Origin of the sequence: Tsuneonella dongtanensis, assembly GCF_001698205.1 — a bacterium.
Classification (GTDB): domain Bacteria; phylum Pseudomonadota; class Alphaproteobacteria; order Sphingomonadales; family Sphingomonadaceae; genus Tsuneonella; species Tsuneonella dongtanensis.
Genome location: NZ_CP016591.1, coordinates 1,513,463 through 1,568,444, shown reverse-complemented (window position 1 = coordinate 1,568,444; position 54,982 = coordinate 1,513,463). Strand labels below are relative to the sequence as shown.

General features: G+C 67.9%; 59 protein-coding genes and 2 tRNA genes (2 of these 61 cut by a window edge). 20 read left to right on the top strand and 41 right to left on the bottom strand.

Annotation, left to right across the window (positions count from 1 at the left end):
• Positions 1-254, top strand: the 3' end of a protein-coding gene (locus A6F68_RS07585) for a glycosyltransferase family 4 protein (protein ID WP_067678116.1). The gene continues 907 nt to the left of window position 1, outside the view; only the last 254 of its 1,161 coding nucleotides appear in the window; the start codon falls outside the window, past its left edge; it ends in the stop codon at positions 252-254.
• Between the two features lies 1 nt (position 255).
• Here the strand turns inward: A6F68_RS07585 and A6F68_RS07580 are convergent, their stop codons facing one another.
• On the bottom strand, positions 256-729 hold the full coding sequence (locus tag A6F68_RS07580) for a hypothetical protein (RefSeq protein ID WP_232308094.1): 474 nt from the start codon (positions 727-729) through the stop codon (positions 256-258).
• 76 nt (positions 730-805) lie between these two features.
• The gene (locus tag A6F68_RS07575; protein WP_232308093.1) at positions 806-1,456 is read right to left on the bottom strand and encodes a PadR family transcriptional regulator; all 651 of its coding nucleotides are present in this window, start codon (positions 1,454-1,456) and stop codon (positions 806-808) included.
• A 122-nt stretch (positions 1,457-1,578) separates the two neighbouring features.
• Between A6F68_RS07575 and A6F68_RS07570 the strand changes: the two genes are divergently transcribed.
• From A6F68_RS07570 to A6F68_RS07560, 3 genes are all read left to right on the top strand, one after another.
• The gene (locus A6F68_RS07570) at positions 1,579-2,904 is read left to right on the top strand and encodes a replication-associated recombination protein A (protein WP_067678113.1); all 1,326 of its coding nucleotides are present in this window, start codon (positions 1,579-1,581) and stop codon (positions 2,902-2,904) included.
• Positions 2,901-3,788: a hypothetical protein gene (locus A6F68_RS07565; protein ID WP_067678110.1), complete on the top strand. Its 888-nt coding sequence runs from the start codon at positions 2,901-2,903 to the stop codon at positions 3,786-3,788. Before A6F68_RS07570 ends, A6F68_RS07565 begins: the two co-directional genes overlap by 4 nt.
• Positions 3,789-3,809: 21 nt before the next feature.
• Positions 3,810-3,884, top strand: a tRNA-Thr gene (locus tag A6F68_RS07560).
• Positions 3,885-3,955: 71 nt separating this feature from the next.
• Here A6F68_RS07560 and fumC read toward each other — a convergent pair.
• Positions 3,956-5,341, bottom strand: coding sequence for a class II fumarate hydratase (gene fumC, locus A6F68_RS07555; protein WP_067678105.1), 1,386 nt, complete (start codon positions 5,339-5,341; stop codon positions 3,956-3,958).
• Positions 5,342-6,019: 678 nt separating this feature from the next.
• On the opposite strand from fumC, the gene A6F68_RS15010 reads away from it, so the two are divergent.
• Complete coding sequence (locus A6F68_RS15010) at positions 6,020-6,475, top strand: hypothetical protein (protein ID WP_157096685.1); 456 nt, start codon at positions 6,020-6,022, stop codon at positions 6,473-6,475.
• Between the two features lie 239 nt (positions 6,476-6,714).
• On the top strand, positions 6,715-7,119 hold the full coding sequence (locus tag A6F68_RS07545) for a barstar family protein (protein WP_067678099.1): 405 nt from the start codon (positions 6,715-6,717) through the stop codon (positions 7,117-7,119).
• Between the two features lie 79 nt (positions 7,120-7,198).
• Here the strand turns inward: A6F68_RS07545 and queF are convergent, their stop codons facing one another.
• Positions 7,199-7,657, bottom strand: coding sequence for a preQ(1) synthase (gene queF / locus A6F68_RS07540; RefSeq protein WP_067682276.1), 459 nt, complete (start codon positions 7,655-7,657; stop codon positions 7,199-7,201).
• A 106-nt stretch (positions 7,658-7,763) separates the two neighbouring features.
• Between queF and A6F68_RS07535 the strand changes: the two genes are divergently transcribed.
• The 9 genes from A6F68_RS07535 (at position 7,764) to A6F68_RS07495 (ending at position 16,095) form a co-directional block, all read left to right on the top strand.
• Positions 7,764-8,900: a hypothetical protein gene (locus A6F68_RS07535; RefSeq protein WP_067678096.1), complete on the top strand. Its 1,137-nt coding sequence runs from the start codon at positions 7,764-7,766 to the stop codon at positions 8,898-8,900.
• Positions 8,901-8,950: 50 nt separating this feature from the next.
• Positions 8,951-9,799 carry a 3-mercaptopyruvate sulfurtransferase gene (gene sseA, locus A6F68_RS07530; protein WP_067678093.1) on the top strand — a complete coding sequence of 283 codons (849 nt, stop codon included), beginning with the start codon at positions 8,951-8,953 and terminating at the stop codon, positions 9,797-9,799.
• A gap of 2 nt (positions 9,800-9,801) precedes the next feature.
• Entirely contained in the window at positions 9,802-10,998 is a 1,197-nt protein-coding gene (gene metC / locus A6F68_RS07525; RefSeq protein WP_067678090.1) for a cystathionine beta-lyase, read from the top strand.
• The gene (locus A6F68_RS07520; protein ID WP_067678082.1) at positions 10,998-12,095 is read left to right on the top strand and encodes a mechanosensitive ion channel family protein; all 1,098 of its coding nucleotides are present in this window, start codon (positions 10,998-11,000) and stop codon (positions 12,093-12,095) included. The genes metC and A6F68_RS07520 overlap by 1 nt, the downstream gene beginning before the upstream one ends.
• A 97-nt stretch (positions 12,096-12,192) precedes the next feature.
• Complete coding sequence (gene cobA, locus A6F68_RS07515; protein ID WP_067678079.1) at positions 12,193-12,948, top strand: uroporphyrinogen-III C-methyltransferase; 756 nt, start codon at positions 12,193-12,195, stop codon at positions 12,946-12,948.
• On the top strand, positions 12,945-13,241 hold the full coding sequence (locus tag A6F68_RS07510; protein ID WP_067678076.1) for a DUF2849 domain-containing protein: 297 nt from the start codon (positions 12,945-12,947) through the stop codon (positions 13,239-13,241). Before cobA ends, A6F68_RS07510 begins: the two co-directional genes overlap by 4 nt.
• A gap of 2 nt (positions 13,242-13,243) precedes the next feature.
• Positions 13,244-14,872: a nitrite/sulfite reductase gene (locus A6F68_RS07505; protein WP_067678073.1), complete on the top strand. Its 1,629-nt coding sequence runs from the start codon at positions 13,244-13,246 to the stop codon at positions 14,870-14,872.
• A complete protein-coding gene (locus A6F68_RS07500) occupies positions 14,865-15,302 on the top strand; it encodes a DUF934 domain-containing protein (RefSeq protein WP_067678070.1) in 438 nt (145 codons plus the stop codon). Before A6F68_RS07505 ends, A6F68_RS07500 begins: the two co-directional genes overlap by 8 nt.
• Positions 15,295-16,095, top strand: a complete 801-nt coding sequence (locus A6F68_RS07495; protein ID WP_067678067.1) for a phosphoadenylyl-sulfate reductase — start codon at positions 15,295-15,297, stop codon at positions 16,093-16,095. The genes A6F68_RS07500 and A6F68_RS07495 overlap by 8 nt, the downstream gene beginning before the upstream one ends.
• A gap of 55 nt (positions 16,096-16,150) precedes the next feature.
• Here A6F68_RS07495 and A6F68_RS07490 read toward each other — a convergent pair whose 3' ends face one another.
• The 31 genes from A6F68_RS07490 to A6F68_RS07340 all read right to left on the bottom strand — a co-directional run bounded on the left by A6F68_RS07490 (position 16,151) and on the right by A6F68_RS07340 (position 47,564).
• Positions 16,151-16,561: a hypothetical protein gene (locus A6F68_RS07490; protein WP_067678064.1), complete on the bottom strand. Its 411-nt coding sequence runs from the start codon at positions 16,559-16,561 to the stop codon at positions 16,151-16,153.
• Positions 16,562-16,578: 17 nt separating this feature from the next.
• Positions 16,579-16,995, bottom strand: coding sequence for a hypothetical protein (locus A6F68_RS07485; protein ID WP_157096684.1), 417 nt, complete (start codon positions 16,993-16,995; stop codon positions 16,579-16,581).
• A 105-nt stretch (positions 16,996-17,100) separates the two neighbouring features.
• Entirely contained in the window at positions 17,101-18,018 is a 918-nt protein-coding gene (locus A6F68_RS07480; RefSeq protein ID WP_067678058.1) for an NAD-dependent epimerase/dehydratase family protein, read from the bottom strand.
• Positions 18,015-19,148 carry a glutamate 5-kinase gene (gene proB, locus A6F68_RS07475; RefSeq protein ID WP_067678055.1) on the bottom strand — a complete coding sequence of 378 codons (1,134 nt, stop codon included), beginning with the start codon at positions 19,146-19,148 and terminating at the stop codon, positions 18,015-18,017. Before proB ends, A6F68_RS07480 begins: the two co-directional genes overlap by 4 nt.
• A 37-nt stretch (positions 19,149-19,185) precedes the next feature.
• On the bottom strand, positions 19,186-20,244 hold the full coding sequence (obgE, locus tag A6F68_RS07470) for a GTPase ObgE (protein ID WP_067678052.1): 1,059 nt from the start codon (positions 20,242-20,244) through the stop codon (positions 19,186-19,188).
• Between the two features lie 313 nt (positions 20,245-20,557).
• Positions 20,558-20,633: transfer RNA gene (locus A6F68_RS07465), tRNA-Ala, on the bottom strand.
• A 95-nt stretch (positions 20,634-20,728) separates the two neighbouring features.
• On the bottom strand, positions 20,729-21,583 hold the full coding sequence (locus A6F68_RS07460; protein ID WP_157096683.1) for a hypothetical protein: 855 nt from the start codon (positions 21,581-21,583) through the stop codon (positions 20,729-20,731).
• A gap of 151 nt (positions 21,584-21,734) precedes the next feature.
• Entirely contained in the window at positions 21,735-22,466 is a 732-nt protein-coding gene (locus A6F68_RS07455) for a Bax inhibitor-1/YccA family protein (protein WP_067682273.1), read from the bottom strand.
• Between the two features lie 95 nt (positions 22,467-22,561).
• A complete protein-coding gene (locus A6F68_RS07450) occupies positions 22,562-23,365 on the bottom strand; it encodes a pyrroline-5-carboxylate reductase family protein (RefSeq protein ID WP_067678046.1) in 804 nt (267 codons plus the stop codon).
• Between the two features lie 46 nt (positions 23,366-23,411).
• Positions 23,412-23,921 (bottom strand): type III secretion system chaperone family protein, encoded by a 510-nt coding sequence (locus tag A6F68_RS07445; protein ID WP_067678043.1) that lies wholly within the window; start codon positions 23,919-23,921, stop codon positions 23,412-23,414.
• A 142-nt stretch (positions 23,922-24,063) separates the two neighbouring features.
• Positions 24,064-25,800, bottom strand: coding sequence for a tetratricopeptide repeat protein (locus A6F68_RS07440; RefSeq protein ID WP_067678040.1), 1,737 nt, complete (start codon positions 25,798-25,800; stop codon positions 24,064-24,066).
• 57 nt (positions 25,801-25,857) lie between these two features.
• Entirely contained in the window at positions 25,858-27,552 is a 1,695-nt protein-coding gene (gene ftsZ, locus A6F68_RS07435) for a cell division protein FtsZ (protein ID WP_067678037.1), read from the bottom strand.
• Between the two features lie 101 nt (positions 27,553-27,653).
• Entirely contained in the window at positions 27,654-28,934 is a 1,281-nt protein-coding gene (gene ftsA / locus A6F68_RS07430) for a cell division protein FtsA (protein ID WP_067678034.1), read from the bottom strand.
• Entirely contained in the window at positions 28,934-29,857 is a 924-nt protein-coding gene (locus A6F68_RS07425; RefSeq protein WP_067678032.1) for a cell division protein FtsQ/DivIB, read from the bottom strand. The genes ftsA and A6F68_RS07425 overlap by 1 nt, the downstream gene beginning before the upstream one ends.
• Positions 29,850-30,830 carry a D-alanine--D-alanine ligase gene (locus tag A6F68_RS07420; RefSeq protein ID WP_067678028.1) on the bottom strand — a complete coding sequence of 327 codons (981 nt, stop codon included), beginning with the start codon at positions 30,828-30,830 and terminating at the stop codon, positions 29,850-29,852. Before A6F68_RS07420 ends, A6F68_RS07425 begins: the two co-directional genes overlap by 8 nt.
• Entirely contained in the window at positions 30,800-31,696 is an 897-nt protein-coding gene (murB, locus tag A6F68_RS07415) for a UDP-N-acetylmuramate dehydrogenase (protein WP_067682267.1), read from the bottom strand. Before murB ends, A6F68_RS07420 begins: the two co-directional genes overlap by 31 nt.
• A 68-nt stretch (positions 31,697-31,764) precedes the next feature.
• A complete protein-coding gene (gene murC, locus A6F68_RS07410; protein WP_067678025.1) occupies positions 31,765-33,180 on the bottom strand; it encodes a UDP-N-acetylmuramate--L-alanine ligase in 1,416 nt (471 codons plus the stop codon).
• Complete coding sequence (murG, locus tag A6F68_RS07405; protein ID WP_067678022.1) at positions 33,177-34,445, bottom strand: undecaprenyldiphospho-muramoylpentapeptide beta-N-acetylglucosaminyltransferase; 1,269 nt, start codon at positions 34,443-34,445, stop codon at positions 33,177-33,179. The genes murC and murG overlap by 4 nt, the downstream gene beginning before the upstream one ends.
• Positions 34,442-35,665 carry an FtsW/RodA/SpoVE family cell cycle protein gene (locus tag A6F68_RS07400; RefSeq protein ID WP_067682270.1) on the bottom strand — a complete coding sequence of 408 codons (1,224 nt, stop codon included), beginning with the start codon at positions 35,663-35,665 and terminating at the stop codon, positions 34,442-34,444. The genes murG and A6F68_RS07400 overlap by 4 nt, the downstream gene beginning before the upstream one ends.
• The gene (gene murD, locus A6F68_RS07395) at positions 35,662-37,077 is read right to left on the bottom strand and encodes a UDP-N-acetylmuramoyl-L-alanine--D-glutamate ligase (protein WP_067678019.1); all 1,416 of its coding nucleotides are present in this window, start codon (positions 37,075-37,077) and stop codon (positions 35,662-35,664) included. The genes A6F68_RS07400 and murD overlap by 4 nt, the downstream gene beginning before the upstream one ends.
• On the bottom strand, positions 37,074-38,144 hold the full coding sequence (gene mraY, locus A6F68_RS07390; protein WP_067678017.1) for a phospho-N-acetylmuramoyl-pentapeptide-transferase: 1,071 nt from the start codon (positions 38,142-38,144) through the stop codon (positions 37,074-37,076). Before mraY ends, murD begins: the two co-directional genes overlap by 4 nt.
• A 12-nt stretch (positions 38,145-38,156) precedes the next feature.
• Entirely contained in the window at positions 38,157-39,614 is a 1,458-nt protein-coding gene (locus A6F68_RS07385) for a UDP-N-acetylmuramoyl-tripeptide--D-alanyl-D-alanine ligase (protein WP_067678014.1), read from the bottom strand.
• The gene (locus A6F68_RS07380) at positions 39,611-41,089 is read right to left on the bottom strand and encodes a UDP-N-acetylmuramoyl-L-alanyl-D-glutamate--2,6-diaminopimelate ligase (protein WP_067678011.1); all 1,479 of its coding nucleotides are present in this window, start codon (positions 41,087-41,089) and stop codon (positions 39,611-39,613) included. Before A6F68_RS07380 ends, A6F68_RS07385 begins: the two co-directional genes overlap by 4 nt.
• Positions 41,086-42,807, bottom strand: coding sequence for a peptidoglycan D,D-transpeptidase FtsI family protein (locus A6F68_RS07375; RefSeq protein ID WP_067678008.1), 1,722 nt, complete (start codon positions 42,805-42,807; stop codon positions 41,086-41,088). Before A6F68_RS07375 ends, A6F68_RS07380 begins: the two co-directional genes overlap by 4 nt.
• Complete coding sequence (locus A6F68_RS07370; protein ID WP_067678005.1) at positions 42,804-43,280, bottom strand: hypothetical protein; 477 nt, start codon at positions 43,278-43,280, stop codon at positions 42,804-42,806. The genes A6F68_RS07375 and A6F68_RS07370 overlap by 4 nt, the downstream gene beginning before the upstream one ends.
• The gene (rsmH, locus tag A6F68_RS07365; RefSeq protein ID WP_067678002.1) at positions 43,280-44,236 is read right to left on the bottom strand and encodes a 16S rRNA (cytosine(1402)-N(4))-methyltransferase RsmH; all 957 of its coding nucleotides are present in this window, start codon (positions 44,234-44,236) and stop codon (positions 43,280-43,282) included. Before rsmH ends, A6F68_RS07370 begins: the two co-directional genes overlap by 1 nt.
• Complete coding sequence (locus A6F68_RS07360) at positions 44,233-44,715, bottom strand: division/cell wall cluster transcriptional repressor MraZ (RefSeq protein WP_232308092.1); 483 nt, start codon at positions 44,713-44,715, stop codon at positions 44,233-44,235. Before A6F68_RS07360 ends, rsmH begins: the two co-directional genes overlap by 4 nt.
• 321 nt (positions 44,716-45,036) lie before the next feature.
• Positions 45,037-45,780: a motility-associated ABC transporter substrate-binding family protein gene (locus tag A6F68_RS07355; RefSeq protein WP_067677999.1), complete on the bottom strand. Its 744-nt coding sequence runs from the start codon at positions 45,778-45,780 to the stop codon at positions 45,037-45,039.
• Positions 45,770-46,096, bottom strand: a complete 327-nt coding sequence (locus A6F68_RS07350) for a hypothetical protein (protein ID WP_198152571.1) — start codon at positions 46,094-46,096, stop codon at positions 45,770-45,772. Before A6F68_RS07350 ends, A6F68_RS07355 begins: the two co-directional genes overlap by 11 nt.
• Before the next feature lie 59 nt (positions 46,097-46,155).
• Positions 46,156-47,154, bottom strand: a complete 999-nt coding sequence (locus A6F68_RS07345) for a cysteine synthase A (protein ID WP_067677992.1) — start codon at positions 47,152-47,154, stop codon at positions 46,156-46,158.
• A gap of 92 nt (positions 47,155-47,246) precedes the next feature.
• Positions 47,247-47,564, bottom strand: a complete 318-nt coding sequence (locus A6F68_RS07340; protein ID WP_067677989.1) for a 2Fe-2S iron-sulfur cluster-binding protein — start codon at positions 47,562-47,564, stop codon at positions 47,247-47,249.
• Positions 47,565-47,658: 94 nt separating this feature from the next.
• On the opposite strand from A6F68_RS07340, the gene A6F68_RS07335 reads away from it, so the two are divergent.
• Positions 47,659-48,276, top strand: coding sequence for a DNA-3-methyladenine glycosylase family protein (locus tag A6F68_RS07335; RefSeq protein WP_067677986.1), 618 nt, complete (start codon positions 47,659-47,661; stop codon positions 48,274-48,276).
• 18 nt (positions 48,277-48,294) lie between these two features.
• Here the strand turns inward: A6F68_RS07335 and A6F68_RS07330 are convergent, their stop codons facing one another.
• The gene (locus A6F68_RS07330) at positions 48,295-48,675 is read right to left on the bottom strand and encodes a hypothetical protein (RefSeq protein WP_067677984.1); all 381 of its coding nucleotides are present in this window, start codon (positions 48,673-48,675) and stop codon (positions 48,295-48,297) included.
• A 134-nt stretch (positions 48,676-48,809) separates the two neighbouring features.
• On the opposite strand from A6F68_RS07330, the gene A6F68_RS07325 reads away from it, so the two are divergent.
• Positions 48,810-49,628, top strand: a complete 819-nt coding sequence (locus A6F68_RS07325) for an SDR family oxidoreductase (RefSeq protein ID WP_067677981.1) — start codon at positions 48,810-48,812, stop codon at positions 49,626-49,628.
• On the opposite strand, the gene A6F68_RS07320 is transcribed toward A6F68_RS07325, so the two are convergent.
• Complete coding sequence (locus A6F68_RS07320; RefSeq protein ID WP_067677978.1) at positions 49,617-49,910, bottom strand: 4a-hydroxytetrahydrobiopterin dehydratase; 294 nt, start codon at positions 49,908-49,910, stop codon at positions 49,617-49,619. The genes A6F68_RS07325 and A6F68_RS07320 overlap by 12 nt on opposite strands.
• 53 nt (positions 49,911-49,963) lie before the next feature.
• Between A6F68_RS07320 and ccmA the strand changes: the two genes are divergently transcribed.
• Both ccmA and A6F68_RS07310 read left to right on the top strand, forming a co-directional pair.
• On the top strand, positions 49,964-50,527 hold the full coding sequence (gene ccmA / locus A6F68_RS07315; RefSeq protein WP_067677973.1) for a heme ABC exporter ATP-binding protein CcmA: 564 nt from the start codon (positions 49,964-49,966) through the stop codon (positions 50,525-50,527).
• Positions 50,524-51,174: a heme exporter protein CcmB gene (locus A6F68_RS07310; RefSeq protein ID WP_067677969.1), complete on the top strand. Its 651-nt coding sequence runs from the start codon at positions 50,524-50,526 to the stop codon at positions 51,172-51,174. Before ccmA ends, A6F68_RS07310 begins: the two co-directional genes overlap by 4 nt.
• 246 nt (positions 51,175-51,420) lie before the next feature.
• Here A6F68_RS07310 and map read toward each other — a convergent pair whose 3' ends face one another.
• Both map and A6F68_RS07300 read right to left on the bottom strand, forming a co-directional pair.
• Entirely contained in the window at positions 51,421-52,248 is an 828-nt protein-coding gene (gene map, locus A6F68_RS07305) for a type I methionyl aminopeptidase (protein WP_067677966.1), read from the bottom strand.
• Positions 52,249-52,279: 31 nt separating this feature from the next.
• The gene (locus tag A6F68_RS07300) at positions 52,280-53,101 is read right to left on the bottom strand and encodes a PdaC/SigV domain-containing protein (RefSeq protein ID WP_084001751.1); all 822 of its coding nucleotides are present in this window, start codon (positions 53,099-53,101) and stop codon (positions 52,280-52,282) included.
• Positions 53,102-53,136: 35 nt separating this feature from the next.
• Here A6F68_RS07300 and A6F68_RS07295 point away from each other — a divergent pair, with 35 nt between their 5' ends.
• Positions 53,137-54,519 (top strand): leucyl aminopeptidase family protein, encoded by a 1,383-nt coding sequence (locus A6F68_RS07295; protein WP_067677963.1) that lies wholly within the window; start codon positions 53,137-53,139, stop codon positions 54,517-54,519.
• Here A6F68_RS07295 and A6F68_RS07290 read toward each other — a convergent pair.
• Together A6F68_RS07290 and A6F68_RS07285 are read right to left on the bottom strand one after the other, a co-directional pair.
• The gene (locus A6F68_RS07290; protein WP_067677960.1) at positions 54,505-54,858 is read right to left on the bottom strand and encodes a diacylglycerol kinase; all 354 of its coding nucleotides are present in this window, start codon (positions 54,856-54,858) and stop codon (positions 54,505-54,507) included. The genes A6F68_RS07295 and A6F68_RS07290 overlap by 15 nt on opposite strands.
• Positions 54,858-54,982 carry the 3' end of a fatty acid desaturase gene (locus A6F68_RS07285; RefSeq protein ID WP_067682258.1) on the bottom strand. 817 nt of this gene lie beyond the right edge of the window, so only the last 125 of its 942 coding nucleotides appear in the window; the start codon falls outside the window, past its right edge; its stop codon occupies positions 54,858-54,860. Before A6F68_RS07285 ends, A6F68_RS07290 begins: the two co-directional genes overlap by 1 nt.

Here is a 54,982-nt window from a genome sequence, read left to right as displayed (position 1 = left end):
TGGTGGCAGCCGACGCGACGGGCGCTGCCAGTCTGGTCGAGGATGGGATCAACGGCTACCTCGTCCCTCCGCGCGACGCCGGGGCCTATGCCGACAGGATAGCCGGATACGTGGCCGACCCGGCACTACGTATCGCCCACGGGCAAGCGGGCGCGGACCGCGCGAAGGCGTTCGAATGGGACGCGATAAACAAGGCGGTCGCCGACACCTATCTGAGGGTGCTGGCGGTGCGAAACGATCTGAAGAGGCGCTAGGTCAGCGCAGCACCCCGTTCGCGCTCTGCCGCCGCGTGTACCAGATCAGCAGCAACGTGATCACGAAGATCACTGCCGTGAAGATCATCGGCGTGGTGGTGTCGGTCATTCCCGGCATCGGGCTCGACAGCTGGTGGAACGTGCCGAGCACGAGGCCGATAAGCGACACGACAAACGCGTGGAATGCGAAGCGGCTGCGCAGCAGGACAAGCAGCGATCCCGCCACCGCGCCCCACACGCCCAGGCCCCAGCCGATGTTCGCCCAGAGCGGCATGGCGTTCATGTATGCGATCGCATCGTCTACCGTGACGCCGACGGGCTCCATCATCGAGGCGAGATAGTCGCGGTTGCCGGTCTTCGACATGATGTAGTCGTAAGCGCCGAAAGTGTTCCACAGCAGCGCCAGCACGCCGACTACCCAGACATGCCATGGCGTTCCCGCCCGCATTGGCCCGGTTTCGATCGTTTCGTCCATAACTGCCCCTCCACAGTTCAGCGACCCGCTGCGGCGTTTCTATCACGCCGCAGCGGGTCCGCCAATCGCGTGCAGGTCAGAGCCGCTCGATGCGCTTGGCCATCTCGTCGATCATGTCGACGATCTCGTTTATCGCGTCCTCGTCGAGACCGCCGCCGCGCGCCTTGTGCTTGAGGACCTGCGCAAGATTGCCCATCGCGCGAAACAGGTGCGGGCTGCGGGTACGCTGCTGGTGTTCGCCGTGCTCGGACAGGCGCTCGAACAGCGCGGAAACCTCGTCCGCCTTGTCGACCAGTTCCTGCTCGCCGGCTGGAGTGATCGCGAACGGTTTCCGCGCGCTGGCGTCGTCGGCCTTCTCCTCGATCACGCCTTCGTCGGCGAGGAGTTGGAGGGTCGGGTAGACAGCACCGGGGCTCGGGGCATAGCCGCCGCCGGTCATCTCCTCGATCGCCTTGATCAGTTCATAGCCGTGACGCGGCTGGTCGGCGATCAGCTTGAGCAGCGCAAGACGCAGCTCGCCCTGCCCGAACATCCGCCGGCGTCGAGCGCGAGGCCCACCGCCGTCACCGCCCCAAGGGCCGTTGGGACCAAATGGCCCGCCGGGCCCCCACGGCCCATTGGCGCCGAACGGGCCGTGCGGCCCGAACGGACCCTCATCGCCCCATCCACGTCCCGCGCTGCGCGCCGCCATCTTGGCGGCGATCGCTGCCTTCATCGCGCGCTTCATGTCGCGTTGAAATCCATGTCGCATCTTAGATCCTTCCTTACGATGCTTCACGATATATCTTAGATGCATCGAAGTTCAACCCCCCTCGCGGTCCGCCGCTTCGTTTCCTACATACGATCGCGATGGCCGACCTATTTCCAGACACCGTTGCGACGACCGCGCCCGGCCTCGACCAGCCCCGCGAGGATGCGCCTCTTGCAGACCGGTTGCGCCCGCGTGCGCTGGACGAGGTCGTGGGACAGGAGCACCTCACCGGCGCCGAGGGCGCCATCGGGCGCATGGTCGCGGCCGGCAGGCTGTCGAGCATGATCCTGTGGGGCCCGCCCGGTACCGGGAAAACGAGCATCGCCCGCCTGCTGGCTGATGCGGTGGGAATGCGCTTTGCCTCGATCAGCGCGGTCTTCAGCGGAGTTGCCGACCTCAAGAAGGCGTTCGCCGAAGCCGACAAGGCCGCGCAGGCGGGCCAACGGACGCTGCTGTTCGTGGACGAGATCCACCGCTTCAATCGCGCGCAGCAGGACGGCTTCCTGCCCTTCGTCGAACGCGGCACCGTCACGCTCGTCGGCGCGACGACCGAGAACCCGAGCTTCGAGCTCAACGCCGCGCTGCTCAGCCGCGCACAGGTGCTCATCCTCCGCCGGCTCGACGCGGCGGCACTGGGCAGCCTGCTCGACAAGGCCGAAGCGCTCGAGGGCCTCCTGCCCCTTACGCCAGATGCGCGCGAGGCGCTGGTCGCGAGCGCGGACGGCGACGGTCGCTTCCTGCTCAACCAGGCCGAAACGCTCTATGCAGCGCAAATCCCGGCTCCGCTCGACCCGGGCGAGCTCGGCAAGTTCCTGCAGCGCCGCGTCGCAGTCTACGACAAGGACCGGGAGGGGCACTACAACCTCATTTCCGCGTGGCACAAAGCGCTGCGCGGGTCCGATCCCGACGCGGCGCTATATTACATGGCGCGGATGCTGGTGGCGGGCGAGGAGCCGCTGTTCGTGCTGCGGCGCCTGGTCCGCGCGGCGAGCGAGGACATCGGCCTCGCCGATCCGCAGGCGCTGGTCCAGTGCCTCGCCGCGAAAGACGCCTACGAGTTTCTCGGCAGCCCCGAGGGCGAACTGGCGATCGTTCAGGCCTGCCTCTATTGCGCCACCGCGCCCAAATCGAACGCGGCCTACATGGCCTTCAAGTCCTCGTGGCGCAGCGCGAAGGAAACCGGCAGCCTGATGCCGCCAGCGCACATCCTCAACGCGCCGACCAAGCTGATGAAGGATGTCGGCTACGGCAAGGGATATGCCTACGACCACGATGCGGACGAAGGATTCTCCGGCGCGGACTATTGGCCAGAGGAGATCCGGCGGCAGCAGTTCTACACCCCGGTCGAGCGCGGCTTCGAGCGCGAAGTGAGGAAGCGCCTCGAATATTGGGCCAGGCTGCGCGCCGAGCGCGAGCAGGAATGAGGCCGGGGCGCTTCAGGCACTTCCTGGCGATCGACTGGTCGGGCGCGGCCGGCGAGCGCCAGAAGGGCATCGCACTCGCACTGGCGCACCTCGATGGCGGTCCGCCGGTCCTGGTCAATCCGGGTCGAGGCTGGTCGCGAACCGACGTGCTTGCCATCCTGACCGAAGACCTTCCCCCCGACACGCTCGTCGGGATGGACCTCGGGATCGCGCTGCCTTTCGCCGATGCGGGCGGGTACTTTCCGGGATGGGCCGCAAGTCCACCCGACGCGCGGAGCCTGTGGCGGCTGATCGACGAGACCTGCGCCGCCGACGACCATCTCGCCGCGTCCGGCTTCGTGCGCCATCCAGAGGCTTCGCGCTTCTTCCGGCATTCCGCCGAGCACGTCGGCGACCGGTTCCATCTCGCCGACGCGCCCACTCGCGAGGGCCGCTTCCGGCGGAGCGAGCACGCCCAGCGCGCGCAGGGCGTTCGCCCGGTGAGCAATTTCAACCTCATTGGCGCCGCGCAGGTCGGCAAGTCGAGCCTGACCGGCATGCGCATGCTGCACCGGCTTCGGGGACGGGTGCCGGTCTGGCCGGTCGACCCGCTGCCGGAGAGCGGGTCGGTGATCGTGGAGATGTACACCTCGATCGCCGCGCGCGGTGCAGGCGTGCGCAAGGGCGCTAGCAAGATCCGCACGTTCGAGGACCTCGGCGAAAGGCTCGCCGAACTTGGCTCTCCTCCCGTTGCAGGGACCGGCCCGATCGACGACCACTCGTCCGACGCGTTGGTTACCGCGGCCTGGCTGCGTTCGGTTGCCCATCGCCCTGAGTACTGGAGCCCGGCGGGCCTCACTCCCGACATCGCCCGCACCGAGGGCTGGACATTCGGCGCGCTCTGATCGAAAGGCGCGTTTCCGGGAGCCGGCTTAGCACAGTGGTAGTGCAGCGGTTTTGTAAACCGAAGGTCGGGGGTTCAAATCCCTCAGCCGGCACCAGTTTCGACTGCACAAAACCATCCGGGGGATGGTTTTGGGTCGAAACTCCCGAGCGACAGCGAAGGGCGAGGTCAAGTGCGCCCCACCATGTCCTCAGGCCGGACCAGCCGGTCGAAGTCTTCCGCGCTTACGCCCGCTTCCAACGCCGCTTCGCGCAGGGTGCTGCCCGACTTGTGCGCAGCCTTGGCGATGGCCGCCGCGCGGTCGTAGCCGATCTCGGGCGCGAGCGCGGTGACCAGCATCAGGCTGTTTTCCACCCCGCGCGCGATGCTCTCGCGCCTCGGCTCGAGACCCTTCAGCAGGTTCTCGGTGAAGCTCGCCGCCGCGTCGCCGAGCAGGCGCACCGAGCGCAGGAAGTTCCACGCCATGACCGGGCGATAGACGTTGAGTTCGAACTGCCCCTGCGACCCGGCGAAGGTCAGCGCGGCGTGGTTGCCGAAGACCTCGACGCAGACCTGGGTCAGCGCCTCGACCTGCGTCGGGTTGACCTTGCCCGGCATGATCGAACTGCCCGGCTCGTTCTCGGGCAGCGCCAGCTCCCCTAGCCCCGCCCTCGGCCCCGAACCGAGCAGGCGGATGTCGCTGGCGATCTTGTAGAGGCTCGCCGCGAGCGCGTTCAGCGCGCCGTGCGCGAACACCAGCGCGTCCTGCGCGGCGAGCGCGGCGAATTTGTTGGGCGCGGTGACGAACGGCAGCCCGGTGATCGCGGCGATCTTCGCGGCGACAGTTTCCGCGAAGCCATCGGGCGCATTGAGCCCGGTGCCCACGGCGGTGCCGCCCTGCGCCAGCTCGTAGAGGCCCGGCAGCGCCAGCTCGATCCGCGCGATCGCCGCCTCGACCTGCGCCGCATAGCCCGAGAATTCCTGTCCCAGCGTCAGCGGGGTCGCATCCTGAGTATGCGTGCGCCCGATCTTGACGATGTCGTCCCACCCGGCCGCCTTGGCCGCCAGCTCGGCGTGCATCGCCTTCAATGCTGGGAGCAGGTGCCGCACCACCTCCCCCGCCGCCGCGACGGTGATCGCGCTCGGGAACGTGTCGTTCGAGCTCTGCGACATGTTGACGTGGTCGTTGGGATGGACCGGCGCCTTCGAACCCAGTTCGCCGCCGAGCATCTGGATCGCCCGGTTGGCGATCACCTCGTTGGCGTTCATGTTCGACTGGGTGCCCGATCCGGTCTGCCAGACGACCAGCGGGAATTCGCCGTCGAGCTTGCCGTCGATGACTTCCTGCGCCGCCGCGACGATCGCTTCGGCCAGCCTGCCGTCGAGCACCCCGAGCTCGCGATTGGCCTCCGCCGCGGCGCGCTTGATCACCCCCAGCGCGCGGATCAGCGGCAGAGGCATGGTCTCGCCGCCGATGCGGAAGTTCTGCAGGCTACGCTGCGTCTGCGCGCCCCAGAGGTGGTCGGCGGGCACCTCGATGGGGCCAAAGGTGTCGGTTTCGGTGCGGGTGGTCATGGGCCGGTTCTGGGCCCGAGAAAGCCGGGGCGCAAGGCGGCGAAAGGCGACACGAAGTACACACCTAAATCGCACCGGCGCTGCCGTGCGCGGCGTCAAGGTCGGCGTGAAACTGGCGGCCGCGATCATGATCCGCTGCTCCGTTCGAAAAAAAGCGAAGCAAGACCTGTATGCACTATCAGGAGCGTAGGAAAATGGTTTCGGCAGGGCACAAGCGGTGCTCACCGGCACATCTCGAACTGCCGCCAAAACATGCTCGGGCTGAGCGGCGGTGGTGCAGAGTCGGTAACGGCAGCGGGGGTCTGGTCAAACCCTTGGTGATGAGTGCGGAGAATGAACGGAAAGCAGCCAGACCGCTAACGACCCCATTGCGGACGTTCGAAACTGATCGAGCGCCCGCCACGTGAGATCAAGCTGCCGGCTCGTCCATTCTATTGCATGGTTTGGAGCCTCGTTGGACTCCGAACGCTGGACCGACCAAGGTTAGGCTCGCCGTAATAGCGGGGAAGGGGAAAACGGTTAGACATTGTCCGACAGAGCCGTACACTTTGTTCGGGCCGCGAATCGACGGTTGGGCCGTCGTCGTGGATGCAACGCCTTGCGGTCGCAAGATGTATCGCAGAGATCTTTGAGCTTGTTTTCGGACGATTGGTCGGACTCATTGAAGGGGTTTTCGACATGCGTTCAATTTTCGTCACCTGCCTCGCAGCGGCATCTGCAATCGCAATGCCCGCCCAAGCGCAAACATTCACCTTCGATGCTGTAGCGAAAACTCCGACGACGGTTGGCACGACCGGTCCGGACGGGGTACCTGTTGCCGGTTCATATTGGACAGGATCAACTAATACAGTTTGGGCAGACGGCAAAAAGACTGCTGAGACCTACACCTGCATCAGCACAACTCAGCCGCCAAATGACGCCATCTTTCATATGCACGCGATTTGCGACGCGACCAGTCCCGCAGGCGCATATACCTCGGTCTGGGGGTGCAATTTTCAGGATAAAGAACGCACCATGATGGGCTGCGTTGGCGGGCTCTACGGCAAGACCGGTATGTACGCTGGCAAGGGGGGCGGAATTACATATGCGGGCAAAGTCGCAGGGGGAAGCGGCACGGGACAATGGCGCAAGTAAGGGCTAGCTGCACGTTCTTGGGGGGCGCCCTGGCTTGGGCGCCCTCTAATTACTTGGCTCAGCTTTAAGCCGCCGCCGCGATCGGAATCTGTCCGCTTTCCACCCCATGGCAGACGTTCGATCTCATCCGAGCCGCGTCTGAAAGCCGACTGGCAGCTTCTGCCCTTGATCCGAGAAAAACGGTCGGACAGCAAACGACCCCATTGCGGACGTTGGTCCACCCGCACTACGCGTAGGTAATGACGAAGGAATATGTTCTCGACGGTGCCAAGATTACTTCGCTTGAAACCTTTTACGACCAAGTCAGCAGCGTGCTCATTCCCGATGCGGATTGGGGGCGCAACCTCGACGCATTCAACGACATACTGCGCGGGGGCTTTGGCACTCCGGCAGATGGTTTCGTTCTTCGATGGACCCATTCTGCCGCGTCGCGTGCCAACCTTGGCTATCCTGAAACTGCGAGACAACTCGAGAAACGGCTGAGGCGCTGTCATCCCGCTTACCGAGATACCGTGAAAGCGGACCTGAGACGCGCGCAGCAGGGCGTGGGAGCTACTGTCTTCGACTGGCTTGTAGAGATCATCCGTGTCCATGGCGGTGACGGCGAAGAAGCAAAAGACGGCGTCCATCTTCTGCTAGAGTGACGTCCGTTTTCCACCCCAAAAGTAGACGTCCCGACCACCCGCGTTATCACCCGATAACAGCCGTAGGCCTGACCGCCCCTCACCCCCGCCCGCGATACCCCTGCACGCCCTGTTCGGGCACCCATAGCCCCTCGGGCGGCGTGCCGGTTTGCCAGAAAACGTCGATTGGGATGCCGCCGCGCGGGTACCAGTAGCCGCCGATGCGCAGCCAGCGGGGCTTCATCTCCTCGGCGAGGCGCTGGCCGATGCCGACGGTGACGTCCTCGTGGAAACCGCAGTGGTTGCGGAAGGAGCCGAGAAACAGCTTGAGGCTCTTCGATTCGACGATGGTCTCGCCCGGCGCGTAGTCGATCACCAGGTGCGCGAAGTCGGGCTGGCCGGTGACCGGGCACAGCGAGGTGAACTCGGGCGCGGCGAAACGGACGAGGTAGAGCATGCCCGCGCGCGGGTTGGGCACGTAGTCGAGCACCGCCTCTTGCGGAGAAGCAGGCAGCGCGCTCGTCTGGCCGAGGTGCATGGTTGCAGGTGTGTCGCTCATGCCGCGCATCTGACGGGAATCGCGCTTCATCGCAAGGCGGCGGTGGACTCGGGCAATTCAGTGCCTATTCAGCGCTTCCCACGCTTTGGACGCGGCACCGGGAGCCATGAGACACTTCGGACCAGTCAGCCTGTTCGCGCTTGCCGTCGGCATTCTTGCCGCGCCCGGCCTTGCGCAGGACGCGGCTCCGACGCCGACCCCGGCGCCGGGCGGTTTTCGCCTGCCGACCAACCCGACGCCCACGCCCACCGACATCCAGGGCCCGGTCGATCCCGACGCACCGATCCTGACGCGCCCTCGCACGCCGACGCCTACCCCGACGCCGCGCGCCACCGCCGCACCGGCTCCGACCCCCGCGCCGGCCGCGACGCCGACCCAGCGCGCGATCCTGCCGCCGCGCAGCAGCACGCTGCCCCCGCGATTCACGCCTCCTGCCGCCGCCGATTCGCCTGCCGCGGAGGCCATTGCCGATAGCCCGGCACCGTTTCCCTCGGCGGCGCCCGGAGCCGAGCCGAGCGTGCTCCCGCCGGTGTCCCCGGGCGCCGAGAGCGCCGCGAGCCCTGCGGCAAGCGACGCTCCGGTCGATGAGGGAACCCCCGGCTGGCTCTTTGCGCTGGTCGGCTTGCTGGCCCTTGCGGTGCTCGGCGCGGGCGCTTTCTTCCTGCGCCGGCGCTCCGGAGTCAGCAGCAGCGTCGCGGTGCCGGTTATCGAGAAGCCGCGAATTTCGGGCGGCCAGGGCGCATCGCCGCCCGCTCCGGCAATTGGCGGGCCACCGCTGATAATCGAGGCGAAGGTGCGCCAGCTTGCCCGCAGCGTGATGTTCGCGACGCTCACCTACGATGTGCGCGTGACCAACCGGGGCGCGCATCCGCTCGAGAACGTGAGCTTCGGCGGCGACTTCGTCACCGCGCACGCCCGCGTCCCGGCCGACCAGCAGCTGGCCGACCCTTCGGTGGCGCTCACCCCGGTCCAGTCCCTGACGAAGCTCGACCCGGGCGAAAGCGCGTCGTTCTCCGGCGAGTTCCGCCTGCCGGTGAGCGAGATACGGCCGATCCCGCACGGCACGGCGGTGGTCTACGTTCCGCTGCTCAGGGTGCGCGCGGAAGCCGACGGGATGGAACCGATCGCGCGCACCTTCATCGTCGGCCTCAAGTCGCCCGGGGCCAGCCAGCGCCTGCAGCCCTTCCGGCTCGACGAGATGCCCCAGACCTATCACGCGGTCGGCCAGAAGGCGCTCGACTAGGCGCGAATAGCCGCTGGCTAAGCCGCGGCGCGGCGGCTAGCCTGCGCGCCATGGACAGCCTTGTTACGACCGAATGGCTGGCGCGCGAGCTGGATGGCGGCACCATCGTCGTGCTCGACGCCTCGGCCCACGCCACCCAGCCCGATCGCGATGCCCGCGCAGAGTTTCTCGCCGGGCACATTCCCGGCGCGCGCTTCCTCGACCTTGGGACGTTCAAGGACGCCGGATCGAGCGTGCCAAACGCCCTCCCCACGCACGAGCAGGTCGCGGCCCGCCTCGCCTCGCTCGGAGTGTCACCGGACAGCCGGGTGGTCCTGTACGACGACAGCGCGGTGAAGACCTCCGCGCGCGCGTGGTTCATCCTGCACATGAACGGCGTGGCCGATGTGGCCATCCTTGACGGCGGGCTGGCAAAGTGGAAGGCGGAAGGTCGGCCGCTCGAAGCCGGGGAGACCGTATGCGACGGCTGCACGCCCGGGCCGATCGCCGGCGACTGGAGCCGGGTCCGCTCGAAGGACCAGGTCCTCGCGAATATCGATACCCGCGCCGAGCAGGTGATCGACGCCCGCGATGCGGGCCGCTTCACCGGCGAAACGGTCGATGCCGTCCACGGGCTTCCGGGCGGACACATTCCCGGCGCGTGCAACCTGTTCTTCCGCGATCTCTACAATGCCGACGGCACGTTCCGCTCCGAAGACGAACTGCGCGCGCTGTTCGAGCGCGCGGGCGTCGATCTCGACCGTCCGATCGTCACTTCCTGCGGCAGCGGGGTGACCGCCTCGGTGCTGCTCTTCGCGCTGCACCGGCTGGGCGTCGAAGACGCCGCGCTCTACGACGGCAGCTGGAGCGAATGGGGCGCCGATCCCTCCACCCCCAAGGAGACGGGGGCCGCCGCCTGACCATGGCCAAAGGGGGCAAGGACCGCGCGGCCGGGACGCGGCTCGTCACCGGTGGACGGCGCAGCGAATGGACGGGAGCCGCGGTGAATCCGCCGGTCTGGCGTACAAGCACCCATCTTTACGAAAGCAGCGCCGACCTCGCCGCGGGACGGCCGAATGCGGACGGCCACTTTTATTACGGTCGTCGCGGCACTCCGACCCAGTGGGCGCTCGCCGATGCGCTGACCGAGCTGGAGCCGGGGGCCGAGGGCACCGTGCTTTACCCGAGCGGGGTGGCGGCGATCGCGGGCGCGCTGCTCACCGTGCTCAAGCCAGGCGACGTCCTGCTCGTCACCGACAACGCCTACGAGCCGACGCGCAATCTAGCGAACGGCTTCCTCAAGCGCTTCGGCATCGAGACGCGGTTCTTCGATCCGCTGGACCTCGACGCGTACGCCGCGCTCTTCTGCGAACGTACTTCGGCGGTCATGCTCGAGAGCCCCGGCAGCCTGACGATGGAAGTCTCCGACGTCCCCGCCCTCGCCCGCATCGCACGCGAGCGGGGCGCGGCCAGCGTGATCGACAACACCTGGGCGAGCGCACTGGGATTCCCGGCGCTGGCGCACGGCTGCGACATTTCCGTGATGAGCCTGACCAAGCACGTCGGCGGCCATTCGGACCTGATGATGGGCTCGGCGAGCGCGGGAGCGGAATGGCACGCCCGCCTGCGGCTCTGCGCCCAGCAGCTCGGCAACGTCGTCTCGCCGGACGATGCATCGCTCGCCTTGCGGGGCCTGAGGACGATGGGGGTGCGGCTGGCGCACTCGACGGCCGCTGCACTCAAGATCGCGACCTGGCTGGAAGCGCGAGCGGAAGTCGCCCGTGTCCTGTGTCCGATGCTGCCCGGCGCGCCGGGTCACGACCTGTGGGCGCGCGATTTCACCGGCGGGTGCGGCCTGTTCAGCGTGGTCCTCGCCAAAGGAGGCATCGAGGCCCGCGCGCGCTTCGTCGACGCGCTCGAGCTGTTCGGGATCGGCTATAGCTGGGGCGGCTACGAAAGCCTCGTGGTCCCGTTCGAGGCGAAGAGGACCATCACCCGCGTCCCGGACGCCGATTTGGCAAGCGGGGACGGCGCCGCTATCAGGTTCTCGGTGGGCCTAGAGGACCCGGACGATCTCATCGCGGACCTCGAACAGGCCTTCGCCGCGATGGAGAATTGATGACCGCTACCCCGCTGCCGACCGAGACCGCAACCGACACTCCGGCCGACGCCGCAACGGGAGCAATCGACGCGGTGGCCACCGCCGCTGCACCCGCGCCTTCGCCCTCGCCGTCTCCGGAGCCCGCGGTCAAGGCAGCCGAGGGCATCAAGGAAGTCGTCGCCGAGAAAGGCGGCACCGCGGCCGGCGTGGTCGAAACGCTCGACGAGATCGCCATCGACCTCGGCTCGTTCCACGTCTCGCTGTGGGACGCGATCGTGTTCCTGTCGGTCCTTGTCGGCATCTACCTCGTCGCGTTTTTCCTCAGCCGCTTCGCGCGGCGGCTGCTGCGCCGGCTGACCCGGTTCGACGAGACCCAGCGCCTGCTGGCAGAGAAGCTCATCACCATCGCCGTCTGGGCGATCGCCATCCTGCTGGGCATCGACATCCTCGGGATCGACCTCACCGCGCTCGCGGTTTTCTCGGGCGCCTTCGGCCTCGCCATCGGCTTCGGGCTGCAAAAGACCTTCGGCAACCTGATCGCAGGGATAATCCTGCTGATGGACCGGTCGATCAAGCCCGGCGACGTCATCGCGATCGCCGACCAGGCGGGCAACTCGACCTTCGGACAGATCCGCAAGATCGGCATCCGCGCCGTCTCGCTCACCACGCGCGACCAGAAGGAATACCTGATCCCGAACGAGAACCTGATGGTCAATCAGGTCGAGAACTGGTCCTATTCCAGCCGCAACGTCAGGGTACAGGTGCCCGTCGGAGTATCGTATAACTGCGACCTCGAAGTTGCCGAGAAGCTGATGCTCGAGGCGGCACGGGGAGCGACCCGCGTCCTGACGAGCCCGCCGCCGACCGTATGGCTCGATGCGTACGGGGACAGCTCGGTCAACTTCATCATCCACTGCTGGATCAACGATCCCGAGGAGGGCGTCGGCAACGTGAAGTCCGACGTGCTCAAGCGATTGTGGAAGCTGTTTGCCGACAACGACGTCGAGATTCCCTTCCCCCAGCGCGACATCAACCTGCGCGATAACGCGCAATTCCAGCAACTCGTCGCGGCGATATCGCAGCGGCTGGAGAAACCCGACCCGCGGGAAGACTAGCTTCGCGGGCGGCAAACGCAGATTTCAAAATCGCGCCTTCCCCGTTTGACAGGCAATCTGACTGGCGGTCGCCAGGCCGCAGGCGCATTTCGCGCCCATGGTACGAACTGGAACCGTCTATCTCGTGGGCGCGGGGCCGGGTGATCCCGACCTGCTGACCCTCCGCGCCGCGCGGCTGATCGAATCCGCCGGCCTCATCATTCACGACGGGCTCGTCGACCGCGCGATCCTGGCGATGGCGGGGCCCGATGCCGAACTCGTCTCGGTCGCCAAGAGCCGTGCGCGGCACACCTTGCCGCAGGACGCGATCAACGCCCTGCTCGTGCGCGAGGCGCTGGCGGGCCGCGACGTCGTGCGCCTCAAGGGCGGCGACCCGCTCGTCTTCGGACGCGGCGGCGAGGAAGCCGAAGCGTGCCAAGCGGCGGGTGTGCCGGTCGAGATCGTGCCGGGGATCAGCGCTGCCAACGGTGCTGCCGCCGCCGCGCAGATCGCGCTGACGCACCGCGACGCTTCGAGCGTGGTCAGCTTCGTCGCGGGGCAATGCAAGGGCCTCTCCGAACAGGACTGGGCCGGTCTCGCCGGCAAGGGGCGCACGCTCGTGATCTACATGGGTGTGAAGACCGCCCCGCAAATCGCTGAAAAGCTTATGGCGGATGGCCTTTCGCCCGAGATGCCGCTGGCGGTGATCGAAAATGCCAGCCGCCCGAACATGCGCGTCCTGCGCGGGCCGCTCGCCGCGCTGCCCGACCTCGTCGTGGCCGAGCGCGTCAAGAGTCCTGCGCTGATCGTGATCGGAGAGGTTACCGCGCGCGAGGATATCGCGCTCGCCGCGCTGGTGGAGGCGCACGCATGAAGATCCTGACCGGAAACGACCTCAAGAGCGGCGCGGTCACCTGGTGGACCGGGTACGACTGGTCGCTCCATGTCGAGGACGCGGTGGATGCCGGGCCCGAGGCCGAGGCCATCGCCGCGCGCGAGGAAGCAGCGCGCCGGGTCAACGCGCCTTACGTGATCGAGGGCACGCGCGACGAAAATGGCGTGCGCCCGGCGCACATCAAGGATCGCATCCGCGCGCTCGGCCCGACCGTTCGCCCCGACCTGACCCTCAAGCCCGCCGACCCGAAGGCCGGCAACTGGGTGATCTGACGATGTACAAGTACGACCAATGGGACCAGCAGATGGTCGACACCCGCGTCGCGGAATTCCGCGACCAGGTCTCGCGCCGCCTCGCCGGCAAGATCACCGAGGACCAGTTCAAGCCGCTGCGGCTGCAGAACGGCCTCTATCTGCAGCTTCATGCCTACATGCTGCGGGTCGCCATTCCCTATGGCACCCTCGATAGCCGCCAGATGCGCGCGCTCGCCGATATCGCCGAGCGGTACGATCGCGGCTACGGCCACTTCACCACCCGGCAGAACATCCAGTACAACTGGATCAAGCTGGAAGAGACGCCCGACCTGCTCGCCGATCTGGCGGCGGTCGAGATGCATGCGATCCAGACAAGCGGCAACTGCATCCGCAACATCAGTTCGGATCATTTTGCGGGCGCCGCGGCGGACGAGGTCGTCGATCCAAGGCCTTACGCGGAACTGCTCAGACAGTGGTCGAGCTTCCACCCGGAGTTCATCACGCTTCCGCGCAAGTTCAAGATCGCGGTCATCGCGTCGAAAACCGACCGCGCCGCGATGAAGCTGCACGACATCGGCATCCGGATCGTGAAGAACGATGCGGGCGAGATCGGCGCCGAATTCTGGGTCGGCGGCGGCATGGGACGCACCCCCATGATCGCGCCCTGCATCAACCCGTTCGTGCCGATCGAGCACCTGGTGACTTATTCCGAGGCCTGCCTGCGCGTCTACAATCGCCACGGGCGGCGCGACAACAAGTACAAGGCGCGGATCAAGATCCTCGTCCACGAGCTGGGTGCCGACGAATATCGCCGCCAGGTCGAGGAGGAGTTCGCGCATCTCCTGACACAGGGCATCGAGCCGCCGCTCGCCGAGCTCGAGCGGATCGAGGCGTACTTCGCCGATCCCGCCTTCGACGCCAATGCACCCGACGCGCTCGACCGCTCGGATCCGGACTTCGCGCTGTGGGTCGATACCAACACAGTGGTCCACAAGGCACCGGGATACGTCGCGGCGGTCATCAGCCTCAAGCCGGTCGGCGGCAATCCCGGGGATGCGACGGCAGACCAAATGCGGCTGATGGCGGACCTTGCGCAGCAGTACTCGTTCGACGAGCTGCGAGTGACCCACACGCAGAACATCGTCCTGCCGCACGTGCGCAAGGCCGATCTCCACGCACTGTGGACCGCGCTCGACGAAGCAGGCCTCGGCACCGCGAACCTCGACATGGCGGGCGACATCATCGCCTGCCCCGGCCTCGACTATTGCAGCCTCGCCAACGCCCGCTCGATCCCGGTCGCGCAGAAGCTCAGCGAGCGGCTCGCACCGCAGTCGGCGGAACTGGGCGAGCTCAAGATCAAGATCTCGGGCTGCATCAACGCCTGCGGCCACCACCACGCGGGCCACATCGGCATCCTCGGCGTCGACCGGAAGGGGGTGGAGAACTACCAGCTCCTGTTCGGCGGCAGCGAGGCCGACGACACTTCGCTCGCCAAGATCGTCGGGCCAGGGTTCGACGAGGCGGGCATCGTCGACGCGGTCGAGACCGCGACCGGCGTGTACCTCGCCCGGCGCACTGAGGGCGAACGCTTCCTCGACACCTATCGCCGCATCGGCATCGAGCCGTTCAAGGAGGCGCTCTATGGCTGATTTCAAGGCCCATCCGCTGCGCCTGCGCGACGACGAGCCGGTCGATCACCCGGCGGTCACCGTCGATTCCTACCTCGACCAGACCAATGCCGCCGCCGTGCGGATCGAGCCGGGCGACGACGCACGTGCGTTGATCCCGCACCTTGCATCGCTGCGGCTGATCGAGGTGAACTTCCCCGCATTCACCGACGGCCGCGGCTATTCCGCCGCGCGCATCCTGCGCGAGGCAGGATACGAGGGTGAGCTGCGCGCCGTGGGCGACGTTCTCGTCGACCAGCTCGCCGCGATGCGCCGCTGCGGGTTCGACGCCTTCGAACCCGACAAGCCGCTGGACCCCGCCGACGCGGAGGCGGCGCTTTCTCGTTGGGACAACGTCTACCAGGCCGCCGCCGACGGCCGCACGCCGATCTGGGCGCTGCGGCATGGCTGATCTCGGGGTGCCTCGGATCGTCGACCGGATCGACAGCGCCCCACGCTTCACGACGGATGACGCCGAGCGCCTCAATTCGGAATTCGCGGGTGCCGATACGGCCGAGTTGTTGAAGGCTGTCCTCGCGCAAAGGGTGGCCGGACGCGTCGCGCTCGTCTCAAGCTTCGGCGCCGAGAGCGCGGTCCTGCTCCATCTCGCCGCGCAGGTCGCGCCCGATACGCCGGTGCTGTTCCTCGACACCGGCAAGCACTTCCCGGAAACGCTCGCCTACCGCGACGATCTCGTTGCCCGGCTCGGCCTGACCAACCTCGTCGTCCTGGCGCCGGATGAGGCCGAATTGCGCGCGCGCGACGAAAGCGGGCTGCGCTGGTCGTACGATCCCGACGGCTGCTGCGAACTGCGCAAGGTCCGCCCGCTTGCCGCTGCCCTTGCGCGGTTCGATGCCTCGCTCACAGGCCGCAAGGCGTTCCAGTCGAGCACCCGCGCGAACCTGCCGCGGTTCGAGATCGATCTGTCGGACACCGCTGGACGGCTCAAGATCAACCCGCTGATCGACTGGCAGGCCGCCGACATCGCTGCCTATATCGCAGCCCACGATCTGCCGGCGCATCCGCTCGTTGCCGCAGGCTTCCCGTCGATCGGCTGCTCGCCCTGCACCAGCAAGGTCGCGCCCGGCGAAGACCCGCGCGCGGGGCGCTGGAAAGGCTGGGACAAGACCGAATGCGGCATCCACACGCCCGTCCAGCGCGGGCCCGATGGCGAGCTGCCGCCCGGGTACGAGCCCTTCCTCTAGGCAGGAAAAGGGCCCCGGAAGCGCACTTCCGGAGCCCTGTTCGATCGGTCGCGGATCAGGCCTCGACGCGCTCGACAGTCGCGGTCTTGCCCTCGGAATTGGTCGAAAACCACTTGCCGTCGGCATCGATGCCTTCGGTGTTGCACTTCTCGACCTCGCCCTCGCCGTCCTTGGTCGTGCAATACTCGGTCGGCGATTTCTGGACCCACTTGCCCGTCTCAACCACCTTGCCGTCGGCGTCAGTCTGTACGTAGGTTCCGTCGGCCTTCACCTCTTCCATGAACGTCATGCCGTCGGAAGTTGTGATCTTGTACATGCCCGGCGTCGCCTTGCCGTCGGCGGCGAGCGGTGCGGCCGCGGCGACCGGCGCTTCGGCAGTCGCCTCGGCTTCGGGCGCAGGTGCCGTTTCAGACTGCGAACAGCCCGCGAGTGTCGCCAAGGCGGCGACCATGATCAGTCTTTTCATTGCATACCCCCTGGAGTTCAGCCTTCGATCCGGACGACCGTGGCGGTCTCGCCGGTTTCAGGATTGAGCGAGGTGTAGACCCCATTCTCGAACTTCTCGGTATAGCAGACCTCGTTCGAGCCTTCCTTGTCCGAGGTTTCGCAATACTGCTCGGGCGACTTCTGCACCCACTTGCCGCTATCGATGGCGGCGCCGTCCGCGCCGGTGACCTTGTAGGTGCCATCGGGCATCACATCCACAGTGTGCTTTGTCCCGTCGGCCATAGTGACTTCGTACTTGCCGGTGGACGGCTTCCCGTCGGCGGCCATGGTGGTGGTCTCGGCCGGAGCGGCGGCTTCGGCTGCCGCTGCATCGGCCTCGGCATCGGCTTCCGGTGCCGGCTGCGAACAGGCGGCGAGCGCGGCCACTGCGGCCATCGCGATCAGTCTTTTCATGGCTTACCCCTTTACGTGACGCAGGTAGGTGGTCGTTGCCACCGGTGCGACTCGCGATCCCAAGGCGGGACTATGCACGCTCTCGCGCGCGAGTCGAATCCGCGGCTAGAGCCAGCCCTTCTCGCGGTACCACCGCGCCGTCGCACGCAGGCCTTCGCGCGTCGGAATGCGCGGTTTCCAGAGGGTTGGGGGCACGTGGAATTCCGGGCGTGCGACCCAGTCGGGATGGGTCATGTAGCCGACCCGGTCCTTCGTCAGCCGCGCGCGTGACCGGCGGACCAGCCGGTCGGCGCGCGAGGCATGTTCGAGCAGCGGCCGCGACAGGTGCACGACCCAAGGCCTCCGCCCGACCGCCCAGCCGATGATCCGTGCCAGTTCACGGTGGGTCCACCCTCCCGCGTGGCCGTCGTCGGGCTCGAACACCGCGTGGGTCACGTCCTCGCCGCCCGGCAGCAGGGTGACGAGCAGTTCGGCGAGGTCCTGCACGTGGATCAGCGAGCTGCGCCCCGGCGGCGGCACGGGTACGATCCCCTTTTTCGCCAGCTTGAATATCTCGAGGTAGTCGCGGTCCCACGGGCCGTATACGCCGGGCGGACGCACGACTGTCCAGTCCAGCCCGCTCGATGCCACCAGCCGCTCCGCACGCTCCTTGGAAGCGCCATAGGCCGACAGCGAGGGTTCGCGCGCGGCAAGCGACGACACGCAGACGAAGCGGCGCACACCGGCGTCCGCTGCCGCCTTCAGGACGTTGAGCGTGCCGGCCACGTTGGCGGCCTCGAACGCGGCGGCGTCTGGCGCGGTCGTCAGGCCGGCAACGTGGATCACGGCCTCGGCCCCCTCCACCAGCCTTGCAAGGGCCGCGGTATCGGACAGGTCGCCCTGCATCCATTCAGCGCCGGCGCGATCGGCCGGCACCGTACGCGCCAACGCCCGCACCTGCATTCCCGAGCGCGCCAGAGCGGCCAGCGTGGCCTTGCCGACGAACCCCGTGGCGCCGGTCAGCGCGACGAGCGCCCCGGTCACAGCAGAACCATGTGGTCGCGGTGCACGACAGCGGCGCGCGGCGCGTAGCCGAGAAGCGCGGCCTGCTCGCCCGCCTTGCGTCCGGCGATCGCGCGGCATTCGGCCGCGGTGTATTCGACGAGACCCTGCGCCAGCCGGTCGCCCTTGGCCGAGTGGATCGTGACGAGGTCGCCGCGCGCGAACTCGCCATCCACCCCGACGACACCCGCGGCCAGCAGGCTCGATCCCGAACCGAGCGCATCGGCGCAGCCAGCGTCGACCGTCAGCACCCCGGCAGGCGCGATGCGACCACCGAGCCAGACCTTGCGTCCGCCGTCGCGGCGCTGGGGCAGGAACACCGTGCCGCTGTCCGCGTCGATCGCGGTCGCGAGCGGACGTTCGCGGGTGCCGTTGACGATCGCGAGCGCGATGCCCGCACGTCCGGCGATTTCGGCGGCCTCGAGCTTAGACACCATCCCGCCCGAGCCCATGCCGGAGCCGGACCCCCCGGTCGCCATCGCGCGCACCGCCTCGTCGATGCCCTGCACTTCGCGCACCAGCTCTGCAGCGGGGTCCTTGGGGTCCCGGTCGAACAGGCCGTCGACGTCGCTGAGCAGGACGACGGCATCGCCCCCCGCGGCCTGCGCCACGCGCGCGGCCAAGCGGTCGTTATCGCCGAAACGGATCTCGGCCGTGGCCACGCTGTCGTTCTCGTTGATGACCGGTACGGCGCCCTGGTCGAGCAGCCGCGCAATCGTCGACGACGCATTGAGGTATCGCCGGCGGTCCTCGAGATCGTCGAGCGTGAGGAGCAGCTGCGCTGCTACCAGCCCCCGGGCTTCCAGCAGCTCCGCCCAGGCCCCCGCCAGGGCGATCTGGCCGACGGCCGCGGCCGCCTGCGCGTCGGCAAGGTTGGCCCGGCCGCCTCCGGCAAGCCCCAGCCGGGCCGCGCCGAGAGCAATCGCGCCCGAGCTTACGACCACGACCTGCTGCCCCCGCGCGCGCGCTTCTGCAATCTCACCGACGAGCGCTTCGAGCCATGCCCGCCGCATGCTGCCACCGCGTTCGACGAGCAGCGCGGAACCGACCTTGAGGACAAGGCGCGGACAGGCCGCTGGGTCGACGAGCTGGGAGAGCGCGGAAACGGTCATGCGCGCGCCGCTTAGCGAAGCCGCGCGATTACGTCACCTAGATCGGCGACCATTCTCCGCCGTCCTCGGCGACGTCCTCGACCTCCGAGCCCTTGGTCTCGGTTGCCGTGCGATCGGGAAGATAGGACAGCGCCGCATCCAGCAGCGCCTCGATCCCCTCGCCGGTCGCGCCGGATATCGGGAAGACCGCGTCGGCGCCCGCCGCGCGCAATTCCTTCGCGAACCCTTCGACAAGTTCGGCATCGGCGAGATCGACCTTGTTGAGCGCGATCAGGCGTGGCTTCTCGTCCAGCCCTTCCCCGTAGGCGGAGAGCTCGTCCTCGACGATCCGCAGGGCCTCGGCGGGATCGACCCCGGAAATGTCGATCAGGTGGATCAGCACCCGGCAGCGCTCGATATGCCCCAGGAAGCGATCGCCGATTCCCGCGCCTTCGGCGGCTCCCTCGATCAGCCCGGGGATGTCGGCGAGCACGAATTCGCGCCCCCGATGGCGAACGACGCCCAACTTGGGAACGAGCGTGGTGAAGGCATAGGCGCCGACTTTCGCCTGCGCGTTCGAGACCTGGTTGATGAAGGTGCTCTTGCCCGCGTTCGGCAGCCCGACGAGGCCCACGTCGGCGAGCAACTTCAGCCGCAGCCAGACCCACATTTCCTGCGAAGCGATGCCCGGCTGGTGCTGGCGCGGAGCGCGGTTCGTGCTGGTCTTGTAGCTGGCGTTGCCGCGACCGCCCATGCCGCCTTCGAGCAAAGTCACGCGCTGGCCGACCTCGGTGAAGTCGGCGAGCACCTCTTCCTTGTCCTCGGACAGGATCTGCGTGCCGACCGGAACCTCGATCACGAGATCGGGCGCGCTGGCGCCCGTGCGGTCCTTGCCCATCCCGTGCCCGCCACGCGCGGCCTTGAAATGCTGGGTATAGCGGAAGTCGATGAGGGTATTGAGGCCCTGCACCGCCTCGAACACCACGTCCCCGCCCTTGCCGCCGTTGCCGCCGTCGGGTCCGCCGTACTCGATGTACTTCTCGCGGCGGAACGACACGGCCCCGGGACCGCCCGCGCCGGACTTGATGTAGATCTTGGCCTGGTCGAGAAAGTGCATTTTTGTTTCGCCTCAAGCGCCGGCGGCCGCCTCCGCGGCCTTGGCTATCCTTCGCGGCTGGTCCTCGCCCGGACGAGCCCGGGCTCGGGCCGCTTTGGGCGCGCATTCGCGCTTGCGGTCCGCTGGTCGCGGACCGTTACACCGAGCAACAATCACGTCGCAAGAGCACGAACTTGCGACCAGCAAGTTCGAAAGGTCGAACGACCGCCCGCAGGCGCCCCGAAGCGAAGCTGAGGGAGTTGCGCCGAGGACGCACCCGCGGAGGCGGGTGCGGAAACAGGAAACAACCAGTATCTGATCCATGATCAGAAACTGGTGGAGCCGAGGGGGATCGAACCCCTGACCTCGTCATTGCGAACGACGCGCTCTCCCAGCTGAGCTACGGCCCCGTTCCAGTTCCTCCGCCGAGGCCCGTGCCGCGGCGAGCGCGCCCCTTAGGCGAAGCGGGGGCGGCTTGCCAAGAGCAAAAACCGCCCCTTGCCCATCACGTTTGCGGGGTGCCGGTCGGCGATGCCGAAGAGGTGGCAGGGCCCGGCGTCAGGACGATGACCGGCTGGCCCGCGGGAGCGCTCGATGGCGGAAGTGCCGGCATCGATCCGACTGTCGTCGAACCGGGCGGCACGTTGACCGCCGGATCGAGCGGATTGACGTAGCCTGCCGCGGTGGTGGTCACCACGGTCGGATTGTATTCGGAATCCCACCGTGCGACGTCGATGCGATACTGCTCGTAGGCCCGGAAGAAGTTCTCGAACACGCCCTCGATCCGCGGCAGGCTGCGGGCCGAGAATGCATCCAGATCGCCCGCGGCAACCGCCGGCAGCTCCAGCGCAACGGCAAGCGATGCATCGCAGAACGGTTTGCGGGCCGGCGGCAGGGCGAAATAGTTGTAGACCTGCGTCATGTAGCCATCGAGCACGTCGCGGAAGCCCGCGCCGTACTTCTGGCGAAACTCGCTCTCGAGCGTGCGGTTAGCGGAAGAAAGCCCGCGCGCATGGGTCTTGAGCATGCCCTTGTATCCCTGAAGGATCGGGTCGTACTCGAGCTCGAGGCAATTGAGCGCCGCGACGTTGAGCGCGGACCGCAAGTTCCAGGTCTTCTGCGCAGGCGTCAGCTGGTAGTTCACCGTCTGGCGCGTGCCGTCGATCGCAATCACCGGAATCGTCATGCCGGCGACCGCGCCCATGGGCGGCACGGGCCGCGGCGGAATAACCTTCACCGGGGGCGGTGGCGGAGGGGGCGGCGGGGGCGGCGGTGGCGGCGGCGTTGCGCAGGCAGCCAGCGCGGCGAGGCCCGCCGCGACGATCGTCAGTCGGATTGGAGACTTGGAATTCTGGTACATGCGGCGCGGCCCTCCTCTGCCCGCATAGGATGATCGCAGGTCGCGCCTTTCGCGCGCCTGAAGGAATCCTGCCTATCGGGTCCGCCGGGCAAAGAAAATGCCCGGGGAACGCAGAGTCCCCCGGGCACGATGAAACGAGTCCTGCGTGCGACTATTCGCGGTTGCCCATGAAGCTCAGCAGGAACTGGAACATGTTGATGAAGTCGAGGTACAGCGACAGCGCGCCGAGGATGATCGCCTTGCCGGCGAACTCGGTCCCGCGGAGCACTGCGTACTCGTTCTTCAGGCGCTGCGTGTCGTAGGCGGTAAGGCCCGCGAAGATCAGCACGCCGATGAAGCTGATCGCGTACATCAGCGCCGGGCTCTTCAGGAAGATGTTCGCGATTGAGGCGACGATCAGGCCGACGACGCCCATGATCAGGAAGCTGCCCCAGCCGCTCAGGCTCTTCTGCGTGGTGTAGCCATAAAGGCTCAGCCCCGCGAACGCCGCAGCCGTCGCGAAGAACGTCACTGCGATCGACCCCCCGGTGAAGACCAGGAAGATTGTCGACATCGAAAGGCCCATCAGCGTTGCGAAGCCCCAGAACATCATCTGAAGGGTCGCCTTGCTGAAGCGGTTGGCACCGAAGCTCATCGCCATCACGATCGCCAGCGGCGACAGCGCGACGAGCCACATCAGCGGTCCGCGCGCGAAATTGACCGCGAGGCCGGAATTGTACGTCAGCAACGCGACGATGCCGGTCAGCAGCACGCCGCTGGTCATATAGTTGTAGATCGCGAGCATGTGCTTGCGCAGACCCGCGTCGAACACGACCTGCCCACCGGCGCGCGGCACCGAGCCGAAGCTGGTGGTCGTCGTGCGGGGATCGTTGAATTCAGCCATTCCAATCTCCATTCCGGCGCCGAGCGACGACAAGCCGGTCCCGGCAATATCGGTGGTTAGCGCCGCAGATTCAAGGAAAACCGGACATGCTCGGGTTAACCATCGCCGCGTGCGGCTGCGGCCATTTCACGGCCTCGATCGCGCGCCGCGCGCAAGGTTTCGCACACCAGCCGGGTAAGGGCCTCACCCTCGTCCAGCACGTCGAGCCCCTTCTGGGTCATGCCGCCCGGGCTCGCGACCTTGCGCGCGAGTTCACCCGGCGACAACGGCGAGGCGGCGGCGAGCGCACCGGCACCCTCGACCATCGCCACGGCCAGCCGCTGCGCCTGCGCCGCATCGAGGCCAAGGCGAGTCGCGCCTGCGGCCAGCGCATCGATGAAGCGATAGACGAAACCCGGACCCGATCCGGCCAGCGCCATCACGAGATCGGCGAGGTTCTCGTCCGCCAGCCACTCGGCGCTTCCGAGGCGAGCGGCGAGGTCGGTCACCTTGTCCCTGGCCACGGGATCGATCGGGCCCGCGACCAGCGCGTTGGGCGACTTGCCGAGTGCGGCGGCGAGGTTGGGCATCAGCCGTACGACGGCGCCTGCACGCGGGAAATGGCCCGACAGGCTGGCGAGCTCGACTCCTGCGAGGACCGAGATCACGGTCGTTTCGGGACCCGCAAGCGGCTCGATCGGCGGCGCAGCCTCGGCAATGGACTGCGGCTTGAAGCCGAGCACGATCGCGTCGAACGGCCCTGAAGGGACGTCGGTGACGAAGGTCACGCCCGGCGGCACCGGCTTCTCGAACGGGTCGAAAGCCGTGATCGCGCTCGCGGGAACACCCGAGGCGAGCCAGCCGTCGACCATCGCGCCGGTCATGGCGCCATATCCGGCGATAAGTATACGATCGACCATGGTCGCGCCTTACGGCGCAGAAACGCCGCGCGCTAGGTCCACGCCGCTATGCTTCGCCCGCTGCGTCCACCATCGCGCTGGCGAGCGCATCCTGCGCGCTCTTGTCGCCCCACAAAACGAACTGGAAGGCCGGATAAAAACGGTCGCATTCGTCGACCGCGGTCTCGATCAGGCCCTGGGCCTGGCCGAGCCCCAGCAGCCCCTCGTCGCCGAGCAGCAGACCGTGGCGATAGACGACCATGCCGCCCTGCGACCACACATCGAAGTGGCCGAGCCATAGCTGTTCGTTGACCAGGGCGAGCAGTTCGTGCGCCGCCCGCCGCTTGTCGTCGGACACGCGAATGTCGGGCAAGCACAGCAATTGCAGCACGTTGTCTTCCGCGCGCCAGATGGCCCGGACCTGGTAGCTGGTCCAGCTGCCCTGGATCTCGGCCGAAATCTCGTCGGCCGAGACGACCTCGTGCGGCCAGCCGCGCGCCTCGAACAGGGCCGCAAGCATGTCGACCGGCGCAGCGTCCTCGGCCTCCGACTGGTAATCGTCGTGCCCGGTCCTCATCGTGGCGATCCCGTGTTCGTCATTGCCGACGCTGGATGCCGAGCCGCCCGCCGCCCGGCAATCGCGGCGCGGTTAACGGCTGGGGACAACGCGATAACCCTGTTCACAGCCTGTGCAAAAGCGGTGGGCACCGGAGGCGTCCCTACTTTAGCGGAGAGACTTCCTCGCCGACCTCGCTGGTGAAGGTGAACGCGTCGATCCCGGCTGCCTTGAGGTCCGCGACGAGCTTGTTGGCGGTCCGCGCCGAATCGATCGGGCCGGTCAGCAGCCGCTGCGAGACACCCCACTTGGCGGTATAGGCCTCGCGCTTGCCGAGCAGCGCCGGCGCCTTCTTTTCGAACCTGCGCCAGTCGAAGGCGAGCGCCTTCATGTCCTTGCCCGTCGCGACCTGGACCCAGATGCGGCTCGGCGCCTTGGGTTTAGGCGGCGGAGGCGGCGGCGGTGGCGGAGGCGGCGGCGCGGCCACCTCGCGCTTGGGCTTGATCGCGGTGATGTCGACCGCACCGGTGGCCGGGGCCCGGGCCGTGCTGGCGGAGCCGATGTCGGAAAAGGCCTCTTCCAGCGACAGCGTTTCCGGCGCGCTTGCCGGGGCAGCTTCGCGCGGCACCGGGACGATCGTCACCGGCGGTGGTGCCTGCCCTGCCTGAGCCTGTCCCGCTTGTGCTTGTCCCGCCTGGGCGGCGCTCACGCGACTGAGTTCGAAGCCGGGCGCGGCCGTGGCCGCCGGCAAGCTCGCGACAACCACGGGCCGCGGCGCTTCCTGCACCGGCGGCAATTCGATTCGCGGTGCCGAGGGCGGCGGTGGCGGCGGTGGCGGCGGCGGCGCCGGCGGCGAGACGCGCGCCGCTGCACGCCGCTCTTCCGCCGTCAGCGTTTCGGGTGCGTTAGCGCTTCGCGGCGGATCGACTCGTGCGACACGGACAGGCGGATTGGATCTGCTCTCTCGGGCGGCGGCCTGCTGGCGCCGTTCTTCCCGGCGGCCCACGCGGGTCCGCGGACCCAGCGGCTCTCCCTGCGGCGCGAGGCGGCTGTCCGCGGCCCCTGTCGGCGCCGCGTTTGCAGCGCCCGAATACTGAGCAAAACGCGGATCGTCGCGCCCGATCTGCGCGGCGCGCGGGAAGTTGCCCAGGTTGGCCGCGGCCGCCTGCTGCGCGCGGGTGAGGCGGGGCATGTATCGAAGGTACGGCGCCATGCGATCGGCCATGTCGCGCGGCATGACCGCCTCGACGATCGAGATCGCCTCGTCCTCCTTGCCCATGATCGCGAGTCCGAAGGCGCGCGCACGATAGGCGGCGAGGTCCCGTCGCTGGAGCAGCGGCAGCAGCGTCGCTTCGAAGCCCTTCACGTCGCCGGCGATCGCCTGGCTCAGCGCGAGCCGCCGGAGCACCTCGTCATCGCGCGCCTGCGCCAACGCGAGCTTGTAATGCGTCTGGGCCGAGGTGTTGTCGCCGACGAGATCGTACGCGAGGCCGCGATCGGCGGCGATCGTCGCCGCTTGCGCGCCCGAGGAGGCCGCCTGTTCGAACAGCTCGATCGCCTCGATCGGCCGCCCCGACTTCAGGTTGGCTGTCGCGAGACCCGCCTTGACCCGCGCATCGCCGGCCCGGACCACTTCGGCGCGACTGAAGAATCCGATCGCGGCATCGACATCGTCGAGGGCCAGCGAGGCCCGTCCGGCCGCCACGAGCGCGTCGAAATCTGTCGGATTGCGCGCCAGTCGCTGAAGGGCGGAGCTGAGCTCTCCCGAAGCCGGGCTCGGCACCGGCTGAACGACAGCGTAGCTCTGCGCCGCCAGCGGCATCGAGACCAGCGCGAACGGCAGGGTCGCGAGGAAAGCGGCCGCAGCGCGGCTACGGGGTCGGTTCGGTCGTTTCACCATGCCTGTACCTATGCCCGGCCGCGGCTGAACCCGCGCCAAACGGGCGGCACTGCCGTGCTACTGGTTGTTCTGCCGCCCCAGGAAACGCGGGATGCTGAGCGAAGAGGAACCGCTGTCGTCCTCGTCGTCCTCATCCTCGTCGGGCTTGGCTCCGCCGCGCGACAGGTTCGCCATGCGCTCGAACAGGGTGCTGCCCGCGCTCGGAGCAGCCCCTTCGCCGGCCCCGCCCGAAACGAGGCCCCGGCGGCGTCCGCCGCCAAGCTGCGCCTTCACCGGCTCGTCCTGCTCCGCCAAGCGGTCGGCATCGCCAAGGAGATCGTCCTGGATGCCCGGCGTCGGCGCCTCGGCGGTCAGGTCGAGCGGCGCGGCATCGTCTGCCTCGTCGCCGTTACCCCAGTCCTCGTCGCCGTAGGATCGCTCATCCTCTGCATCGTCGTCGGCTTCGTTGCGCAGACCCGCGAGCGGATCGACGATGCCGTCGACGTCGTCGTAGTCTTCGGCGTCCTCGTCCGCCTCATCCACGTCGCCGACGGAAGCTCCGCCGAGAGCGGCCAGGTCGAGCGGTGCGCGCTCGTCGGCTTCCTCGGATGAAGAGAGCACGAGTTCGTCGTCGCCTGCTTCCGCGGCGCCGCCATAAGTCTCGGGCTCGGCAGGAGGCGTGAGCGTCGGCTCGAAGGAATCCTCGTCGTCGAACTCGTCTTCCGCCGGCAATTCCAGCACAGGCCGCTTCGGCGCGCGGCTCGCCCCAAGCGAGAACGAGCGCGTCTCGCTGGACATCACCTCGCCCGTCCCATCTATCCCGGTCGCTACGACCGAAACGCGGATCTTGCCCTGAAGGTCGGGATTGAACGCCGAACCCCAGATGATGTTCGCATCCTCGTCGACCAGCTCGCGGATGTGGTTCGCGGCTTCGTCGACCTCGAGCAGCTTCATGTCTTCGCCGCCGATGATCGAGATGATCACGCCCTTGGCGCCGGCCATGCTGACGCCGTCGAGCAGCGGGTTGGCGATGGCGCGTTCGGCGGCCTCGAGCGCGCGGTTCTCGCCCTCGCCCTCGCCGGTGCCCATCATCGCCTTGCCCATTTCCTGCATCACCGATCGCACGTCGGCGAAGTCGAGGTTGATGAGCCCGGGCATGACCATGAGGTCGGTGATCGAGCGGACGCCCTGCTGCAGGACCTCGTCCGCCAGCATGAAGGCTTCCTTGAACGTGGTCTCCGCCTTGGCGACCAGGAACAGGTTCTGGTTGGGGATGACGATCAGCGTATCGACGTGCTTCTGCAGCTCCTCGATGCCCGCTTCGGCCGCGCGCATGCGGCGCGTGCCTTCGAACAGGAAGGGCTTGGTCACGACGCCGACGGTGAGCACGCCCTTGCGCCGCGCAGCTTCGGCGATGACCGGCGCCGCGCCGGTGCCGGTGCCGCCGCCCATGCCCGCGGCGATGAAGCACATGTTCACGCCTTCGAGTGCGTCTTCGATGTCGCCGACGGTCTCTTCCGCCGCCGCCTTGCCGACCTCGGGCCGCGCGCCCGCGCCGAGGCCGCCGGTGATGTCCGGCCCCAGCTGGATACGCTTGTCGGCCGAAGCGTTCGACAATGCCTGCGCGTCGGTGTTGGCGACGATGAAATCGACGCCTTCGATTTCGGCGGCGATCATGTTGGCGATCGCGTTGCCGCCGGCGCCGCCCACGCCGATCACCATGATCTTGGGACGAAGTTCGTCAGTGGCTGGCGGACCGATATTGATGCTCATGGGGTGCCCCTCCGGGGAGAAAAATGCTCTGCGACAGTCTTACACGAACCGATTCGTCTCGGGATAGGACGGAATTCCTTATCCACAGCGACAGTTAGCCATCAGAAATACTCCCGCATCGCGCGAACCACGCGATTGACGAGGCCGACACCGGAATAGCGGGTCGTCGCGGTATGCTTGGGGCCGATTGAGCGGATGTCGACCGGGTCGTCGGCGGCGTAAAGGCAAAGTCCGGCAAGCGTCACGAAACTGGGCGTCGCACTCGCTTCGCCGAGACCGCGCAGGGCGGGCGGCTTGCCGACGCGGACCGGGCGTCCGAGCGCGATCTGGAGGAATTCGGCGATCCCGGCGAGTTCCGATCCGCCGCCGGTGACGACGACCTGCCCGCCCTTCGCGCCGGTGAAGCCCATGCCCTTCAGCGCCCGCCCGATCTCGTCGGTGAGTTTGGACAGCTGTTCGGTGATCACCGAAACCAATTCGGCGCGCGGCACGCGGTTCTGGTCGTCCGCGCCGCGTGCGGTGGGTGCCGCCTTCTCGTCACCCGGCCCGTTGACGGGGACCATGTCCTTGTAATCGCTGGGGCTGGCGATGGCCGAGCCATAGCGGCTCTTGAGGCGCTGCGCCTGGTCGCGGCGAATGCCGAAGGCACCCGCGACGGCATCGGTGATGTCCGACGAACCGAACGGGATGGCCGTCAGCCCCAGAAGCATTCCGCCCGCATAGAGCGCCACGTTGGTCACTTCCCCGCCGATCTCGACCAGCGCCGTTCCAAGCTCGCGCTCTTCGGGCGTCAGGCAGGCGTGCCCGGCGGCGATCGGCGCGGCGACGACCGCCTCGACATCGAGGTGGGCGTTCTGCACTGCTTCGATCAGGTTGCGCACCGGCGCGCCGTCGGCGAGCATCACGTGGATGTCGACGCCAAGCCGCTCGGCGTGAAGGCCGCGCGGGTTGGCGACCCCGTGCGCCCCGTCGAGCGTGTAGTGCGCGGGCTGCGCGTGGAGCACCATGCGCCCGTCGGGCTGGATCGAATCGCGCGCTGCGAGCAACAGGTGCTCGATGTCGTCTTCCTCGATCCGGCGGCCGCCGATGTCGATCTCGACCTTCGCGACCCGGCTGGCGAGGCCTGCTCCGGAGCACCCTACCCAGACGCTCGAGATCGAGGTCCCGGCATTCTTCTCCGCCCGCTCCACCGCATCGCGGATGGCATAGGTGGCGGCGGCCATGTCGGTCACGTAACCGCGCTTGATCCCCTGGCTCGCGCGGTTGCCGCTGCCGAGCACGATCAGTTCGCCCGTCTCCGACAGGCCCATGATCATCGCCGAGATGCGGAAGCTACCGACGTTGACGGCCCCGAACACGCGGGCGATGCGCGGCAGGCCCATTACTGCGCCCCTCCCGATGCCGCGGCCTTCGTTTCGAGCGCTTGCTGCGCCCGGCCCGGAATGCGCATGTAGATGCGATCGGGCGCACGCATGTCGAAAGCGGCAACCTTGCCGCCGAGCAGCCGGTTCACCCCGTCGAGCCGAGCGAACTGGACCAGCGCGCCGGCAGAGGCATCGGGCCCGTGCGGCAGGGCAAGCACCTGCCCGGTCTTGAAGGTCAGGTTCCAGCGCCGGTTGCCGACCCATTCGGCCTCGGCGACCTGGGCCTTCAACGCGGGCGCGGCGTCGAGCAGTTCGTCGAGCGCGGCGACCTGGCGTGCGGCACCGGGCCCGGCGACCTTGAGCATCCCCTTGGCGTTGGCTTCCGAAATCGGTTCGAGCTCGTGCCCTTCGCCGTCGATCAGCACCAGCCGTCCGGGCTTCTTCAGCGCGGCGCGCGGGGTGCGTTCGACCACATCGACCACCAGGGTATCGGGAAGCTGGCGGCTGACCCGCGCATCGGACACCCACGACAGGCCGAGCAGGTCTCCGCGGATCGCATCGAGGTCGACCAGCGGCATGGGCCGATCCCGCTCGGCCAGCACCCGCTCGTAGACCTTGAGTTCGTTCATGCGGTCGACGCCGCTGACCTGGACGCGGCGCACCTCGAACCCGGCACCGCTCGCAACCGCCGCGACCTGCGCCTGCGCCAGCGCGGGAACGCCCGCCAGGCTGGCGACGAACCATGCCATCGCGACAGCTCCGCCGAGGATCACCGCGAGGAATACCTTGTGCAGCTGCTCTTCGGTGAACGGCAGCAGCGCCAGTACGCCGCCGACCGCGCCGCTGGTCTTCGCCTTGGCCTTGCGCGCCGTCGCTGCGCGGCTTTGCGCGGCTGCCGAGCGGCGGACGCCCTTGCCCTTGCGATTGATCGTCTCAGCCATGCTTCTTCGCTCTTGCAAGCGCCTCCTCGACCAGCGCCTCGACCAGGTCCTCGTAGCTGATGCCGCAGTGCCTTGCCTGCTCGGGCACGAGGCTGAGCGCGGTCATTCCCGGCTGGGTGTTGGTTTCGAGCACGAACAGCCCGTCCTCGCCCTGTTCGTCGTCCCAGCGGAAGTCGGTGCGGCTGCAGCCGTTGCAGCCGAGCAGCACGTGCGCCTGCACCGCGTAGGCCTTGCACAGCTTGAAGATGCGCTCCGGCACCTGCGCGGGGCAGATGTGGTCGGTCATCCCGTCGGTGTACTTCGCGTCGAAGTCGTAGAAACCCGACTTGGGAACGAGCTCGGTCACTGTCAACGCGCGCGGCCCGGTGCCGTCGTCGAGCACCGCCGCGGTCAGCTCCCGCCCGCGAATGTAGGGCTCCGCGAGCAGCCGCTCGAACTCCTGCCACGGGCCCTTCACGTCCTTGCGGATCGGGTTGCCGTAATTGCTCTCGTCGGTGACGATCGCGACGCCCACCGAGCTGCCCTCGTTGACCGGCTTCAGGACGTATGGACGCGCAAGAGGGTCCTTCTCGTAGATGCTCTCGCTCTCGACGATCCGTCCGCCGGGCATGGGGATACCGTGCGGCACGAGCGCGTGCTTGGTCAGTTCCTTGTCGATTGCGATGACCGATGTTGCGAGGCCCGAGTGCGTATAGGGCACGCCCATCAGGTCGAGCATGCCCTGCACCGTCCCGTCCTCGCCCGGCACGCCGTGGAGCGCGTTGAACACGACGTCGGGTGCCGCCTCGGCAATGCGCGCCGCGACCTGTCGGTCCATGTCGATCCGCGTGACACGATGCCCGCGCGCCTCGAGTGCCTTGGCGACGCCCTCGCCCGACATCAGGCTGACGGGGCGCTCGTTGGCCCACCCGCCCATCAGGACGGCGACGTGGTGCCTGGCGTTCACGGCCGCCCCACCCGCTGGATTTCCCATTCGAGGCTCACGCCCGAGTTCGCATAGACCTTCTCGCGCACGAGTTCGCCGAGTCCTTCGATGTCGGCGCTGGTCGCGTCGCCGGTGTTGATGAGGAAGTTGGTGTGCTTCTCGCTCACCTGCGCGCCGCCGAGCGTGAGGCCGCGGCAGCCGGCGCGGTCGACGAGTTCCCACGCCTTCTCGCCGGGCGGGTTCTTGAAGGTCGAACCGCCCGTCTTGGTGCGCAGCGGCTGGCTCGCCTCGCGCGCGGCGGCGATCTTGTCCATCTCCTCGCCGATCTCGGCGGGAATGCCCTCGCGGCCCTGGAAGCGCGCGGCGACGACCACCGCACCCTCGGGCAGGTTCGAATGGCGGTAGCTGTATTCGAGGTCGCGGGCGGGCAGCGTGACGAAGTCGCCGCTCGGCAAGACCACGTCGCAGTCGATCAGCACGTCGCTGACCTCGCGGCCATAGGCGCCGCCGTTCATCCGGACGAAGCCGCCGACCGTGCCGGGAATGCCGCGCAGGAACTCGACACCTGCAATGCCCGCGTCGCGCGCTTTCGACGAGACGAGGATGCCGCTTGCTCCGCCACCGCACTCGAGCACCTTGTCGCGGCGCGCCTCGACGGTGGCGAACGCCTTGCCGAGGCGGATGACCACGCCCGGCACGCCGCCGTCGCGCACGATCAGGTTAGAGCCCAGGCCGAGCGCCATCACCGGCATCTTGCCACCGACGCGGCTGAGGAATTCCTTGAGGTCCTCGAGGTCGGCCGGTTCGAACAGCCAGTCGGCATTGCCGCCCGCCTTGAACCACACCAGCGGGGCGAGCGGCGCGTCCTGCGTAACCTTGCCGCGGATACCGCGGGTCGAGAACGGGACGGTCATGTTCTCCTCGATCGCCGAAGAGGGCGCCGAACCGTGCCGCCAACCGCGACGTTCGCCGATCTGCGGGCTCATGCCCTGACCCCGGCAATGGCGGCGGGGAGCCCGGCCGCCCAGCGGGTGATGTCGCCCGCGCCGAGGCAGACGACGAGGTCGCCCTCTCCGACCTCGGCCGCGAGTTCGGCTGCCAGCGCATCCTTGTCGGGAACGGTCGATGCGGCGCGGTGCCCGCGAGACTTGATGCCGGCGACCAACGCATCGGCATCGACGCCCGGGATCGGCTCCTCGCCGGCGGTGTAAACCGGCGTCACATAGACCCGGTCGGCATCGTTGAAGGCGTTCTGGAAGTCGTCCATCAGGTCGCGCAGGCGCGTGAAGCGGTGCGGCTGGACGACCGCGATCACCCGGCCGCCGCTCGCTCCCGCGCTTTCGCGTGCTGCGGCGAGCACCGCGCGGATCTCCACCGGGTGATGGGCATAGTCGTCGATGACGGTGGCGCCGTTGGCCTCGCCCACCTTGGTAAAGCGGCGGCGGACGCCTTCGAACTGCCCGAAGCCTGCCCGGATCGTGTCGTCGGCGCATTCCATTTCGAGCGCCACGGCGATCGCGGCGAGCGCGTTCTGCACGTTGTGCTTGCCCGGCATCGGCAGGCGGACATCGGCGATGCGGCGATCCTCCTCACCCCGCTGGCGGACGATCACGTCGAACCGGCTCCCGCCTGCTACGGGCGTGACGTTCACCGCGCAGACGTCTGCCTGCAGCGACAGGCCGTAAGTCACCACCTTGCGATCGCGCACCTGCGCCATCACGGCCTGAACTTCGGGGTGGTCGATGCAGAGAACGGCCGCGCCATAGAACGGCACGTTGTGGATGAATTCCACGAACGCGCGGCGCACCGCGTCGAAATCGCCGTAGTGGTCGAGGTGTTCGGGATCGATGTTGGTGACGACCGCGATCGTCCCGTCGAGGCGCAGGAAGCTGCCGTCGCTCTCGTCGGCCTCGACCACCATCCAGTCGCTGTCGCCGAGCCGCGCGTTCGAGCCGTACTGTTCGATCACGCCGCCGTTGATCACCGTGGGGTCGATCCCGCCTGCATCGAGCAGCGCGGCGATCATGCTGGTGGTGGTGGTCTTGCCGTGGGTGCCGGCCACCGCCACCGTGTTCTTGAGCCGCATCAGTTCGGCGAGCATTTCCGCCCGGCGCACAACCGGGATGCGGTTTTCCAGCGCGGCGACCACTTCGGGGTTGGTGCGCTTGACCGCCGTCGAGGTGACGACCACCCCCGCGCCCTCCACATTCTCCGCCCGCTGGCCGATGTGCACCGCGATCCCGCGCGCGCGCAGCCGCTCCACGGTGGCGCTTTCGGCGAGGTCGGACCCCTGCACGTCGTAGCCCAGGTTCTTCATCACCTCGGCGATGCCCGACATGCCGATCCCGCCGATGCCGACGAAATGGACGGTGCCGATATCGGTGGGCACGCCCTTCATGCCCGGTCTCTCGCAGCGCCCTGCCCCGCCACCGCGCCCTGGCTCGCGCCGCGGGCGTTGTTGCCGCCGACGCGGATCACGTCCATCAGTTCGGCCCCGCCGAAGCTCTCGACCAGGTCGGCGAGGTCTTCGACCGCCCTGGGCCGGCCGCAGTTCCAGGCGCCGTGCGCGGCGGTCGCCAGCGTTTCGGGATGCTGCGCCATCGCCTGGATCTGGCGCGAGATGTCCTTTGCGAGTTTCTGGAAGATTTCCGACTGCTTTCGCCGCCGCGCGTTAGCGGAATCGCTGCTCCCCTCCGGCACTCCCACGGTGCTCATGGGCTGACGGATCATTCGTGCACCGCCGGCTTTCACGATTTCCCGGCAATTCGCGGCCTGGTGATCGTCGGTCGCGATCGGCAGCGGCACGAGGATCGCCGGGCGGCCGACCGCGGTCAGTTCGGCGATGGTGCTCGCGCCCGCGCGGCCGATGAACAGGTGCGCGTCGGCGAGGCGCGTCGCCATGTCCTCGAAATAGGTCGCCAGCTCCGCCGGGATGTCGTGGCTGCGGTAGCGCGCGCGAACCGCGTCGATATCCTCGGGCCGGCATTGCTGGGTCACCTGCAACCGCTGGCGCAGCGCGGGCTGGAGCATCGCCAGCCCGTCGGGCACGACCTCGCTCAGCACCCGCGCGCCCTGGCTGCCGCCGGTCACCAGAACCCGCAGCAGGCCGTCCTCCACGAAGGCCGGAAACGGCTCGTCGCGCAGAGAGAGGACTTCCGCGCGCACCGGGTTGCCGACGAGATGGACCTTGCCGGCGTGCTTGGGGTTCAGCCGCGCGACCTCGGGATAGGCGGTGGCGATCGCGTCGACGCGCCCGGCGAAGAACCGGTTCACCCGCCCGAGCACCGCGTTCTGTTCGTGGATGACGCTCGGCACCTCGCACGCCATCGCGGCGAGCAGCGCGGGAAAGACCGGATAGCCGCCGAAGCCGACGATGGCGCTGGGCTGGAAGCTCTCGTAGAGCCGCATCGCCATCGCGCGACCATCCATGATCGCGCGGACGCCGGAGGGCCAGCGCAGCGGGTTCTTGCCGAGCTTGCTGGCGGGGATCACGTGCGCGGGGAGGAAATCGGGCTTGCCCGGCAGCTTCGCGCCGCGCTCGTCGGTCACCAGCGCGACGTGGTGTCCGCGCGCGTGCAGCTCGGCGGCGAGCGCGAACGCGGGGATCAGGTGCCCGCCGGTTCCGCCCGCGGCGAGTACGTAGTGGCGGCTGGCGCCGGTCATCCATTCAGCTCCTTCGCGATCAGCTCCCGCAAACCGGGGGTCTCGCGGTAGAGGAAGGGATTGCGCCGCGTCAAAGCCACCAGCAGCCCGACCGCCAGACAGACCGCTATCGTCGACGAACCGCCATAGCTCACCAGCGGCAGGGTCATTCCCTTCGACGGGAAGAGCTGCAGGTTGACGAGGATGTTGATGAACGCCTGCCCGCCGATCTGGGTGATCAGCCCGGCCGAGGCGAGCAGCGTGAACAGGTCGTCCTCGTCCACCAGCCGCGTCAGGACGCGCACCACGATGGCGAGGAAAAGGCAGACCACGAGCGCGCAGGTGATGAGGCCGAATTCCTCGCCGATCACGCTGAAGATGTAGTCGGTGTGCGCTTCGGGCAGGTTCATCTTGCGCACGCCCAGCCACAGCCCGCTGCCGGTCCATCCGCCGGCGAGCAGCGTGCGGCTGGCAAGGTCCACCTGGTCGAACGCGGTACCGCCGCCGAGGAACGCGTCGATGCGGTGGCGCGCGTTGTCGTAGAGGAAATAGGTCGCCGTCACCGCCACCACGCCGCCGCCGATCAGCATGCCGACACGCTTCAGCGGGATGCCCGCGAGCAGCACGATCACGAACCAGACGCCCGCGAACAGGATGGTGCCGCCGAAGTCCGGCTGCATCATCATCAGCGCGGCGACGAAACCCATCAGCCCCGTCACCATGACCAGCACCGGCAGGTTGGGATCGCGCAGCCGCCACGACACGATCCACGCAAGCAGGATTGCGAAGCCGGGCTTGAGGAATTCGGACGGCTGGAAGCCCGCGATGCCGAGGCTGATCCACCGCTGCGCGCCGTTCACCTCGCTGCCGACGATGGGGACCAGCATCAGGAAGAACAGCATTGCGCCCGCGAGCACGATGCCGACCCGGCGCGCGTTCTCGCGGCTCAGTGCCGACGCAGCGAACAGGAACACCAGGCCGACCGCCTGCCAGCGCAGGTGCGCCCAGTAGAAGTAGAGCTCGGGCAGCTTGACGTTCGCGGTCGAAAGCCGATGCGCACTCGCCGGACTTGCGGCGAAGACCGCGGCGGTGCCGACCGTCATGAGCAGCAGGACGAGCCCCAGCAGCACGCGGTCGACCTCGCGCCACCAGACCTTGAACTGCGCGCCGGTCGAGACCGGATAGCGCGGCTGCGCGGCTGCAGGAGAGCCGGCACGGGGAATATAGGGCCGCTCGATCATGCGCTCGCGTCCTCTGCGCACGGGTCCGCGGCAGGGTCCTCGGCCAGCGCGGCGACGAACTGGCGGAAGCGCTCGCCGCGCTGCTCGTAGTCCTTGAACTGGTCGAAGCTGGCGCAGGCGGGGCTGAGCATCACCACGTCGCCCGGAACCGCCGCCGCCATCGCTTCGCGGACCGCGTTGCACATCATCTCGGCGCGCACGACCGGCACGCGGCCGGTCAGCAGCTCGGCGAAGCGCGGGCCCGCCTCTCCGATAGTGTAGGCCGCCTTGACGTTGGCGAGGTGCTGCTCGGTCGCGCCGAGCCCGTCCTCCTTGGGCAGGCCGCCGACGATCCAGTGGATGCGAGGCTGGCCGTTTTCGGGCGGGAAGGCGGCGAGCGCGGGGGCGGTGCTGTCGGTGTTGGTCGCCTTGCTGTCGTTGACGAACAGCACGCCGTTGTGGGTGGCGACGCGCTCCATGCGGTGCGGGAGGCCGGTGAAGGTGCGGAGGGCCTCCGAGATTTCGTTCAGCTCAAGTCCGAGAAGTCGAGAGACAGCAATTGCAGCTGCAGCGTTCTGGGCATTGTGCGGACCTTGCAGGCTCGGCCAATTGTGTTGGAAGCCAATACGCCCACTTCGTGTCTGCGCCAGCCCTTCGAACACGGACACGAGGCCGTCATCGCTGGCTGTGCTGACAGGAAACGAACGATCGCCGCCATTAGGTCCGATCAAGTCTTCCGCTTCATGGTCCATCTTGCGGACCATCGCATCGTCGGTCGACACCCATGAGTGCTCGTCCGATTGCATACGAATAAGACGGAACTTGCTCGCCGCATAGGCCTCGAAGCTCTCGTACCGATCAAGGTGATCCGGCGTCACATTGAGCAGCACCGCCACGTCGCAATCGAGGCTCTGGGTCAGGTCGATCTGGTAGCTCGACAGCTCGAGCACGTAGACCCCGCCCTCCGGAAGCGGGTCCTGGGACAGGATCGGGATGCCGATGTTGCCGCCCATCGTGGTCGGCACGCCCGCGGTCTTAAGGATGTGGTGGACCAGCGCGGTGGTGGTGCTCTTGCCGTTGGTGCCGGTGATGCCGACGACCTTGTGCGGGGGCAGGCTGGCGCGGGCCTGCGCGAACAGTTCGATATCGCCGATCACCGGCACGCCGAATTGCGCTGCGCGCGGGGCGATAGGGTGGGCGTTGAGCGGCACGCCGGGCGAGACCACCACGCCGTCGTATCCGGTGAGGTCGATCTCGAGCGGATCGGCGAGCAGCACGTTTGCCGGATCGACCTTCGCCCGCGCGTTGTCCTGCCGGTCCCACGCGGTCACCCGCGCCCCGCTCGCCACCAGGGCGTCGACCGCCGCCAGCCCGCTGCGCGCAAGTCCGAGGACGGCGTACTTCTTGTCCTTGAAGGCGGGGCTCGTGATCACCGCAGCTTCAGCGTGGAAAGCCCGATCAGCGCGAGCACGATCGCCACGATCCAGAACCGGATCACGACCTTGCTCTCGCTCCAGCCGAGCTGCTCAAAATGGTGGTGGATCGGCGCCATGCGGAACACGCGGCGGCCGGTGCGCTTGAACCAGAACACCTGGATGATGACCGACAGCGCCTCGAACACGAACAGCCCGCCGACGACCGCGAGAACGATCTCGTGGTGGCTGGCGACCGCGATCGCACCGAGCGCTCCGCCGAGGGCAAGGCTGCCGGTATCGCCCATGAACACCGCGGCAGGCGGCGCGTTGAACCACAGGAAGGCGAGGCCCGCGCCCATGATCGCCGCGCAGAAGATCGCGAGCTCCCCCGCGCCCGGAACGTGCGGAATGCCGAGATACTCCGAAAAGTCCGCGCGGCCCGCGAGGTACGAGATGATCGCGAAAGTGCCCGCGGCGATGATCACCGGCATCGTGGCGAGGCCGTCGAGCCCGTCGGTCAGGTTCACCGCGTTGCCCGCCCCCACGATCACCAGCGCCGCGAAGACGTAGTAGAACGGACCCAGCGGAATGCCCGACTGGACGAGGAACGGCACGTAGAGCACCGTGCTGATCTGGCTGACCACGATATAGCTCGCCACGCCCGCCACGATGAATTCGAGCAGCAGCCGCACCCGGCCCGACACGCCCTTGTGGCTCGCCTTGGTCACCTTGTCGTAATCGTCGAGGAAGCCGATGATCCCGAAGCCCAGCGTCACCGCGACGCAGGCCCAGACGAACGGGTTGCGCAAATCCATCCAGATCAGCAGCGACAGCATCAGGCTGGTAAGGATCATTAGCCCGCCCATCGTCGGCGTGCCGCGCTTGGCGAGGTGGCTCTGCGGGCCGTCCTCGCGGATCGGCTGGCCCTTGCCCTGGCGCACGCGCAAGAGGTCGATGAAGCGCGGTCCAATGATGAGGCCGATCACGAGCGCGGTCATCAGCGTCGCGCCCGAGCGGAAGGTCTGGTAGCGGACGAGGTTGAACAGTCCCTCGAAACCCATCCACTCGGCGAGCAAGTACAGCATTCGTCTCTTCGCCTAACGACCGCGGTCGACGAGGTGCGCCACCAGCCTCCCGAGACCGACCGAATTCGATCCCTTGACCAACACCGCATCGCCGCCTGCGAGCCCGAACTCCTCCAGCGCCGCGATTGCTTCGCCGGGACCCTCGCAATGCGCGAAGGTCAAGGGAGCGGCAAGCGCGGTGGCAGCGCCTTTCCCCAGTTCGCGCGCGAGGCTGCGCATCTCGTCGCCGACCAGCACCAGATGGTCGACATGCGCCTCGGCGACAGGTTCAATCAATTGTGCGTGCATGGCAGGAGCGAAATCGCCCAGTTCCTTCATGCTGCCGAGCACCGCGATCCGCCGCGTGGCGGGGGTCTGGCCAAGCTGGCGCAGGGTCGCGCGCATCGAGGCGGGATTGGCATTGTAGCTCTCGTCGATCACCAGCGCGTGCCCGCCGGGCACCGCGATCCGGTGGCGCGCGCCGCGACCCTTGAGACCGCCCATCTCCGCCAGCGCAAGACCCGCCGCCGCCAGGTCGCCGCCCGCCACCTTGACCGCCGCCATGACGGCCAGCGAATTGAGGATCCAGTGCTCGCCCGGCTCGGCGACCGAATAGCACAGCCGCGTCCCGTCGATGTCGGCAGTGACGAGCGAGCCGCCGTTGGCCGACGGGATCGCATCGAGCAGCCGCGCGTCCGATCCGGCGGCGCGACCGAATGTCATGACCTCGACACCCGCATTGCGCGCGTTGACCAGCAGGCGCTCGTAGTAAGGCGTATCGGTCGGGATGACGGCGGTACCGCCTTCGACGAGGCCGGCGAAGATCTCAGACTTGGCGTCGGCGATGGCCTCCATCGACCCCAGGTTCTCGATGTGCGCCGGGGCGATGGTGGTGATCACCGCGACATGGGGCTGCACCTGCACGGTCAGCGCGTCGATCTCGCCCGCGTGGTTCATACCCATCTCGAACACGCCGAATTTGGCGCGCCCGGGCATGCGGGCAAGGCTCAGCGGAACGCCGACGTGGTTGTTGTAGCTGCGGACCGACCGGTGCGCCGCCCCGCGGCTCGCGCGGTCGAGCGCGGCGAAAATCGCTTCCTTGACCCCGGTCTTGCCGACCGAACCGGTGACGCCGACGCGCACCGCGTCGGCGCGATCCCGCGCGGCGGCGGCGAGCGCTTCCAGCGCCTGCGTGGTATCGGCGACGAGCACGTGCGGCCAGTCGATCGGCTCGCTCACCAGCGCCGCCGCGGCGCCGTTTGCAAAGGCCTTGTCGACGAAGCGATGGCCGTCGGTCGCTTCGCCCTTCAGCGCGACGAAGAGGTCGCCCGAGCGCACGTCGCGGCTGTCGATCTCGACCCCGGCGCACTGGAACGCGCCGCTGGCCTTGCCGCCTGTGGCCGCGGCGATCTCCTCGGCGGTCCACAGGGCGATCCGCAGGCTGTCGCGCTTCTGCCGCGGCCAGGCCTTCAGGGCGGGATGGCGGCTCATGCGGCGCCGCCCGCCGCGGCGGCTTCGCGCGCCACGGTCACGTCGTCGAACGGCAGTATCTTCATGTCTTCTCCCGATCCGACGATCTGGCCCTGTTCGTGGCCCTTGCCTGCGACGAGGACGATGTCGCCCGCCTGCGCCAGTGCCACGGCGGCGGCGATGGCCGCGCGGCGATCCCCGATCTCCCGCGCGCCATAGGCACCGTCCATCACCTGGCGGCGGATCGCCGCAGGATCTTCGCCGCGGGGATTGTCGTCGGTGACGATGACCACGTCGGCGCGCTCCGCCGCGACGCGGCCCATTTCGGCGCGCTTGCCGGCGTCGCGGTCACCGCCCGCGCCGAAGACCACGATGAGCCGTCCACGCGGGCTGTCCGAAACGTGCGGCCGGAGCGCCGCGATCGCCGCCTCGAGCGCGTCGGGCGTATGCGCGTAATCGACATAGACCGGCGCCCCTGCACGGTTGAGCGCGGCTCTTTCGAGCCTGCCGCGCACCGGTTGCAGCCGGGTCAATCCGTCGAACGTGGCAGCCGGGTCTCCTCCCGTGGCGATGACGAGCCCCGCCGCGACGAGCGCGTTGGCGGCCTGGTAGGCGCCGATCAGCGGCAGGTTGACCTTGCGGGTCGTCCCGCCATGCTCGATCTCGAGCATCTGGCCCAAATGACCCGGAGTGCGGGCGACGAGGCGGATATCCTCCCCCTCGCCGCCCACCGAAAGCACGCGCAACCCCCCGGTCCGCGCGTGCCGCTCGGCGCGTTCGGCCCATCCATCACCGTCGCGCCAGATCACTGCCGTGCCTTCTGAGCCGACTACCTCGTCGAACAGCCGCATCTTGGCGGCGAAGTAGTCCTCCATGCCCTCGTGGTAATCCAGGTGATCGCGGCTGAGATTCGTAAAGGCGCCCGCCGCGACCCGCAGCCCTTCGTTGCGGAACTGGCTGAGACCATGGCTCGAAGCCTCGTAGGCCACGTGGGTAACGCCCTCGCGCGCAAGGCCGGTCATGTTGGACAGGAATGTCACGATGTCGGGCGTGGTCAGCCCGGTCGAAACGCTTTCGTCCGGAGTGGTCACACCGAGCGTGCCGATCGACGCCGCGCTGAGGCCCGCCATGCGCCAGAGCTGGCGGGTCATCTCGACGGTCGAGGTCTTGCCGTTGGTCCCGGTCACCGCGACGATGGTCTCGGGCACGGGCTGGAAGAACGCGGCGGCAGCGCGAGCGAACATCCTGCGCGGCTGCGCGTCGGCGATGTGGAGCGCGCCTTCAACCTTCGCCTCGGGCCGCGCGACCACCGCGACCGCACCCGCCGCGATGGCGGCGGGAATGAAATCCTCGCCGTTGACGCGGGCACCCTCGAACGCACCGAAAACAGTGCCGGGCGCGACCTTGCGATGGTCGATCGCGAAGCCCGTGATCGTCTCGCCGCCGGCCGGTCCGGGGTCGAACCCGGCGGCCGCAGCTATCCGCGCCAGCTTCATTCGCCCTTCCCCTTGGGAACCAGCGGCGCAAGATCGGTAAGATCCACGTCACGCGAAGAGTCGGGTGCGACACCCAGGATCGGTCCGATGCGCGGGACGAGGCGACCGACCACCGGCGCGGCCGTGTAAGCGGCGGTGCGCTGGAAGCTCGAGGCGATGGTGCCCTTCGGTTCGTCCATCATTACGATCACGACATAGCGCGGGCGGTCCATGGGGAACGCCGCCGCAAAGGTCGAAACCAGCGTGGTCTTGCGATAGCCGCCCGCACCGGGCTTCTCCGCCGATCCGGTCTTACCGCCGACGCGGAAGCCCGGAGCATTGGCGTTGCGGCCGGTGCCGTAGACCGCGATCATGCGCAGGAGCTGGTTCATCCGCGCCGACGTGCTCGCCTTGAACACCCGGCGGCCCTTGGCGGCCTTGCCCGGCGCGACCTTGTGCATCGTCGCGGGGCGATAGATCCCGCCGTTGACCATGGTCGCGTAGGCGCTGGCGAGGTGCAGCGGGGTGACTGCGATGCCGTGCCCGTAGCCGACGGTCATCCCGCGCAGCAGCGGCCAGTCGCCGCTGGCCCACAGCGGAAATCCGCGGGCCGGCAGTTCGATTTCGGGCCGGGCGTTCATGCCGAGATCGGCCATCGTCTTCTTCAGGCGGTTCGCGCCGAGTTCCTCGACCATGTGCGCCGTGACCACGTTCGAGGAATGGATCAGCATTTCGGGCGTGTTGAGCGAATCGCCGAGCGGGTGGCTGTCCTTGATCGTGAACCCGCCGATCGGGAACGGCCGCGCCGAATAGCGCCGTCCAAAGTCGGTGATCGTGCCTGCATCGATCGCGGCGGCGACGGTCAGCGGCTTGAAGGTGGACCCCAGCTCGTAGACCTGGTTCGTCACCCGGTTGAACATGTTGGCGACGCCCGCCTGGTCGATGTGGTTCGGGTCGAATTCGGGAAGCGACGCGAGCGCGAGGACCTCGCCGGTGTCCACATCGAGGATGATGCCGGCCGAGCCGATGGCGTTGGTCGCGCGCATCCCTCGGGTCAGTTCGTCCTCCAGCGCGCCCTGCACCCGCACGTCGATCGACAGCGGGGTGGATTGACCTCTCGTCGCGGGATCGAGCAGCTGCTTGTCGAGCACTGCTTCCATGCCCACCCGGCCGTGCCCATCGGCGCCGACGTAGCCCAGCACGTGCGCTCCCATCGAACCTTGCGGATAGTGTCGGTCGGTTTCCTGCGGCAGCTCGAGCGCGAGTTCGCCGATGGCCTGCACCTTGTTCGCCTCTTCGGGCAGTACCCGGCGACGAAGGTAGCCTGCCTTGCCCTTGGCCAGGCGATCGGCAAGCTGGGTCTCGTCGATGTCGGGGAAGATCGCTGCGAGTTCCTTCGCGACCTGTTGCGGCGACTTGACCAGCGGGTTGTCCGCACCCAGCGCTTCAGGGTTGTACCACAGCGCGAAGGCCGGAAAGGCCCGGGCCAGCGGTTCGCCGTTGCGGTCGGTGATCTCGCCGCGCGGTGGCAGCAGGGCTTCTTCGAACGAGGTGGTCGCCCGGGCGCTTCCCGTCAGGCCCAGATATCCGATGCGCAGGACCGCCGCCACGGCGAGCGCGGCGAACGCGACCGCCACGAACAGCACCCGAAGGCGCGCGACCGAGAGCGACTTCTGGCGAAGGTTGACGAGCTGGACGCGCCCCGAGTGGATCGCGGCGGTATAAGTCAGCGCGTTCACTGACCCGCCTCGGCCAGGAAGGCTCCGCCGTCGGCCAGCTTGTCGGCGAGTGATGCAGCGTCGTCGGCTGCCTTGACGGGCTTGCCGGTCAGAGGAGAAACCATGGCCGGAAAATGCGGCTCGTCTCCGGTGTCCGGCGCACGCGCCACGCGAATGGGCTTGGGTGCCGCGGGCAGGCGCGGTTCACCGAGCGCGGCGAGCTGGCGCTCGCCTTCGAGGTACTGGCCGGGCCCCGGCGCCTGGTAGCCGAAATCCACCGCGTTCCATTGCGCGAGCTGCTGCTGGCTGGCGCGCGTCTCGAACTCGGTTTCGAGGAGCACCTTCTCGCGCTGCAGCGCGAGGATCTGCCGTTCGGCAAGACGCACTTCGCTGCGAACCGAGTTCACCTTGAAGGTCAGCGCAGCAAACAGCGCGACACACATCGCAAGGGTAACGGCCCAGCCGATCTGGCGGAGGCGGCTGCCGGCGACCATCACGCGGCCCTCACCGTTTCTGGCCTTGCCGGCGCCGCGGTGCGGACAGCGTGGCGCAGGGTGGCCGAACGGGCACGCGGGTTGCGCGCGAGCTCGGCTTCGGACGGACGGATGCCCTTCGACACGCGAGTGAACGTCGCGGGCGCGGCCTCGGTAATGGGCATGTGGCGCGAGCCGCCGGACACCGCGGATGCATCGCGGAGGAAGCGCTTGACGATGCGATCTTCGAGGCTGTGGAAGCTGACGACGGCAAGACGCCCGCCTTCGCCCAGCAGGGTCTCGGAAGCGGCGAGCGCAGTCTCGAGTTCGGCAAGCTCGGCATTCACGTGGATCCGGACCGCCTGGAAGCTGCGGGTCGCGGGGTCCTTCGGTGCACCGGCGCGATAGCCCAGCGCCTTGCGGACGATGCGGGCGAGATCGCCTGTCGTCTCAAGCGGACGCGCCGCGACGATCGCGCGCGCGACGCGGCGGCTCTGGCGCTCCTCGCCGTAGGTATAGAGCACGTCGGCGATCTCGCCTTCGTCGGCTTCGTTGAGAAAGTCGGCGGCGGTCGGTCCGTCCTGGCTCATGCGCATGTCGAGCGGACCGTCGGCGGAAAACGCGAAACCGCGCGCCGCCTGGTCGAGCTGCATCGAAGACACACCAATATCCAACACGATCCCGTCGACGCGCGCCAAACCCGAATCGGCGAGCGCGTTAACCATTTCGGAGAATCGCCGCGGATGGAGAACCAGCCGCGGCGGGTTTTCCGCAGTTTCCGGCCACTTTTCGCCCGCGGCGATGGCATCGGGGTCCCGGTCGAAGGCGTGCACGGTTGCGCCGGCCGCAAGCAGGGCACGGGTATAGCCACCCGCACCGAACGTGGCGTCGACGATCACGTCGCCCGGCTGCGGCGCCAGCGCCGCGATCACCTCGTCGAGAAGGACGGGTACATGCGGGGCGGAAGGAACGGTCACTTGCCCTTCCCTCCCTCGGCCTGGAACTGCGCGCAGGCCGCTTTCGCCGCGGCCCAGCCGTCGTCCATCTTCATCAGTTCGGCGGGGTTCCAGATGGTGAAGCTGCGCCCGCCTCCCTGGAAGAACAGGGCGTCATCGACGTTCGCGAGCATCCGGAGATGATCGGGCAGCACGAACCTGCCTGAATCGTCGAATGGCACACGGGTGAAGCCGAACAGCTGCTGCGCCCGGGTGTCGCGATCGAATTCGGGTCCGGCGCGGTCTTCCTCACGGTCGAGCTGCGCCTCGAGTTCAAGCTGGCGCGACAGGCCGAAGCCGACGAGGCAGGTGAAGCGCGGGTGCTTGTCGAGGCACAGGACCTTGCCGTCGCTCGACTTCTTGACGGCGTTGCGGAACAGCGGCGGCAGCACGAACCGGCCCTTCTCGCCGAGGGGCGAGAAGGCCTGTCCACTGTATCCGCCGAAAAGCAACGCTGCCACTCGTCCCCGTCCCTGAGCCGAACGCCCACCCCCGCGGACACGCCTTCCCCGTCGCCTGCCGCGCAGCAGCGCGGGGCACGTGACGCCCGAAGGACGGGCGCCGTGGAACGAAATGTCCGATGGACCAGCGTATTAACTTTCTCCGGCCCGGGATGGAAGGGAAAAGTGCGGGAAATTGCGGGATTAGACGGTTACCAGCTCATTTACGTGTGGATAACCGGGCACGCGACGCGCGCATGGCACCCGCCGAGTGAGCCACGAAACCGCGGTTTTCCGCCGATTGCTGAGGTCGTCCCGCGATTTCCCGCGGTTGTGGCGCGCCTAGTCGACCGCGCGCGTCAGGATGGCCTCGAGGACGCCTGCTGCATCCTGCTCACCGCGTTCGTGATCGAGCACCGCGGCGTCGGCGATCACGGTGACCGCGCCCTTTCCGACTCGGCAACGGGCCATGAGGCCGTCCGTCCCCAGCGTGCATTCCGAAGGTGCGCCCGGCGCGACCTTCACCAGCGAACCGGCAAGTTCGACCGGGACCGTCACGCCTTCGCCGGCCATCATCCGCTCGCCTTCGGGCTGGTCCTCGTCGAAACGCAGTTCGAGGCCCCAGCGCTTCAGGATGGGCGAAAGGACCACGATGTCCTGCGGCCGCCTCCGGTCCCCGATCATGAAGCGCGAATGCTCGGTGAGCATGGGGTCGGCAAAAAGCAGCAGCTTGCCCCCGCCCCGCACCCAGTCATCCAGCGCGACGTTTTCGGCGGGGGCGAGCGGGCGCGGCTGCGCCATCACCAGCCGGTCTACCGCTTCGAGTTCCCCTGCATCGAGACTATCCAGCGGGACGAGCCGGTTCTTGCGCTCCAGCACGGCGCGCGCCCAGTGCGCTTCGCCGCCCCCGTCAAGGGCTTCGCCGATCCCGTCGGCCTCGCCCCAGTAGATGGGGAGCGAAGTAAAGAGGCCCAGCGGTTCCTTGTCGCCGGGGTCGGGCGGTCCGGGAAGGACCTGTCCGGCGATGGCTGCAGCAACGACCAGGGCACCGAGCCCTGCCGCCCAGAGCCGCGCTCTACGTCCCATCGTCCGCGCCGTCGCTTGCGGCCGGGGCGGGCGATGGCGCATCGGCGCCTTCCGCGGGCAGATCGGGCACCACGCCGGCATCCGCCAGCGGATCGTTTGCCATGGCGGTGGGAGACGGGGCAACAGTCGCCGCCGCTTCGGGCACGGCCGCATTCTCGCTCTGCTTCGCGCGCTCCTCGATCACGTTGGCGAGGCCGACGATCAGGACGATGCCGAGCAACAGCGAGATGCCCACCTGCAATCGCTGCAGCGCCTGAGCGCGCGTACCGGCGAGCGGCGATGATGCCGTATCGTCGGGTCGGTCCTGCGCGGGCATTCGTCCGGCCATCGGCAGCCAAGCTAACCGATGACCCGGCCCAGTCAACTTGCGGCGCATCACTCGGTTCGGAGCCAGTCGAAAACGGGCAGCTTCTTGGCTTTCAGCCACTCGGCCGAATAGAGCGTCGAGAGGTAACGGAAGCCGGTGTCGCACAGGATCGTGACAACGCGCGCTTCGGGCCCCAGCTGCTTGCCGAGAAGGACCGCACCGGCCACGTTGATGCCCGAGGACAGGCCGAGACACAGCCCATCATCGCGCAGGAGACGGGCGACCCATTCGAGTCCTTCCTCGTCCGAAACGCGGAACTGGGTGTCGATCGGCGCCCCTTCGAGGTTGCCGGTGATCCGCCCCTGCCCGATCCCTTCGGCGACGGAATTGCCTTCGGCCTTGAGCTCGCCGGTTGCGTAGTAGCTGTAAAGCGCCGCGCCGTATGGATCGGTCAGCGCGATCGTGACCTTCTCGTCGCGCTCCTTGAGGCCCATCGCCACGCCTGCGAGCGTTCCGCCGGTGCCGACGGCGCAGGTGAATCCATCCACCCTGCCCTCCATCTGGTCCCAGATTTCGGCCGCGGTGGTCTCGATATGCGCCTTACGGTTGGCGGTGTTGTCGAACTGGTTGGCCCAGACCGCGCCGGGCGTCTCTTCCGCGAGGCGGCGGCTGGTGTGGACGAAGTGGTTGCAGTCCGAATACTTGGTCGGCGGAACGAGCACGAGTTCGGCCCCCAGCGCCCGCAGGGTCGCCATCTTTTCGGCCGACTGGTTGTCCGGCATGACGATGATCGTGCGATAACCGAGCGCGTTGCCGACCAGCGCAAGGCCGATGCCGGTATTGCCCGCCGTCCCTTCGACGATGGTGCCCCCGGGCTTGAGCTCGCCCGCGCTCTCCGCGTCGCGCACGATGCCGAGCGCCGCGCGATCCTTCACGCTGCCGCCGGGATTGAGGAATTCGCACTTGCCGAAAATGTCGCATCCTGCAGCGGCGCTGGGGCCGGCGAGGCGAACGAGCGGGGTATTGCCGATGAGGTCGAGCGCCTGAGCGCGCACTGGTGCAGTCATGGCTGGGAGCTAGGACCGCGCGGCACGGGCGGCAACGCAGTTCCGGTTTGTTACCTGCTATCCAGTCTTGAAGGGGCCTCGCCCCCGGGTTGTCAGTCTTCCTGCGCGATCGTCACGCGCATCCCGTCGAGGTCTGCGGTGAACGGCACCTGGCAGCCGAGCCGCGAATTCTCGTCGCGGTGGTCGGTCGATTCGAGAAGATCGTCCTCGTCCTCGCTCATCGCGGGCAGCCGCTCCTTGAAGGCCGGGTCGACGTGGACGTGGCAGGTCGCGCAGCTGCAGCACCCGCCACACAACGCGAGCAGCTCGTCGAAGCCGTTGTCGCGGATCGCTTCCATGACGGTCAGCCCATCGGCCACGTCGACGGCTTTCTCTTCTCCGGCGCGGTTGACGACGATCAGCTTGGGCATGGCGTTGCGGTCCTTTGCGTTTGCCCCTGTCGGGCATCCGGCGCGGCTGCTAGGGGCTGCCCGCCATTTTGGCAAGATTGAGAGGACGCCGCAGGTGGGACTGAGTGCCGCGCAGATCAAGGACAGCCTCGACACCGTGGCGAGGCGGGAGCCGGCGATCGCCCGCGCGCTGGAAGCGGCAGGCTATCCCGAACCGCGCATCCGCGATCGCGGGCACGTGACGCTGCTGCGCGCGATCGTCGGCCAGCAAGTGAGCGTCGCCGCGGCGGCGAGCATGTGGAGCAAGCTGGCGGCCGAGGTCGGCGACGACGTCGACCCGCACGAACTGCTCGCCCGCGATTTCGACACGCTGCGCGCCTGCGGCCTGTCGCGCCAGAAACAGGGATACGCCCGGTCGCTGTGCGAACTCGTTGCCGCCGGCGCGATCGACTTCGGGGCGCTGCCCGCCGACGACGAGGAAGCAATCGCGCAGCTGACCCTGATCAAGGGCATCGGGCGCTGGACGGCGGAGATCTACCTGCTCTTCGCCGAGGGCCGCCCCGACATCTGGCCTGCCGGCGACCTCGCGGTTCAGGCGGGACTTGGCAGGATCCTGGGCCTCGAGGAGCGCCCCAGCGAGAAGGAAACCCGCGCTCTCGCCGAAAGCTGGCGCCCGCATCGCGGCGCGACGGCGATCTTCACCTGGCACTGCTACAACAACCCGGCGCTGTGATCAGAACCTGTTCGCAGGTTATCTGACAATCTCGCGCCCAAGAAGCCATTCTGTGGTCGGTCTGCTCCAGGCCAGCCAAAGCTGGAGACCCCCGAGGAACCAGCCGATAAGACCCAACGTCCAATGGCGCGCGGTGATTTGCGAGAAGGCCTCCGACGGAGCAATCGTCAAAATCCCGGCAACGAAGATCAATGACGCGACGAACATTCCCGTCAAGATCAAGCGTGCAGTCGAGCTTCTTTTCCTGCTTATGCTGAGAACAAGCCAAAGATAGAGAGGGACCCATATCAGGTCGTCGAGTGTCATGCCGCTATCGATGATGAGATCCCAAGCCAGCACGACAATCGAAATGGATTCGAAGAGTTGCACGTTTCTTGGAGGGGAACCGTTCTCGGTCATGAGACAGTCTTCACCTCGGATCGGCAATCGCGTCAATCAGGCTTCGCAAGACTTGCTCCGATAATCTTGCCCTATCTATCGAGTGGCACTCCCCCACCCATATCGCTAACGCATTCCGGAAAGGGAGGCGGGCAATGAGCGTGCGCAAGGCAATCTTCATCACGGGCGGCGGGTCCGGCATCGGCCGGGCGATCGCGGAGTATTTCGCGGGTCGCGGCTGGTTCGTCGGGCTTGGCGACATCGACCTTGCCGGGATGCAGGAAACGCAGGCGCGGATCGGCGACGCGGGGCACGGCGGTTTCACTTTCGCCCACCGTTTCGACGTGCGCGACCGGGAGGCCTGGACGCAGGCGCTCGACGCGTTTTCGATGGCGTCGGGCGGGCGCATCGACGTCCTGGCGAACAACGCCGGCATTCCCTTGGGCGGGGCACTCGACACCAACACAACCGAAGAGATCGAGCGCTGCCTCGACATCAACCTGAAGGGCGTGCTGTTTGGCGCGCAGGCCGCCCTCCCCCATCTCAAGAAGACCGCGCCGGGATCGTGCCTGCTCAACACCGCGAGCGTGGCGGGCATCTATGGCACCAGCGGCGCGAGCGTCTATTCGGCGACGAAGTTCGGCGTGAGAGCGATCACCGAGGCGCTCGACGCGGAGTGGGCCGAGTTCGGCATCGAGGTGCGCGACCTGATGCCGTGGTTCATCGATACCCCGCTGCTCGACAAGACGCCCAACCAGGGCACCAACGAATCGATCCGCAACCGGGTGAGCGAGGGCGGACTGGAAATCGTGCCCGTACTGGACGTGGCGCAGGCGGCATGGGACGCGGTCCATGGCAACCGGCTCCACACGCTGGTGGGCAAGAGCGCCCGCCGCACGGCGCTGTTCGCGCGCTGGATGCCGGGGCGGATGCGCAAGGCCGCCCGCCAGTCGACGCGGCCGCTAGGCAACTAGCGCGTCGATCGCCTTTGCCATCGCGACGTCGCGGGTGCTGAGCCCCCCGGCGTCGTGGGTGGTCAGCGCGATCTCCACCCGGTTGTAGACGTTGAACCATTCGGGGTGGTGATCGGCCTTCTCCGCGATGATCGCCACGCGCGTCATGAACCCGAAGGCCTCGGCAAAATCGCCGAACGCCAGCTTGCGCTCGATCGCCTTGCCCTCGCGGGTGAGCGACCAGTGCGGAAGCGCATCCAGCGCGGCGGCGCGTTCGGCTTGGGTCAGTTCGGCGATCGCCATGGGCGCTTTCCTTCGCTTGTCGGTCCGACGGCCATGGCCTAACGCTCGCTGCGATGGAAGGGGCCCGTCTCGCCGCGCACGATATCGCCTGCCGCCGCGGCGACCGGCTGCTGTTCGCGGGCCTGTCGTTCGCGCTCGGCTCGGGGGAGGCGCTTCAGATCGTGGGCGCGAACGGCACCGGCAAGTCGAGCCTTCTGCGGATACTCGCCGGCCTGCTGCGGCCATACGCGGGCACCGTGGAGCGCGACGGGGCGATCGCACTTCTCGACGGCAACCTGCCGCTGGATGCGCACCTGCCGCTCGGGAAGGCGCTCGATTTCTGGGCGCGGCTGGATGGTGTGCCGCTCGCCGCCGAACCCGCCTTGGCTGACGTGCCGGTGCGGTTTCTCTCGACCGGACAGCGCAAGCGCGCGGCGGTAGTCCAGAGCCACCCGCGGGAGGGCGGTGTGTGGCTGCTCGACGAGCCGCTCAACGGGCTCGACACGGGCGCGGTTGAGGCTTTGCAGGCACGGGTGTCCGATCATTGCGCGCGTGGCGGGATCGCGGTGATCGCATCGCACCAGCCGTTCACGCTCGATGGCCTCAAGCGCATCGATCTGGCGGAGTTCGCCGCGTGATCGCCGTGCTGCTCCGGCGGGATCTCGGGTTGCTGTTCGGCGGCGGCCGGGGTGGACCCTGGCTGCCGGTGCTGTTCTTCGTCGCGGTGGCAGTGCTGTTTCCCTTCGCGGTCGGGCCCGACGCGCCGCTGCTGGTGCGGACCGGCGGCGGGGTACTGTGGGTCGCGGCGCTGCTCGCCGCGATCCTGCCGATCGACCGCCTCGTCGCACCCGACCTGGAGGCAGGGTTCTTCGACCAGTTCGCGCTGCGGGGGATATCGGAGGAGCTGGTGCTCGCGGTGCGCCTGCTTGCCCACTGGCTGAGCTTCGGCCCGCTGCTCCTCCTCGCCGCCCTCCCCGCGAGCGCCCTGCTCGGCCTGCCGGGGGAGGCAACCCGCGCGCTACTCCTCGGCCTCCTCGCCGGCACCCCCGGCCTCGCCGCGATCGGCCTCGTCATCTCAGCCCTCACCGCCACCCTGCGCGGCGGCGCGGCGCTCGGCGGCCTGTTGCTCATACCGCTCGCGGTGCCGGTGCTGATCTTCGGCGCGGGCGCCCTCGCCAACCCCGACGGCGCGGGGCTGGCGCTTTGCGGGGCGATCAGCCTGGCATTGTGTGCGGTGGCGCCGTTCGCGGGCGGCGCGGCGATGCGGGCGGCCAGGGAAAGCTAAGGCAATGAGAACGATCAAATCGTGGGAACCCACGCGCGCAAAGGCTGTACTCGCTGTTGGTGTGCCAATAGCCGCTTTGGTTCTAACCGCTTATTACCTAATCAAGATTGAAATTGGTCCTCTGATTGCAGTGCTAGTTGGCGATTGGCTCGGAATCGCGAAGCTCATTGCCGGGTTGTTGGCGCTCACGTTTTGGATCGTTCGTTACACGATCCCCTCTATCCAACTGCTACGCAGGCCGTTGGATCACGCGTAAGGCGGCTTGTCCCGCCCTGTCGGGCTCAGCGTGAAGATCTCATTGCCCGTCTCGGTGATCCCGATCGAATGTTCGAACTGCGCGGAGAGGCTCTTGTCGCGGGTCACCGCGGTCCAGCCGTCGGAGAGAAGCTTCACCCACGGGCGGCCGAGGTTGATCATCGGCTCGATGGTCATGAACATGCCGGGGCGCAATTCGGGGCCGGTGCCGGCCTTGGCGGCGTGGACCACCTCGGGCGCGTCGTGGAACAGGCGGCCGAGGCCGTGGCCGCAGAACTCGCGCACCACGCCGTAGCGGTGCTTTTCCGCGTGCGCCTGGATCGCCGCGCCGATGTCGCCGAGGCGCGCGCCGGGCTGCGCCTTTTCGATGCCGATCATCAGGCATTCGTGGGTCACGTCGACCAGCTTCTTCGCCTTCAGCGGCACGTCGCCGACGAGGTACATGCGGCTGGTGTCGCCGTGCCAGCCGTCGAGCAGCGGGGTGACGTCGATGTTGACGATGTCGCCGTCCTTGAGCGCCTTGTCCGACGGGATGCCGTGGCACACCACGTGGTTGATCGAGATGCAGCACGAATGCGCATAGCCGCGATATCCGAGCGTCGCGGGCACCGCCCCGCCGTCGAGCGTCATCTGGCGCACCACGTCGTCGAGCTCGGTGGTCGTCACCCCCGGCTGGACCATCGGCGCCAGCGCGTCGAGGATCTCGGCGGCCAGCCGCCCGGCCTTGCGCATGCCTTCGAACCCTTCGGGTCCGTGGAGCTTGATCGTGCCGTCGCGGATGACGGTCTCGGTGCCGGTAACGGTCTGGTATTCGGTCATGGCCTGCACATAGTGCCGACCACGCGAAAAGTCACTTCTTCGCGCTGAACGCCGCGCGATACGCCGGCTTCACCGCCTCGAGCATCGCGGTCGTCATCGGGAAGTCGAGCTCGTACGCCCCCTCGGCATAAGAGCCTGCCACGTACGGTCCGTACCATACGGTGATTCGGTCGAACGTTTTCTTATTCGACGATCCGACCAGCACCGTCGCCTCGTCAAGGCCGGGGCATGCATCAAAAAAGCCGTCGCCCGCTTCCGCTGGTTCCATGCCTTTCTGCACCCGAGCGGCGTCGAGCGAAGAACAGAGTTCATCGCCTATCGCCGCGCCGAGCGCCGCGGGAGAGCGGAACATGGCAACCCCGTCCATCACCGCCTGGTTCTTGCGGTCCCACACCAGCGATTCCAGTCCGTACATCCCGTGCGCGCCACCGGTATAGGTGGAGAACGCATTCGACAGACTGAGATAACCGGGCAGGTCGGCCACGACCTCGTATTTGGCTGCGAGCGAGTAGTTGCGGCACGAAATCGCGTCCGCGGGACAATCCTTGAACGAGCTCTCCCAGCCCGATTTCGTCTCGGCAAAATCACGATCGAGCTTTGCTCTCAGATATTCGGCCAGCTTCGCCTGCGACGCAGCTTCCTTTGGCCAGCTGTAGGAGAAATCCATCTTGCCGCCACCGGCTTCGCTCAGCTGCTTGCTATAGGCGAACGCCGCCGCCGATCTGGCCGCCGTGTCCAATTCACTGCTCGAGTCGGGCGCCGTCGGTTCGACGCCGGTCTTCTCGGCGACTTCGGCAGGCGACGAACACCCCGCGAGACACAGAACGGCGGGCAGCATGAAGCGAAGCGGCATTGGAATCCTCGAAGCAGTCGCTAGGTGTCAGGCATATGAGCAAAACCCCCGAGCTAATCCAGCCCGACCGCGGCCAGGCCGCAACCGCGATCCACCTTGTCGACAAAGCCGGCTTTGCCGACTGGGCGAAGACCCTGACGAAGGGCCAGCGCGCCGCGCTGGAGGCGCAGAAGTTCGACGGCAGCGGCTACCAGGTCGGCATCGTGCCCGACGGAGACGGCTGGTTCGCGGTCGGCGGGGTCGCCAATCCGGACGAGCTGTCGAGCTGGTGCATGGCCAAGCTCGCCGAAGCGCTGCCCGAAGGCACCTATCGCAGGGAAGGCGGCGAGCCCGGCCCAGCCCTCTTCGGCTGGCAGACCGCGCAGTATCGCTTCGCGCGCTACAAGGACGATGACAAGCCGGCAGGGCCCCGCGTGCTGCTGACGAAGGACGCCAAGGCCATCGAGCCTGCCGTTGCCGAAGCGCAGGCCGCGATGAAGGTCGCGACGCTGGTCAACACCCCTGCCGAGGACATGGGCCCCGCTGCGCTCGAAGCCGAGGCGGAGGCGCTGGCGAAGGCCCACAAGGCGAAGCTTTCGGTCACCAAGGGTGAAGCGCTGGAACGCGAATATCCGATGGTCCACGCGGTCGGCCGTGCCGCCGCGCGCGAACATGCGCCGCGCCTCATCCACTTGACCTGGGGCGACGAGAAGCACCCGGTCCTCGCGATCGTCGGCAAGGGCGTATGCTTCGACAGCGGCGGACTCGACGTGAAGCCGGCGGCGGGCATGCTGCTGATGAAGAAGGACATGGGCGGCGCGGCGCACGCGCTGGCGCTCGCGGGCCTCGTCATGGGTGCGGGCCTCAAGGTGCGGCTGCACCTGCTGATCCCTGCGGTGGAAAACGCCATCGCCGGCAACGCATTCCGTCCGGGCGACGTGCTGAAGAGCCGCAAGGGCCTGACGGTCGAGATCGGCAATACAGACGCGGAAGGTCGCCTTGTCCTTGCCGACGCGCTTACCCGGGCGAGCGAGGAGAAGCCCGACCTGATCCTCGATTTCGCGACGCTGACCGGTGCCGCGCGCGTGGCGCTCGGCCCGGACCTTCCCGCGCTCATGGCGCGGACCGACGAAACCGCGCAGGCCCTGCTCGACGCGGGCAAGGCGAACGACGACGAGGTCTGGCGCCTGCCCCTGCCCGAGAGCTACCGCGAATACCTCAAGTCCGACATCGCCGGGATCAACAACAGCCACACCAACGGTTTCGCCGGGGCCAGCGTGGCCGGATTGTTCCTCGACAAGTTCGTCGGAGACGGCATCGACTGGGCCCACTTCGATACCTTCGCCTGGCGCCCCGCCGCGAAGCCTGGGCGGCCCAAGGGCGGCGCCGCGCTGGGCCTGCGGGCGACGTGGCACATGCTCCGGTCACGCTACGGTTGAGACGACCATCGCGATCGCCAGGCCGGCGGCGGCGCAATTGACGACGAAGGCCGCGGCCGAGGCCATGTCCTTGGCCCGCCCGATCGCCGGATCGCGGGCGGGATGGAGCCTGTCGCACAGCGCCTCGAGCGCCGCGTTCATGGCCTCGAATGCCCAGCCGCACGCGAGCGCGAGGACGATCACCGCCCACCACCACGCGTCCGGCCGCAGCACCGCCATGCCCGCCAGCAGGAGCATTGAGAGCGCCACGTGGTCGCGGAAGCTGCGCTCCTCGCGCCAGGCCGCGCGCAGGCCCGCGATGCTGTAGCCCGCGCGGGCCAGGATCCCTGCGTTCTTCATCACCCCACCTCCCCGCGCACGACGCGGCTGTCGATCCTTAAGGACTTGTCGGTCAGGAAGCGAAGCAGCAGCCGGCTCCACGAGGTTTCCGCGTGCAGCGTATCGTAGAATTCTGGCGCCGCCG

Coding starts and splice junctions, on each gene's coding strand:
- sseA (WP_067678093.1), top strand. CDS start 8,951: ATGGACAGCCTTGTTACGACCGAATGGCTGGCGCGCGAGCTGGATGGC.
- A6F68_RS07420 (WP_067678028.1), bottom strand. CDS start 30,830: ATGGGAAATCCAGCGGGTGGGGCGGCCGTGAACGCCAGGCACCACGTC.
- fumC (WP_067678105.1), bottom strand. CDS start 5,341: ATGACCACCCGCACCGAAACCGACACCTTTGGCCCCATCGAGGTGCCC.
- A6F68_RS15010 (WP_157096685.1), top strand. CDS start 6,020: ATGCGTTCAATTTTCGTCACCTGCCTCGCAGCGGCATCTGCAATCGCA.
- A6F68_RS07385 (WP_067678014.1), bottom strand. CDS start 39,614: ATGAGCCGCCATCCCGCCCTGAAGGCCTGGCCGCGGCAGAAGCGCGAC.
- metC (WP_067678090.1), top strand. CDS start 9,802: ATGGCCAAAGGGGGCAAGGACCGCGCGGCCGGGACGCGGCTCGTCACC.
- A6F68_RS07350 (WP_198152571.1), bottom strand. CDS start 46,096: ATGCCCGCGCAGGACCGACCCGACGATACGGCATCATCGCCGCTCGCC.
- murB (WP_067682267.1), bottom strand. CDS start 31,696: ATGACCGTCCCGTTCTCGACCCGCGGTATCCGCGGCAAGGTTACGCAG.
- ccmA (WP_067677973.1), top strand. CDS start 49,964: ATGGAAGGGGCCCGTCTCGCCGCGCACGATATCGCCTGCCGCCGCGGC.
- A6F68_RS07455 (WP_067682273.1), bottom strand. CDS start 22,466: ATGGCTGAATTCAACGATCCCCGCACGACGACCACCAGCTTCGGCTCG.
- A6F68_RS07300 (WP_084001751.1), bottom strand. CDS start 53,101: ATGCCGCTTCGCTTCATGCTGCCCGCCGTTCTGTGTCTCGCGGGGTGT.
- A6F68_RS07505 (WP_067678073.1), top strand. CDS start 13,244: ATGTACAAGTACGACCAATGGGACCAGCAGATGGTCGACACCCGCGTC.
- murG (WP_067678022.1), bottom strand. CDS start 34,445: ATGACCGGCGCCAGCCGCCACTACGTACTCGCCGCGGGCGGAACCGGC.
- A6F68_RS07325 (WP_067677981.1), top strand. CDS start 48,810: ATGAGCGTGCGCAAGGCAATCTTCATCACGGGCGGCGGGTCCGGCATC.
- murC (WP_067678025.1), bottom strand. CDS start 33,180: ATGAAGGGCGTGCCCACCGATATCGGCACCGTCCATTTCGTCGGCATC.
- A6F68_RS07450 (WP_067678046.1), bottom strand. CDS start 23,365: ATGGTCGATCGTATACTTATCGCCGGATATGGCGCCATGACCGGCGCG.
- map (WP_067677966.1), bottom strand. CDS start 52,248: ATGACCGAATACCAGACCGTTACCGGCACCGAGACCGTCATCCGCGAC.
- A6F68_RS07500 (WP_067678070.1), top strand. CDS start 14,865: ATGGCTGATTTCAAGGCCCATCCGCTGCGCCTGCGCGACGACGAGCCG.
- A6F68_RS07520 (WP_067678082.1), top strand. CDS start 10,998: ATGACCGCTACCCCGCTGCCGACCGAGACCGCAACCGACACTCCGGCC.
- A6F68_RS07330 (WP_067677984.1), bottom strand. CDS start 48,675: ATGACCGAGAACGGTTCCCCTCCAAGAAACGTGCAACTCTTCGAATCC.
- A6F68_RS07535 (WP_067678096.1), top strand. CDS start 7,764: ATGAGACACTTCGGACCAGTCAGCCTGTTCGCGCTTGCCGTCGGCATT.
- ftsZ (WP_067678037.1), bottom strand. CDS start 27,552: ATGAGCATCAATATCGGTCCGCCAGCCACTGACGAACTTCGTCCCAAG.
- cobA (WP_067678079.1), top strand. CDS start 12,193: ATGGTACGAACTGGAACCGTCTATCTCGTGGGCGCGGGGCCGGGTGAT.
- A6F68_RS07575 (WP_232308093.1), bottom strand. CDS start 1,456: ATGAAGCGCGCGATGAAGGCAGCGATCGCCGCCAAGATGGCGGCGCGC.
- proB (WP_067678055.1), bottom strand. CDS start 19,148: ATGACCGTTTCCGCGCTCTCCCAGCTCGTCGACCCAGCGGCCTGTCCG.
- A6F68_RS07400 (WP_067682270.1), bottom strand. CDS start 35,665: ATGATCGAGCGGCCCTATATTCCCCGTGCCGGCTCTCCTGCAGCCGCG.
- A6F68_RS07440 (WP_067678040.1), bottom strand. CDS start 25,800: ATGGTGAAACGACCGAACCGACCCCGTAGCCGCGCTGCGGCCGCTTTC.
- A6F68_RS07485 (WP_157096684.1), bottom strand. CDS start 16,995: ATGAAAAGACTGATCGCGATGGCCGCAGTGGCCGCGCTCGCCGCCTGT.
- A6F68_RS07345 (WP_067677992.1), bottom strand. CDS start 47,154: ATGACTGCACCAGTGCGCGCTCAGGCGCTCGACCTCATCGGCAATACC.
- A6F68_RS07290 (WP_067677960.1), bottom strand. CDS start 54,858: ATGAAGAACGCAGGGATCCTGGCCCGCGCGGGCTACAGCATCGCGGGC.
- mraY (WP_067678017.1), bottom strand. CDS start 38,144: ATGCTGTACTTGCTCGCCGAGTGGATGGGTTTCGAGGGACTGTTCAAC.
- A6F68_RS07510 (WP_067678076.1), top strand. CDS start 12,945: ATGAAGATCCTGACCGGAAACGACCTCAAGAGCGGCGCGGTCACCTGG.
- A6F68_RS07425 (WP_067678032.1), bottom strand. CDS start 29,857: ATGGCTGAGACGATCAATCGCAAGGGCAAGGGCGTCCGCCGCTCGGCA.
- A6F68_RS07445 (WP_067678043.1), bottom strand. CDS start 23,921: ATGAGGACCGGGCACGACGATTACCAGTCGGAGGCCGAGGACGCTGCG.
- A6F68_RS07295 (WP_067677963.1), top strand. CDS start 53,137: ATGAGCAAAACCCCCGAGCTAATCCAGCCCGACCGCGGCCAGGCCGCA.
- A6F68_RS07355 (WP_067677999.1), bottom strand. CDS start 45,780: ATGGGACGTAGAGCGCGGCTCTGGGCGGCAGGGCTCGGTGCCCTGGTC.
- A6F68_RS07380 (WP_067678011.1), bottom strand. CDS start 41,089: ATGAAGCTGGCGCGGATAGCTGCGGCCGCCGGGTTCGACCCCGGACCG.
- A6F68_RS07545 (WP_067678099.1), top strand. CDS start 6,715: ATGACGAAGGAATATGTTCTCGACGGTGCCAAGATTACTTCGCTTGAA.
- obgE (WP_067678052.1), bottom strand. CDS start 20,244: ATGCACTTTCTCGACCAGGCCAAGATCTACATCAAGTCCGGCGCGGGC.
- ftsA (WP_067678034.1), bottom strand. CDS start 28,934: ATGGGCCTGCCGCGCATCGCCCGCGTGTTCGGGGCCGTCAACGTCGGT.
- queF (WP_067682276.1), bottom strand. CDS start 7,657: ATGAGCGACACACCTGCAACCATGCACCTCGGCCAGACGAGCGCGCTG.
- A6F68_RS07320 (WP_067677978.1), bottom strand. CDS start 49,910: ATGGCGATCGCCGAACTGACCCAAGCCGAACGCGCCGCCGCGCTGGAT.
- A6F68_RS07490 (WP_067678064.1), bottom strand. CDS start 16,561: ATGAAAAGACTGATCATGGTCGCCGCCTTGGCGACACTCGCGGGCTGT.
- A6F68_RS07580 (WP_232308094.1), bottom strand. CDS start 729: ATGGACGAAACGATCGAAACCGGGCCAATGCGGGCGGGAACGCCATGG.
- A6F68_RS07565 (WP_067678110.1), top strand. CDS start 2,901: ATGAGGCCGGGGCGCTTCAGGCACTTCCTGGCGATCGACTGGTCGGGC.
- A6F68_RS07460 (WP_157096683.1), bottom strand. CDS start 21,583: ATGTACCAGAATTCCAAGTCTCCAATCCGACTGACGATCGTCGCGGCG.
- A6F68_RS07340 (WP_067677989.1), bottom strand. CDS start 47,564: ATGCCCAAGCTGATCGTCGTCAACCGCGCCGGAGAAGAGAAAGCCGTC.
- A6F68_RS07570 (WP_067678113.1), top strand. CDS start 1,579: ATGGCCGACCTATTTCCAGACACCGTTGCGACGACCGCGCCCGGCCTC.
- A6F68_RS07495 (WP_067678067.1), top strand. CDS start 15,295: ATGGCTGATCTCGGGGTGCCTCGGATCGTCGACCGGATCGACAGCGCC.
- A6F68_RS07370 (WP_067678005.1), bottom strand. CDS start 43,280: ATGGTCGCCGGCAGCCGCCTCCGCCAGATCGGCTGGGCCGTTACCCTT.